The organism is Serratia sp. CoH_134_PS_4, assembly GCF_058190535.1.
Genome location: NZ_JBXWKI010000001.1, coordinates 113,105 through 170,775 on the forward strand (window position 1 = coordinate 113,105; position 57,671 = coordinate 170,775).

The window sequence follows — 57,671 nt, forward strand, 5'->3', positions numbered from 1 at the left end:
TGCCTGTCTCGCCTGAAACCGCCGTCCATGGCGGTTTCGCCTATGCGTTGTTCTTGCGTTCGACGTCTTCAGGGCGCCCAACCCCATGCTCATCTCATCGTGTTCACTGTCTTTCATCGCGCAACGTCACACTGAGGGCATAGGTTGCCCGATGACTACAGATTCGGGTGTTGACCTTGGTGCGCATCACCGGCTGCCGAGCAAGACGGCGTTGTCAGGGGCAACCGGCCAGGGAAGGCCGATTGAGGCGAGACTAACAGGGACATTTGTCGTAGCCGACCCGCCCGACAACGCAGGTGCAGGAGGACAAATCTGCCGGGAGCAGATTTGAACGCTGCTTGCAGCGGCCCCGAAGGGGCGAGGCCCAGGACGGGCAGAGTAATTACCGCTCAGCGGGCAGACGGTGTTAAGCGAAGGCGTGGGTGGAGGGGGCCGCGCTTACGGCCCCTTGCTCGGTCGAGGCGCATGAGTTTCATGGTGCTTCGCGCGTTTATCGACCGAAAAAAACGCTGAGCTTGCTAAAAACACCTTAACCGACCCCGCATTCCGCGCTCGGGTATAATCTGTTCCTCTCCAAGAGGGGAGGGCTGTTTCTTTCTCTCTTCCATGTGATATTTTTACGCCCCGAGTGAAATTTCCTGCCTTTAGGTAATATTCTTATTATCCTGCACTGATTTTTCCTTTGTTTATAGATGCATCTCTCAGGTTCTGTTTTTTTTGGTCAATGATGAGCTGAAATGTCATTGAAGGATATTGTTCATTTTCCTGTCTGAATCCTTACAAAGAAAATGTGCGTGTAATGAGGTTTGTCAGGATAATGAAATCTGCGTTTTTTCATTATTCGAGACGTGTGTCACCAAGTTGGCAATATGCCTTTGTATTTGGTGCTATATTTAGTTCAATACAATATGAAGGATTAAATCAGATAACTCTCATTCTGTTTTCGTAGGCTTTTTGTAGGCTATCTGACAATCAGATTAAGCGGAAAAGCAGGTGATACTTTCTGATGTTATTATGAAATTTCACAATTTCATGTAATTAACAAGCAAACAACATAATTTACTTTCTTGTTAAAAAACATGGTGTTGTGTTTGTTTTATTGCCGATTAACATGATAAGAAACCATGTTGCCAACAGGGAAATAGAGACATTCAGAGAATCTAATCCTCCGTTTGAGAGAGGAAGTAAAAAATGAAATCAGCAAATTTTTATAAAAATAAACATCTGATGAATGCAACCTGTTGAGTTTACATTTAATTTCTTGAACATTTTTTCATATTTCTATACAAAGTGTGCAGGACAGGCACGCTAAGGAAATTAAAAGTGAATCTTGATAAAAGAATAAAGATTAGGAATCTAGATGTTCTGACACCGTCCAGGGAAAAATTCCGCCTGCGTTGGAAGGAGTATCAAATCCTTTCACTTCTTGTCGCCAGATCCCCAGAATTGGTTACACGTACGGAAATTATAGAAAATATATGGAAAGGAACTTACTGTTCGGATTCAACGATAAATCAAACAATTAAATCAATCCGTCAAAAGATTGGAGATACTGAGCACACCCTTATCAGAACTATTCCACGCCTGGGATATAAGGTGGAAAACAAGGCTGCTTTTCACTTTATTTCTGAAGAGGATGAATATGTCGACGACGAAATATGGAATATCAGTGATGAAACTGAAGATAATATTCAAGCGGATATTTCTGAAAGTACAAATAAAGATGATGAGGTTACCGCTGAGGAAATAGATCAACATAAGGAAGATAGGATACCGTCTTCCCCCGTTGAGGTTCCCGAATCGCTTAAAAATACCGCAACAATAAGAAAAAAGCCGGTCACACCCGTAGGTTTTTTCTCCGTTCCTGCCGTCAGAGTTGTGAAATACCTGTCGGTATTCGTATCCTTGCTAATTATTTCACATTTTTCATATGTTTTGGGAAATCAAACTCGGCCACCCATTATCAATGACATTCAAAACAATACGCGTGTTGTTTTGACCCTGACGTTGAACAACGCTCGGACCAATAGTCCGCAAACGTTGCTTTGCTTGTATGAAGGCGAGAGCCTGGAGCTGGCAACCATAGAATGCGTCGATCCCAAAGAAGGGCGATTGAAACAACCGGTGAAATATGAAACGTCCAGCGTTCAAGGGAGCGGTAAGATTAATCTTATATTGCCGAACAAAACCATGCAATATCAGGTTGCTTACGATGTTAAAAATTAGCGCGTAAGACGATTTCATCTTTCCCCATAATTTTACATTTTTCAAAGACTATTATTTCATTATTTGTTATTTGAAAGTGAAGAATGATTTGTCCAGTCTGGTTTCCATGATTTAGCGCGAATAAGCGTCCTGCCAAAATGCTGTGGCAGGAATAATGGAAAACCGAGCTGAGTGACAAATTATGGATAAGCGTAAAGTAGCTATCATCGGGGGTTCTGGCTTTATCGGAACGCGTCTGGTTAAACGCCTGAGTGCGCGTAACGACCTGGTGTTGACCATCGTGGATAAGAAGCAGAGCGAGCAATTTCCTGAGCTCTATCAGTTTGGCGATGTAACTCAACCCGAAACATTGCGGCAGCCCCTGGCTGGTTGTGACGCCGTGATTAATCTTGCGGCTGAACATCAGGACAATGTCGACCCTATCTCACTGTATTATCAGGTTAACGTTGATGGTGCGCGTAATGTCTGCTTGACGGCCTCCGCGTTAAATATCACGCAAATTATTTTTACTTCATCCGTGGCGGTCTACGGTTTTGTGACCAAAGAAACCGATGAAGAAGGGCTTTATGAACCCTTTAACCATTACGGTAAGTCCAAGCTGGAGGCTGAATATGTCTACGAGGCCTGGCGCAAAGCCGACGCCAGCAACAAGTTAACCATTATCCGACCCACGGTGGTGTTTGGCGAAAACAACCGTGGCAACGTTTATAACTTGTTCCGGCAGATCGCCAGCGGCCGATTTGTGATGATTGGCAGTGGTAATAATATGAAGTCTATGGCCTATGTTGAAAATATTGCGGCCAGGCTGGAGCATGCGTTGGATCAGCAGGCGACATATCAGGTCAGTAATTATGTTGATAAACCGGACTTCACCATGAATCAGTTGGTCGACGTTATTTCGTCTTCATTAGGGCGAAATAATAAGACTATTCGCATTCCCTATTTATTTGGAATATGCGGTGCAACGGCATTAGATATGGTGAGTAAAATAAGTCACCGTAAATTCCCTATTAGCCGCGTTCGTGTACAGAAATTCTGCGCCAGAACGCAATTTAAGAGCAGTGTACAAAGTGATTTCGTGGCGCCAGTCGATCTTGATTCGGCAATCGAAAAAACAATTAAGCACGAATTTTCCTAGAGATAACTTTCTCACGGGCAAAGGTTATTTATTTTTCGTCGCTGGCAGTCGGGGTGAATAACGTCGCCCCGACTATTGCGGCAACAGAGTGTAGTGGGACCGCATGCAATATGGGCGCATCATGCGGCGCCTCTACAGATTAATTTTTAATAGCGCATTGGGAGCTGTAACTCAAGGGCGGTAGCGTGCTTATTCGCTGGAGGAACAATGTTATATCAACTGAGCGTGATATTTATTTTGGCACTGGTGCTGGTGATTATTGCTCGCCGCGCTGCGCTGGTCGTGGGATTAGTGGATAAGCCCAATGCGCGCAAACGCCATCAGGGGCATATTCCGCTGGTCGGCGGAATCGCCATTTATCTCAGCATTACATTTGTGACGTTCTGGCAGCCAGACTGGTTGCCGCACAGCACGACCTATTTGTTGTGCGTCACCGCGTTGGTGATGCTGGGCGTGCTTGATGACCGTTTCGATCTGCCGGTGGCGCCGCGCGTCATTGTGCAGGGAGGGATCGCGCTGGCGATGATGCTGGTGGCAGGGATGCAACTTACTTCTTTCGGCTACCTGTGGGGCCATCAAGAACTGCTGTTGGGCTATGCCGCGTTACTGGTCACGCCACTGGCGGTATGGGGGGCGATCAACGCCTATAACATGGTCGATGGGATTGACGGCCAACTGGGGGCACTGTCTTGCGTCACCTTTTTGGCGTTGGCCATTTTATTCGGACTGGCAGGACATGACGAACAGGCTTTGTGGTGCCTGAGCCTGATTGCGGCGTTGGCTGCCTATCTGTTGTTCAACCTCAGCGTCTTTGGTGCGCGCAATAAAATTTTTATGGGTGACGCCGGCAGCATGGTCATTGGTTTTAGCGTGTTGTGGTTATTGGTTATCGCTACACAAGGACCGGATGCCGTCATCCGGCCGGTGACCGCGCTGTGGCTGATCGCCATTCCGCTGATGGACATGGTCACTGTGATGGTGCGCCGTCTGCTGCGCCGCCAAAGCCCGTTCAAGGCGGGTCGTGATCATCTGCACCATATTTTGATGCGCCGCGGTCTCAACGCGCGGCAGGCTCTGGGGATGAGCTGCATGTTGGCGGTCACGTTGGCCTGTGTCGGCATCTGCAGTGAAGTCCTGAAACTGCCGGATTACCAAATGCTATTGGCATTTGTATTTTGTTTCTTCGGTTATTTTGCCCTGTTGCACGAACCGCGCCAGGCAAGGATTTTTACGGATAACCCTACCGCCGATCGTTAATCCTCCCACGGGCCGCAACGGTGGCCCGTTTTTCACGGTACTGTTATGAACCTTCACTTGCCTCATTTGATGCCACTGGTGCTGTCCAGCGCCTTGCTTAGCGGCTGCACAGCGTTTCCGGGTTCACACCTCCCGACTCAGGGAAAAGAAAAAGTCATCCAACAGGACGAAAACTTCGATCTGGACAAGCAGGTCCAGGTGTACCGCGTCACGCCGATGTTGTTGGAAAAAATGCGCCGGATAGAGCCGGTGGCGCGGCCCAACCTGGCACTGGACCAGCGCCTGCAAAGTTACCAGTACCGTATCGGTGTCGGCGACGTGCTGAATGTCACCGTCTGGGATCACCCCGAGTTGACCACGCCAGCAGGGCAATACCGCAGTGCCAGTGACACCGGTAACTGGGTACACGCCGACGGCGCTATTTTCTATCCCTACATTGGTCGGGTACAGGTCGTCGGTAAAACGGTCACTGAAGTGCGCAACCAAATCGCCGCTCGATTAGCGACCTACGTAGAAAGCCCGCAGGTAGATGTCAGCATTGCCGCATTTCGTTCGCAGAAGGTGTACGTGACTGGCGAAGTGAAAACCTCAGGGCAGCAGGCCGTGACCAACGTGCCACTGACGATTCTTGATGCGATTAACGCGGCCGGAGGGCTGACCGATAACGCTGACTGGCGCAACGTGGTGCTGACGCACGACGGCAAGGAACAGCCGATTTCCCTGCAGGCGTTGATGCAACGTGGCGATATCAGCCAGAACCGTTTGCTGGCACCGGGTGACATTCTTTATGTGCCGCGCAACGACGAACTCAAAGTGTTTGTGATGGGTGAGGTTGGCAAGCAGTCGACGCTGAAAATGGACCGGAGTGGTATGACGCTGACCGAGGCGCTGGGCAGTTCTGAAGGCATCAGTCAAACGGTGGCCGACGCCACGGGCGTGTTTGTGATCCGACCGAACGGCGGTAAACAACTGAAGCGTCTGGCGTCGCTGTATCAGTTCGACTTGTCCGACGCCGCTGCGCTGGCGATGGGCACCGAATTCCAGTTGGAACCTTATGACGTGGTGTATGTCACGGCGGCACCGATAGCGCGTTGGAATCGCTTGATCAGCCAATTGGTACCGACTATTTCCAGCTTCAACGACCTCAGCGAGGCCACGTTGCGGATCCGTAACTGGTAAAGCCGCCACGGTGACTTAAGGAATACTGATGATGAAGAACAATGCATTGCCAATTGTAATGGCTGAGCAGGACGACAAATTGGAGTGGGAGCGGTTGATTGGCCCTTTGTGGGACAACCGTTGGCGTATTCTGCTGGTGACGGGGGTGGCCGGCATACTGGGCTGTGCCTATGCATTGATGGCGACGCCTATTTATCAGGCGACCGCGTTGGTGCAGGTAGAAAAGCAGCTTTCGGGCGATTCGTTACTGCGTGAAACGCTGGACAGTTCAATCGGCTCAATTGGGCAGAACTCGGCGACGCAGGATGAGGTTTCCCTGGCGAAATCGCGCTACGTGATTGGCAAAACCGTGGACGATCTTGGCCTGACGGTGCGTATCAGTCCTGATTATTTTCCGCTGTTCGGCAAGGGCATCGCCCGCCTTAGCGGAGAAACGCCACCGGCATTGCGTATCGCAGGAATGAAGACGCCAGCGGTGATGCAAGGGCAGGAATTAACGCTGACGGTGGAGGACAAACAACGTTATAGCCTGAGCTATGACGGGAAAACGCTGTTCAGCGGTGTCGTAGGGCAAGCATTGCAGCAGGGGGATTGGGCGATCAACGTGACGGCGCTGGATGCCTTGCCGGGCACGACCTTCACGGTGGTTAATGTGCCACGACAAAGAGCGGTGGACGATCTGCGCAACATGCTTGATGTTGCCCCTGGCGGTAAAGAAAGCGGCATCATGACGTTCAGCCTGGCGGGCGAAGATCCACAGCGTGCAGAGGCGGTGTTGAAGAGTATCACCGACAACTATCTGCAACAGAACGTGGATCGCAAGACGGAAGAGGCGCAGCGTATGCTGGCTTTCCTGCATGAGCAACTGCCACGCACGCAGACCTCGCTCAACAACGCCGAGAATCAGCTTAACCAGTTCCGTCAGCAGAACGATTCGGTGGATCTGTCACTGGAGGCCAAATCCGTGCTGGATACCCAGGTTCAGCTTGAGGGGCAGTTAAATGAGCTGACGTTCAAAGAAGCAGAGATTTCCAAACTTTATACCCGTGTGCATCCCGCCTACCGCGCACTGTTAGAAAAGCGCGCCACGCTGGAAGCAGAAAAGGCTCGCCTCGGTAAACAGGTGCAAACGCTGCCGAAAACCCAGCAGGAAATTCTGCGGTTGACCCGAGACGTACAGGTGGATCAGCAAGTGTACATGCAGTTGATGAACAAGCAGCAGGAATTGAGCATCAGCAAGGCAGGGACTGTGGGCAATATTCGCATTATCGATGAGGCGGAAACCGGCCTGCGCCCGGTGCAGCCACAAAAAGTGATGATCGTATTCTTCGCGCTGTTGTTGGGGGGCGTGCTGTCGGCGTCGGTGGTGGTGTTACGCGCGGCGCTGCATCGTGGCATCAGCGATACCGATACGCTGGAAAAACGGGGGATCAGTGTGTATGCCACCGTGCCGTTGTCGCCATGGCAACAAAAGCGTAACCGTGCTCAACAGCAACTGCTGACCAAAAATGGTGGCGACAAGTTGCCAATCCTGGCGCAGGAAGCGCCGGACGACTTGTCCGTCGAAGCGATTCGCAGTCTGCGCACCAGCCTGCACTTCGCCATGATGGAAGCCAAAAACAATATTCTGATGGTTTCGGGCGCCAGTCCTGCCAGCGGTAAGAGTTTCACCAGCACTAACCTGGCGGTGGTGATCGCGCAGGCGGGCCAGCGGGTGTTGCTCATTGACGCCGATATGCGCAAAGGTTTTCTGCATCGTTGGCTGAACAACAGCGCCAAGGGTGGGCTGTCTGACATGCTGTCAGGACTTATTGCGCCAGACCTGGCCGTCAAGAAAACGGACATTGCGAATCTGGATTTCGTGCCTCGGGGCCAGGTTCCACCCAATCCGTCTGAATTGCTGATGCATCAACGTTTCGCTGACTTCCTGCACTGGGCGGGCCAGCACTACGATCTGGTGTTGATCGACACCCCTCCCGTACTGGCGGTGACGGATGCTGCGATTGTCGGGCATCACGCCGGCACCTCACTGATGGTGGTGCGTTTTGAGGTCAATACCGTCCGACAGATCGAAACCAGCATCCGACGTTTCGAGCAAAACGGTGTGGTCATTAAAGGGGTGATCCTGAACGGGATGGTGAAGAAAACGGCTAACGACGCCGGTTACTATACCTTTGCCTACCCTAGTCATCAGGAAAAGGTTCAGTAACCGCATGAAAGCGATGCTGATGAATTCCCTGTGGTTAATGTTGGAACGGGTATCGCTAAGCCTGTCGGGCATTTTCGTTTCGGTCTATGTGGCGCGTTATCTGGGGCCGGCCCAATACGGATTGATCAATTACTTGCTGTCCGTGATCGCCATTGCCGTGCCGCTGGTGCAATTGGGGGCCGATGCGGTGTTGTTCAACCGTGTTGCACGGCAGCGGCACAGCGGTATTCGTCTGATGCTGGCCTCCATGCGATTGCGGCGTCGGTTTTTTGCGCTGATCGCCGTGCCCTTGATGGCTTGGGCACTGCTGACGCAGGATCGGACCAGCCAAATGATGATGGCGCTGATGCTCGCCAGTGCGTATTTCTCCATTCAGGACGTTTACAAGATTTATTACGACGCGCTGCTGAAATCCAAGTTGAACACGTTGATCAATAACCTGGCGCTGTTGTTGTCGATCATCTTGCGGCTGGCGTTAGTGCACGCCCAGCTGTCGTTGGCGTGGTTTGCCATTCCCTACGTGCTGAGCAGCCTGATTCCCTACGCAGTACGGTGGGTCCTGTTTCGTCGTGAACAGGGCGGCATGATGCCCATCAGCCGGCGCCACCAACGGCGTTATGGTCGTTATTTGTTGAAGGTAGGGTTGCCGCTGGCCGTTTCCGGTTTGTCGATTGTCATTTACACGCGTATCGATCAGATCATGATCGGCAACTATGTGGGTGAGCACAGCGTCGGGCTTTATAGCGCAGCCATCACCTTGAGTCAGGGATGGATCTTCGTACCGATAGCTTTGATCACCTCGATGATGCCAGGAGTGGCAAATGCGCGCACATTGGCCGAGCAGGAAGGGCGCATTCGGTTGTTGTATCTGGTGGTGTTATTGCTTTCGATGCCGGTGATAGTGTTGTTATCACTGTTTCCAGGTCCGATCGTGGCCTTGATGTTTGGCAGCAGTTACCGCGAAACCGCCACTATTCTGGCACTGTGTTCGGTGACGTCGTTATTTTCGGTGATGGGCACGGTGTCCTACCGGGCCATTGTGTTGTTTGGTGGTTACCGCTTTATCGCCATAAAAATGCCGTTGGCCGCATTGGCCAATGTTCTGATGAATCTGGTGTTGATACCGCGTTATGGCATTTGGGGGGCGGCGGTTTCAACCTTGGTCACCGAGTTTGTTTCATTTTTTGTACTTAATGGCTTTTTCAGAAGAGGACAAATTACCCGGCTGCAGGTCACCTGCTACCGTTGTTTACCTCAATTAATAGGGAAGGTGCGAGAACTTTATGCTAAATAATCTGGTGAAGGGTTTTTACCGCAATATACCCGACGCATTATATCATCAGTTAAAATATGCTTTGTTTTTTCGTAAAGTGCCACATTTGGCGAAGCCAGTGGGATATAGCGAAAAACTGATGCGCAGGAAGGTATATCCTTTGGCGATGTATACTCAGCTATCCGATAAATATCTGGTGAGAGAGTATATTGAAAAGTTGTGGGGGGCAGAATACCTCATCGAACTTTATGCACAGGGGCGCGAATTAACGGAGTCGATGTATCAGGGATTGCCGACGTCGTTTGTCATCAAGGCAAACCACGGCAGTGGCTATAACAAGCTGGTGTTCGATAAAAACCAGACCAGCTTTAATGAATTGAGGGTGTTAACCAACAGTTGGTTACGTCAGAATTTTTATCAGGTCTACCGTGAGCGTCATTATAAGGACATTACGCCCTGCGTCATGGTTGAGAAAATGCTGCTTGAAGACGGCAAGACACCCAATGACATTAAGATTCATTGTTTTAATCGTGGTGGGGAGGTTCGGTTCTTTATCCAGATTGATTATCTGCGTTTTACCGATCACCGTCGGGATTTTTTTGACGCCAACTGGAACCGTACCGAGATCCGGTTGGGCGTTCCCAATAGTGACGTACCTATGGACAAGCCCTGTAAGCTGGAGAAAATGCTGGCATTGGCAACCCAGGTCGCAGAGCAGTTCTCTTATGTTCGGGTCGATTTTTATCAAGTGGAGGAGCGTATTTATTTTGGTGAACTGACGTTTACCCCAGGAGCCGGCTTGCAAAGGTTGACGCCGGAAACCATTGAACAGGAGTGGGGAGGTTATTTCCAGGATTAGCTGAATAACCGGTAGGCTGCGTGCATTTTACCCGCGTCAGTATGGGGGATAATAACCGGACAAGGATATGCTGGGATAACAAACTATTCCGTTGGCATCATTATTTTTTTTGCCAAATGATAATATATTGTTGAGGTAATAAATGGACTTATCAATTGTCATGCCCGTTTTTAATAACTCAGCCAGTCTGGCCACAACATTAGCCCGCATGACCCATGCTTGCTCCGGGTTCGATTATGAAATTATCGTGGTTGATAATGCTTCAGATAAACAAGAGTTGGACAAAATGCGCAGCCTGTTGGTTGCTAATCACCGGGCGCGTTTGCATGAAAGTAAAACACGGAGTAATACGGCGGTATCCTGCAATACCGGTTTTCGCTTGGCGAGTTCAGACGTAGTTTTCTTTCTGGAACCGGAAGACTCATTCAGCACCAATTATATTATCCGCCGTCTGAAACGCCATCAGGATACACGGATTGACATTGTCTTTGGTAACTACACCACGGTGAGTGACAGAAATACCCGCAGTTATATGTTTGATTACAAGGAAGGCGCAACGGGCGCGGATTTTTTATTCCTGGATATGGGTGACATTCGGACTTCCACCATCAGCCTGCGTAAAAAAGCTGACCGGCGATTTTTATTTCCGGAGTTTCTCTACAAATACCAGGATTGGGGGTTTTTGGTTAATGCCACCAACCTGGGGGCGAAAGTGGCATTTGATGAAGGGCGCGGGGTATTTATCCGTTGCGGTGATGCTGACGCCGATCGCTGCCGGATGAGCATCGACGCCAGTGAACAATTTATTGACGCATACCTCAACGCCAGCGGGCGTTATATCAGCGGTTTTGCCTGCAAACATCTGCTGGCTTCGTTGTACAGCGAGAATTTGCAGGCTTTCAACTATTACTCATCACGCACAGAACACCATGCCCTTAGCAGTAAGTTTAAGGCAATTAAATTGTATGGGGACTGCCTGGCCAGATTGGGGCTGTTTCCGTTGGGGGGGCGTCTGTTGCGTACCGCCCGCGAGGGATTTCGGAGATGACATGCAGCAACGAAAAGTAGCGATTGTGATTGAGAACATCGCCGAGAAAGGCGGTACCGAACGGGTAGCCAGCAATCTGGCCAATGCATTATCCACGCGTTTGGGCCACCAGGTGGATCTGGTGTCGATCAGCGGCGATCGGGCGTTTTATCCGTTAGAGACCGACGTGACGTTACGTTTTATGCCCGGCAGAACGTTGCTCTGGCCTTGGCGACTGGCGTGGACACTGCGGCGGGGTCGTTACGACGTTATCGTCACTGTGTCGATGGGGAAACTTTCGTCAATCATGGTGCCGTATCTGCGTTTGCTGTGCCCACACAGTCGTCTGCTACTGAGTGAGCATGTCAGTTTTCACCAGTACGCGTGGCCGATGAAGTGGTTGAAGGTACTGGTTTATCGGCTGGGTGACCGCACGGTGCTGTTGACGAAGAAGGATCAGTCGATCATCAGTCGTTGGGTGCCTGAGCGGAAATGTCGGGTTATCGAGAACGTTTCACCGTTCCCGGTGCAACCGCCGCAACCGGCCCTGCAACAACCGGTTGCGTTGGCGGTGGGGCGATTGTGTTATCAGAAGGGGTTTGACCGGTTAATCGCGGCTTGGCAGGGCGTGGCCCAGCAGGCTGCGGGCTGGCGGTTGCATATCCTCGGTGATGGTCCAGATCGTGCGGCGTTACAGCAGCAAATTGAGGCTGCCGGTCTTACTGAACAGATCACGCTGCTGCCGGCGACGGCTGACATCGCCAGCCACTATCGCCAAGCGTCGATGCTGTTGATGACATCGCGTTATGAAGGATTACCGATGGTGCTGATTGAAGCGATGAGTTTTGGTCTACCGCTGGTGGCGTTTGACTGTCAGACGGGGCCTGCCGAACTGATCGACGACGGTGATAACGGCTACCTGGTGGCTGAAGGCGATATCGACGCGTTCAGCCAGCGTACGCTGGCGTTGATTGATGACGGTGAACTGCGTCAGCGTTTCTCCCTGCATTCGCTGACGCGGGCGCAGCAGTTTATCCCCGAGCGTATTTATCCCCAATGGCAACAGCTTATCGCTGGAGGTTAAGATGGAAAAAGTGTCAGTTATCATGCCGGCCTACAATGCCGCTGGTTTTATCAAACAATCCATTCTGGGTGTGTTGAATCAGACGTACCAGGATTATCACCTGTATGTGATCGACGATGCTTCAACGGACAATACCGCCGATGTGGTGAAGCCCTTTATTCACGATCGTCTGACTTACATTCGCAATAACACCAACCAAGGCGTAGCCGAAACCCGCAATATCGCGATTGAAGCCGCGCGCGGCGACTATATTGCGTTTTGTGATAGCGACGATGTCTGGCACCCCAACAAGCTGGCGCGCCAGGTCGGTATCTTGAAAACCGATCGTTATGACGTCGTATGCTCCCATTATTACACCTTTATAGATGACCCTGCCCAGGTAAAAAACTACCGCGGTGCCGGAGAGATTATCGCCTACAACGACATGCTGAAAAGTAACTGGATCGGCAATCTGACCGGTATGTACAACCAACGTCAGGTCGGCAAGGTGTATCAGAGCAAGGTCGGTCATGAGGACTACGTGATGTGGCTGTCGGTGCTGGAGAAAGCCCGTAACCATCTGGCGTATTGCATTCCAGAGCCACTGGCCTTCTACCGCCTTTCTGCCCAGTCGTTGTCCGGTAATAAGATCCAGGCTGCGGATTGGCAATGGCAGATTTACCGCCGTCATCTGGGGTTGTCCTACCAGAAGTCCTGTTATCTGTTCTTCTCTTATTTGTACAGCGCGGTGATGAAAAGACAATGAACCTCAGCACGCTAACGTCGGCCTGCCTGTTGGCGGGCGCCGGGTGGACGGGGCTGGTTAATGCCGCCCCTTGTGGCGACAATCTGTTGACGAACCCCGGCTTTGAACAAGGGGGAGCAGGTTGGTCATTGGCTTCCGCCGAGGTGGTGCCCGGTGGGCACGGCGGTCAGCACAGCCTGTTCTATCAAAACCACAATCCCGCCAATTACCACAATATGGTGCAGACACTGCCGGTTAAACCGGGCCAGCAGGTGGCCTTCGGTGTTTGGGTGCGTGGTGAGAACCTGAAGGGTAAGGGAGAAAATCAGGGCGCGAGCCTGTTTATCGAAAGCTATGACGACCAGGACCGCTTTTTAGCCGGTAGCTATCCGCAGGGGGTATTGGGTACCAGCGGTTGGCAGCCGGTCACGGGCGACTTCCGGGTGCCGCCGCGGGCAGTGAAGGTCGTGCTCGGGGTGTATCTACGCCAAGGCACGACCGGTAATGCCTGGTTCGATGATGTTTACGCCTGCCGGCAACCTGTCGCACCGGCGCTATATCAAATGCGCAGCAGCAAGGGCTCGGCATCCAGCCTGATTGAAGTGGTGGATCCGCAGCAGGTTCAGGTCGACAGTACGCTGGTTAACGACAAAAACACCCCGGTGAAACGTGACAGTCGCCGCTATAGCATCAGTGCGAAACAGCCGGTGGAATTTCCGCTGCCTGCGGGGCTGGCCGCCGGGGAGTATCGCTTACAACAACAGGTGACGGATGTGGCTTCGCAGCGCAGCCAGCGTAGCGAAATGCCCATCAGCGTGGGCCGTGCTCAACCCAAAGTGGCGTTGGATGCGCAAGGTTACACCCTCAAACAGGGTAAGCGCTTCTTCCCACTTGGCATCTATATGTATGGTGAGATGGCAACGGACGAACATCTGGCGCGCATCCGCGATGCCGGTTTCAACACGCTGCTTAATTACAATTACGGTACCGGTCGCGATCCATACAATTATTTTCGCAAAACGCAGCAGTACGGTTTACAGGTGATTTTCTCGCTCAAGGATATGTACGCCGGTACCCGTTTTGCACCAGACACCCACTTGAGCTACCCGCAACTGACGGCAAGCTACGTGGAAAAATTCAAGAACGAACCCAACCTGCTGGCCTGGTACATCAACGATGAGTTGGGGCCAGAATATGTGCCGCAGATTGAGCAGAAACACCTGCAGGTGAAACAATTGGATCCCGATCACCTGACGTTCCAGGTGCTGGACAAAACCGGCACGCTCAACGCCTACTTCAACAGTTCGGACGTGTTGGCCAGCGATCCTTACCCGGTTGGCAGAGATGCCGATCTGACGCGCACACTTGAGTACACCCGAGTGACCAGCCAGGTTGCGCGCCAGGTGAAAGGAGCCTGGTTGGTGATGCAGATTATGGATCACGCTGCCTACGCGCCGAGCCGTAAACCACGTCAACCTACGGAGGCGGAGATCCGCAACCAGGCTTGGTTAGGCTTGATTGGCGGTGCCAAGGGCATCCTGTTCTATTCCTATACCGACCTCTTCTACAAGCGCCAACGCGGTGGTTTTAGCCAGCAGGAGTTCGATGCCATCTGGCAAGGCGTCGCCAGCGTGAGCAAGCAGATTGTCAGTTTTGACCCCTATCTGCTCTCGGGTGAAAGCACGCTGCTGCAAGGCAACAATACTGCCATTCCTGCCCGCTTGTTTATCAATGGTGGGCGCGGCCTGGTGCTGATAGCCAACCCGTATTATCGGCCAATGTCGGCACGTTTTGATTTGCCTAGAGGCTGGCAGGCCGAAGGGCGTGGGCAGATCGACGCAGAATTGCCGTCAATGGGTAGCCGAGCAGTATGGGTGCAACGTCAAACAGAAAATAAAGGATAACCTGTCATGAATACCACCCTGAGCCTGATTATTCCGGTCTATAAGGTTGAGGCTTATATTGAGGCATGCCTGTGCTCGGTGTTCCAACAGCTGCCTGACTGGGCAGAGGTGATCATCGTGGATGATGGCAGCCCGGATGGGTCCATGAGCATTGCCGAAGAGGTGCTGTGCCGCTACCCGCAACATAAACGACGGGTGAGCATTCTGCGCCAGGACAACCAAGGGCTGAGCGCAGCGCGTAACAACGGTATCGCCTTGGCCGAGGGGCGTTATGTCGGCTTTCTGGATTCCGATGATGTTCTGCTGGAAGGGTACTTCAGCATTCTGGGGCGTTTGCTGGCAGATAATCCGCTGTCGGACATTGTGGCGTTCAATGCCCAGCGTTTCTCGGCGATCCGTCGTAATGGAAAGATCCAACCCGACTGCACGATGGCGATTGTGCCCGGCAATGCCGCACCACAGCACAGCGAAAGCCACATGGCACTGCTGGCGGACAGCTTCAACCGCAGCATGTGGTTCGCCTGGGCGCGTATTTACCGGAAAACCCTCTTTGACGAAGCGCGTTTTCCGGTTGGCCGCAACTTCGAGGACATTCAGTTAATTCCGCAGCTGTATCTGAAAGCGGAGCGCATTGTGGTCTGTGACACCCCATTGATCGGGTATCGCGCCAACCCGAAGGGCATTACGCGAGCGCCAAAAAGGCGCGATCTGGACGATCTGGATTATGCGATCGACGGTGCGGACAGCGGGCGCCGGCAAGGGGCCGGTCATGGGCTGTATTCGATTCTTTTCGTCACGACGTTGAAGGCACGCTTGCTGGTCGGGTTGGACTTTTTTGGACTGCGTGATGCGCTGCGAGAAACGCGCGAACTGAAACGCCGTTACTCCGGTCTGCGAGCTGAAGAGCGCAAAATGCTCAGCCGCAAGAATCGGCTGTTCTACCGCAGCCCACTGGCGTACTACCTGATGGCGCGTTTGTATAACCTGCGCGGATAGCGGCGCAGTTTTCGTCCATTTCTCCATTGTGTCGGGCGCTGCCTACTGCGCCCATGTCAACTGGGGCGAATTTGCTCGCCCCCAACAGGCAGAACCAAACTATGAGTATCACCGTCAGCGTCATAATACCCACCTATGGCCGCAGTGAGCTGCTGGCTCGCGCTATTGACAGTGTATTGGCGCAAACGCACCGCCCATTGGAAATTATCGTGGTGGATGATAATCCACAGGGCGATGCCCATCGTCTTGCGACCCAGGAACGTCTGGCCGAGTATATCGAGCGGGGGCAGATTATTTATTATCCACGTCGACACAACGGCGGGGGGGCTCAGGCGCGTAATAGCGGGATCCTGCGTTCACGTGGGGAATACATTACGTTTTTGGATGATGACGACTACTACCATCCACAAAAAATCGCGCGTCAGTTGACGTTTATGCAGCAGGGTCATTACGACGTTAGCCTGTGCGATATGGATATTTTGCAAGCGGGGCAGATCAGCGCTGAGCATTACTATCGGGCGCGTTGCGAGGGCCTGGAAGACTTTATGTTGGCTGGTGTGGCTTACACGCCGATGATCATGATGCGGCGCAGTACGGCGATTGCGGTACGTGGCTTCTTCAACACCCCGCGCTACCAGGACCATATCTTCCTTTACCGGCTACTGGCTGCCGGGGCTCGCATTGGCACTTTGCATGAACGGTTGGCGGTGCACAACGACCATGATGGTGAGCGGATCACCTCCAGCCCGAAAGGCATTATCGGTTATCGCAATAAAATGCAGTTCGAACAGCGGCTGATGCCGCAAATATCGCCTCGAGCGCGCAAGATCATGCGCCTGCGCCATACCTGCATTAACTCGCGCATCATTACAGACTGCAAGAGCCGTCTGGTGGGTGTTTTGTATGGGTTAAAGGGCATCATCTACATCAACAGTGGCCTGATGGCCGGTGTGTATATGAAGAATATCATCCGTAACGTGTTTTTCCGTGGCCTGCCGTTCTGATGCGTTAGCCGAAAAGATAAAGAACAACGCCCCTCCAGAGGAAGATTATGCGCTTTGAACGTTCGACGTTGATTGGCAGCGTGCTGTTGCTGACGGTTCCGCTTTTTGCGTTGCTGCACAGTATTGCCACGCTGCGGGTGGGAAAGAAAAACTCGGCGGCTTATCTGCTGATAGCACTGTGCTTTTTCTTCATTTTCATCAAGATCCCGCCCTTGGCGGATCTCTACCGTCATTTTGCCAATTACGATGCCATCAACTCGGCCACCCGCCTGGGAGATGTCATTCAGGGCAAGGTGGATGTGGTGTTGTACGCCAACTTCTATATTTTTAAAACGCTGGGTATTCCCTTTTTTGTTATCCCCGGGCTCTACGTGGGGCTGTCGGTCTACTGTTATCTCAGTGCGTTGAATATTGTTATGCGGCACACCGGTAAGGTGTTTTCGGCGCGGCAGTTTGTGTTGTTGCATCTGGCGGTATTGTTCCTGATTAACCCCTTTATCATTGCCATGGGGTTGCGCTTTGGTTTCTCGATGGCGGTGATGACCCTGGCAATGGTGTTGTTTTGCCATAAGCTCAACCGCCCACTCGCCGCGAGCCTGATGCTGTTTGCCATGCTGACTCACTTTTCCAGCATGCTGCTGGTTGGGGTGTTTCTGTGCAGTAAAGTGATGCGTCTGAACCGCTTACTGACGGTGGTATTGAGTGCCATTGCGTTGCTGACCGCGAAGTTCGCACTGCCGTTTATCGTTTCCCATATTACGATTTCCGGCATCAACAGTTATTCCGATGTGTATACCTCAGGGATGTATGCCAGCGATTACCTGACGTCCGGTAACGCTAACGGGATGATTAATTTCTTGATTGTGTTATTCCCCGCGCTGTTTCTCGGCGTATTCATGTTGTCCCACCCGATGCATAACCAGGTTGGCGACATCAAAAACTATGCGGCCTGGCTGGTGGTGTTTGTTTTCCTGTGTTCCAGTTCGCTACAGGCAGCCAGCCGCTATGCCAGCGTGGCATCGGTATTTTTGCTGTTTTACTACATTGCTCATCAGGGTTCGTTTATCCGCGGCAGGTTTAACTACTTCTTCCTGTGTTTCATGTTGATGGCGACAGGTTATAACCTCATTGAGAACATTTATGTCCCACGCCGACCGATCATGTTGGGGCAAATGTGGCAGCAGTTCTACAAAACGCCTCTGTTGAATCTGTTTTATGGCGAACAGGATTATGAGCAGTATCTGCGCGTGATTAACCGCGACAGCGGTGAGTGGATAGGGCATGAGATGGATCTGGGGTAACGCGCCTTACCCACCACCAACAACAGCAGCAAAGTGAAGGAGGCGGGCGCCGACCCGCATCCTACCCCCAAATACCCCAACGCACCCCGCAGCACATCCCGCCCTATGTTTACGTCGTAATTTCTTATTTGTTTTCAGTAAATTGAATTCACGTTAAGTCCTGATACTTTAGGGGTAGGCACGACGCTGCCGCCGTTATTCTCCCTCCGTTCTCTTGATCGCAATCAATTTGCCGCCTGAGTCGCCTGAGTAGGCTGGCGGCAGATTGAGCAACGTCGTTCCTTATAACGATAAGATTATAAAAGCCTTCAGGAGAACTCCGGATGAGCAAGTTTCTAGACCGATTCCGCTATTTTAAGCAGTTGGCGGAACCCTTTTCTGGCGACCATGGCCAGACGCTGAACACCAACCGTGACTGGGAAGACGGCTACCGTAGCCGCTGGCAGCACGATAAAATTGTGCGTTCCACCCATGGGGTGAACTGTACCGGCTCCTGTAGCTGGAAGATTTATGTGAAAAACGGTCTGGTGACCTGGGAAACCCAGCAAACCGATTACCCGCGAACTCGTCCCGACTTGCCAAACCATGAACCACGCGGTTGCCCACGCGGCGCAAGCTACTCCTGGTATCTGTACAGCGCAAACCGACTGAAATACCCACTGATGCGTAAACGCCTGATTAAACTTTGGCGTGAAGCGAAGGCGTTGCACAGCGATCCGGTCGATGCCTGGGGCTCAATCGTCAGTGATGCAGAAAAGTCTAAAAGCTACAAAGTCGCACGCGGACGTGGGGGCTTTGTGCGTTCCAGCTGGCAAGAAGTGAATGAGCTGATCGCCGCGTCCAATGTCTACACCGCCAAAACTTTCGGCCCGGACCGCATTATCGGCTTCTCACCGATCCCGGCAATGTCGATGGTGTCCTACGCCGCCGGCGCCCGTTATCTGTCGCTGATTGGCGGCACCTGCCTGAGCTTCTACGACTGGTACTGCGACTTGCCGCCGGCTTCGCCAATGACCTGGGGCGAGCAGACGGACGTGCCGGAATCGGCCGACTGGTATAACTCTTCCTACATTATCGCCTGGGGCTCCAACGTGCCGCAGACGCGTACCCCGGATGCACACTTCTTCACTGAAGTGCGCTACAAAGGCACCAAAACAGTGGCAGTGACGCCGGACTACGCCGAAGTCGCCAAGCTGTGCGATCAGTGGCTCAATCCGAAGCAGGGCACCGACAGCGCCATGGCGTTGGCGATGGGCCACGTGATGCTCAAAGAGTTCCACCTGGATCGTGAGGTGGGTTATTTCCGTGACTATGTGCGCCGCTACACCGACATGCCGATGCTGGTGATGCTGGAACCGCGCGAAGAGGGGCATTATGCCGCGGGCCGTTTGCTGCGGGCAGCCGACTTGGTTGACGGTTTGGGCCAGGAAAACAATCCAGAGTGGAAAACGGTCGCCGTTGATCAACGCAGCGGTGAACTGGTTGCCCCTCAGGGGTCGATCGGTTTTCGCTGGGGTGAGCAGGGCAAATGGAACCTGGAACAGCGTGCCGGTGAAGACGGGCAGGAAGTCGAGTTACAGCTCAGCCTGCTGGGCGCACATGACGATGTGGCAGAGGTCGGCTTCCCGTACTTTGGCGGCATTAAAAGCGGCGGTGCCGAGAGCGAGCACTTCAACAGCGTGGCGCTGGACGAGATCCTGTTGCACAAGCTGCCGGTAAAACGCCTGCGTTTGGCGGATGGCAGTGACGTGCTGGTGACCAGTGTTTACGATTTAACCTTAGCCAATTACGGCCTGGAACGTGGTCTGGGTGATGCCAACTGCGCGGCTAGCTATGACGACATCAAGGCTTATACCCCCGCTTGGGCCGAACAAATCACCGGTGTTTCACGCCAGCATATTATCCGTATTGCCCGCGAGTTTGCCGATAACGCCGAGAAAACCCACGGCCGGTCGATGATTATCGTGGGGGCGGGCGTCAACCATTGGTACCACATGGACATGACCTACCGCGGCCTGATCAATATGTTGATCTTCTGCGGCTGCGTGGGTCAGAGCGGTGGGGGGTGGGCGCACTATGTTGGCCAGGAAAAACTCCGTCCACAGACCGGTTGGTTGCCGCTGGCGTTTGGCCTCGATTGGCAACGGCCACCGCGCCATATGAACAGTACGTCATTCTTCTATAACCACTCCAGCCAGTGGCGCTATGAAACTGTCGGTACCGAAGAGCTGTTGTCGCCGTTGGCGGACAAGTCTCGCTTTGGTGGCAGCCTTATCGATCTCAACGTGCGTGCCGAACGCATGGGCTGGTTGCCATCGGCACCTCAGTTGGGCACCAATCCGCTGCATTTGGCGGCGCAGGCGAAAGCCGCTGGCCAGTCGCCACTGGACTTCACCGTCGAGGGGTTGAAAAAAGGCACCTTGAACTTTGCCGCTGAACAACCGGACAACCCGCAGAACTTCCCGCGTAACCTGTTCGTTTGGCGTTCTAACCTGTTGGGTTCCTCCGGCAAGGGCCACGAGTACATGCTCAAATACCTGCTGGGCACCGAAAATGGGATTCAGGGCAAGGATCTGGGCCACCAGGGTGGGGCAAAACCCGAGGAAGTGGAATGGTTGGATAACGGCGGCGAAGGCAAACTGGATCTGGTGGTCACGCTCGATTTCCGCATGTCCAGCACCTGTCTTTACTCCGATATCGTGCTGCCGACGGCCACCTGGTACGAAAAAGACGACATGAATACCTCGGATATGCATCCGTTTATTCACCCGCTGTCGGCGGCGGTCGATCCTGCCTGGGATTCGAAGAGCGATTGGGAGATCTACAAAGGTATTGCCAAGGCCTTTTCCGAGGTGTGTGTCGGGCATTTGGGCCAAGAAACCGACGTGGTGACCTTGCCAATCCAGCATGACTCCGCTGCCGAGCTGGCACAACCTTATAGCGTCAAAGACTGGAAGAAAGGCGAGTGCGATCTGATCCCCGGTAAAACGGCGCCGCACATCATGGTGGTAGAACGTGATTACCCGGCGACCTATGAGCGTTTCACTTCGCTGGGGCCGCTGCTGGATAAGCTGGGCAATGGCGGGAAAGGGATTAGCTGGAACACCCAGACTGAAGTCGACTTCCTGAAACAACTTAATTACGTGAAGGCCGATGGCGCGGCCGCCGGCCGGCCGAGGATTGATACCGCCATTGATGCTGCCGAAGTGATCCTGGCACTGGCCCCGGAAACCAACGGGCACGTTGCGGTCAAGGCATGGGACGCGCTCGGTAAAATGACCGGTCGTGACCATCGCCATCTGGCGCTGAACAAGGAAGACGAAAAAATCCGCTTCCGCGATATTCAGGCCCAGCCCCGCAAAATTATTTCAAGCCCGACCTGGTCAGGTTTGGAAGACGAACATGTGTCGTATAACGCCTGCTATACCAACGTGCATGAGCTGATCCCATGGCGCACCCTTAGCGGCCGTCAGCAGTTGTATCAGGATCATGAGTGGATGCGTGCCTTTGGCGAGAGCCTGCTGGTGTATCGCCCACCGATTGATACCCGTGCCGCGCAGCCGTTGCTGAACCAGAAGCCGAACGGTAACAAAGAGAAGGCGCTGAACTTCCTGACGCCACACCAGAAATGGGGCATTCACTCCACGTACAGCGACAACCTGCTGATGCTGACCCTGTCGCGCGGCGGGCCGATCGTTTGGATGAGCGAGGAGGACGCCAAAGACCTGGGCATTGAGGATAACGATTGGATCGAAGCCTTTAACGCCAACGGCGCGCTGACGGCGCGGGCGGTGGTCAGCCAACGCATTCCGTCCGGTATGACCATGATGTATCACGCGCAGGAACGCATCGTGAATATTCCTGGCTCGGAAATCACCAGCCAACGCGGGGGTATTCACAATTCGGTGACGCGTGTCTGCCCGAAACCGACCCATATGATTGGCGGCTACGCGCAGCTGGCTTACGGCTTCAACTATTACGGTACCGTCGGCTCTAACCGCGACGAATTCGTGGTGGTGCGCAAGATGAACCGTATCGACTGGTTAGACGGTGAAGGTAACGACGATTCGCAGGGCAGCCAGCAGGAGAAAGTAAAATGAAAATTCGTTCGCAAGTTGGCATGGTGCTGAACCTGGACAAGTGTATCGGTTGCCACACCTGTTCTGTGACCTGCAAGAACGTCTGGACCAGCCGCGAGGGCATGGAATACGCCTGGTTCAACAACGTAGAAAGCAAGCCCGGCGTCGGTTATCCGCATGCCTGGGAAGATCAGGAAAAGTGGAAGGGCGGTTGGATCCGTAAAATCAACGGCAAGCTGGAACCACGTATGGGCAGCCGCGTCGGCCTGTTGTCGAAGATTTTCGCTAACCCGGACGTCCCGGCGCTGGACGATTACTACGAACCCTTCGATTACGATTACCAAAACTTGCATACCGCGCCGCAGGGCAAGCATCAGCCGATCGCCCGTCCGCGATCGCTGATCACCGGCCAGCGCATGAAGAAGATTGAAAATGGCCCAAACTGGGAAGAGATCCTCGGTGGCGAATTCTCCAAGCGTTCGAAGGACAAAAACTTCGACAATATGCAAAAGGAGATGTACGGCCAGTTCGAAAACACCTTCATGATGTATCTGCCGCGCCTGTGCGAGCACTGCCTTAACCCGGCCTGCGTCGCGACCTGCCCAAGTGGCGCTATCTACAAGCGTGGCGAAGACGGCATTGTGCTGATCGATCAGGATAAATGCCGTGGTTGGCGCATGTGCCTGACGGGGTGCCCGTACAAGAAAATCTATTTCAACTGGAAAAGCGGCAAGTCCGAGAAGTGCATCTTCTGCTACCCGCGCATTGAATCCGGCCAGCCAACAGTGTGTTCGGAAACCTGTGTCGGTCGTATCCGTTATCTGGGCGTGCTGTTGTATGACGCCGACCGCATCGAGCAGGCGGCAGCGGCCGAAAACGACAAAGATTTGTACCAAAGTCAGTTGGATATCTTCCTCGATCCCCATGATCCGGCGGTGATTGCCCAGGCGTTGGCCGACGGCATTCCGCAAGGGGTGATCGAATCTGCCCAACAGTCACCGGTCTACAAGATGGCGATGGACTGGAAGCTGGCGCTGCCGTTGCACCCGGAATACCGCACGCTGCCGATGGTGTGGTACGTGCCGCCGTTGTCACCGATTCAATCCGCCGCCGATGCCGGTGAACTGGCGCACAGCGGCGTGCTGCCGGACGTGGAAAGCCTGCGTATCCCGGTGCAATATTTGGCCAATCTGCTGACTGCCGGGGATACCGCTCCTGTGCTGTTGGCGCTCAAGCGCATGCTTGCAATGCGCCACTACAAACGAGCCGAAACCGTTGACGGCGTGCTGGACACCAGCGCACTGGAACAGGTGGGGCTGACCCAGGCACAGGCGCAGGAAATGTATCGTTATCTGGCGATTGCCAACTACGAAGACCGCTTTGTGATCCCGTCCAGCCACCGCGAACTGGCACGTGAAGCTTTCCCTGAAAGCAAAGGCTGCGGCTTTAGCTTTGGCGACGGTTGCCACGGCAGCGACGGTAAATTCAACCTGTTCAACAGTCGTCGCATTGACGCTATTGATGTAAGCCAAAAAACGCCCCGTCAGGAGGATGCCTCATGATCAGCCTGAAAGTGATTGCTCGCCTGCTGGACTACCCGGAACAGGCGCTGTTTGACCACCAACAGGCGCTGGTGGAAGCACTGGAACCGGCCAGCGAACTGGATTTGCACCATAGTGCACAGCTGATCCTGTTTATTCGCCGTTTTTGTGCCCGCCCGCTGTTGGACGTACAGGCCGACTATTGCGAGCTGTTCGACCGGGGTCGTGCCACCTCGCTGCTGTTGTTTGAGCATGTCCATGGCGAATCGCGCGACCGCGGGCAAGCCATGGTCGATTTGATGGCGCAATACCGCGAAGCCGGGCTGGCGATCGACAGCCGTGAACTGCCGGATTTTCTGCCGCTGTATCTGGAGTATCTCGCTAGCCGCAGCAAGGAACAGGCCGCAGGGGGGCTGCAGGATATCGCGCCAATCCTGGCGCTGCTGGGTGCACGGTTACAACAGCGAGAAAGCCCGTATGCGCTGCTGTTTGACCTGCTGCTGGCGTTATCTGGCAGTGAGGTGCAGGCGAAAACGCTGGAATCCCAGGTCGCAAAAGAAGCCCGTGATGACACGCCGCAGGCGCTAGATGCGGTATGGGAGGAGGAACAGGTGCGATTTATTTCTCAGGGCAATTTAGGCGAGCAGGGCTGCGCTTCGGCGCAGCAGGTGGCGCACCAACGGCGTTTTGCCGGTGCGGTTGCGCCGCAATACCTGGACCTGACGGATGCGCTAACCGGAACCAAAGGACGCTAATCATGCAATTTTTAAATCAGTTCTTCTTCGATATTTACCCCTATCTGGCAGGGGCGATTTTCCTGATTGGCAGCTGGCTACGTTACGATTACGGCCAATACACCTGGCGCGCAGGATCCAGCCAGATGCTGGATAAAAAGGGCATGCGCCTGGCCTCCAATCTGTTCCACATCGGTATTTTGGGTATCTTTGCCGGGCATTTCCTTGGCATGCTGACGCCGCACTGGATGTATGAATCCTTCCTGCCGATTGATGTTAAGCAGAAACTGGCCATGATCGCCGGTGGTGCCTGCGGGGTGATGACATTGATCGGCGGTGCTCTGTTGCTGAAACGCCGCCTGACTAACCCACGGGTGCGGGCGACCAGCAGCTTTGGCGACATTATGATCCTGACGCTGTTGGTGGTGCAGGTGTGCCTCGGTCTGCTGACCATTCCGTTCTCCGCCCAACATATGGACGGCAGCGAGATGATGAAACTGGTGGGCTGGGCGCAGGCTGTGGTGACGTTCCACACCGGTGCGTCACAGCATCTGGTGGGTGTTGCCCCTATATTTAAACTGCATATGGTACTGGGGATGACGCTGTTCGTGCTGTTCCCATTCTGCCGCTTGGTGCATATCTGGAGTGTGCCGGTAGAGTATCTGACTCGCCGTTATCAGTTGGTGCGCAACCGTCGATAGCTGCAGTTTGCCTTCTATTTCACTCAGGTCTGACGGTATCGATAACGGTTTATTTCTCGCAAACTGCTGAATATACGAGATGTTACGCAGTTCGCTAATTGAACAACGCTTGCTGGTGAAGTAAGCTTTCCCTGCTAACAGACAGCCACAGGAGGTGGGGGATGCGCAGTTTGCCAATTCGATTATCAAATGAAATCGACGATAATCTGAACGATATAGCTAAGCGGCATGGGATGGCGAAAACGGATGTGATCCGCCTGGCTTTTGCGCTAATTAGCATTGCTGACAGGCAGTGGGCGAAGCAAGATGGGTCCTCGCTTGGTATTGTGCGCGAGAACGGTGAGGTGCTGGAGGCGGTGGGTCAGGTCGTAGGGGTTTTCCCATGAAGACCGAAAACCAGAATGCAAAAGTGGATGCAGAAACACTGTATTTGGACCCGACATTAGTGTTCGATGAAATGGAGCGTCTGCGGCTGGCGCGTCAGGTGTTGTACGGTATCTTCGTTATCAGCGTGGGCGTTTTTGTCGCCCACGCCTACTGGGATCAAAATGAGTCTATCAGGCAGGTGTTCGAGCTGTTGAAGATTGGCGCACTGCCTCTGGTCACACTGGTGATCTCCTTTTACTTCCCTCACAGTCCCACCAGATAATGTTTGCCAATTTATGCATTTTTGCTTCCTTGCCGTAAACTTACTATCTCAGTATGGTGACACTTACTGTCGATGGATGTCGGCTATTCGTAAGCTATAAAAACAATCAATAGCCCCTGTATGCGGGCATTTTGGGATTTAAAACCGGGGATGACTCGTCGCTGCCAGTAGCGTAGCGCCGGGAGATCGCTTTATGGATATTCAGGTTAATCAATAACAATAATGACAATACACGCATTTTCGTCACCTGCGTTGCTGCCTCTGAAGGTCATCGCTACCGGGGCGGCATTACCGCCTAATCGCGTCGAATCCTCCACACTGGACAGGTTGTTGCGTAAGCCTGCCGGTTACGTCGAAAAACGCTCCGGCATCGTTCATCGTTATCACGCGGCTGATGATGCGAGTCAGGCTGAACTGGCGGTGGCTGCGTTACAGGATGCCTTGGCCCGTTGCGATATCGACGCGCAATCCATCGACTTATTGATTTCCGCGTCTGCGATCTCGGTGCAGGCGCTGCCTTGTACTGCGGCGCACATTCTCAAAATCGCCGGTTTGGCACCCGGTACGGCAGGCTTTGACATTAACAGCAGCTGCGTCAGTTTTATCTCTGCTATGCAAGTGGCTGCCGGTTTGCTCAATACCGGCACCTATAAACGTATTGCGATTATCTCGGCAGATTTGGCCTCGCGCGGCATCGACTGGGATCATGAAGAGTCCTCGCTGATTTTTGGCGATGGCGCGGCTTGTGCCATTGTTGAGCGGGGTGAGGGAACCAGTGGCATTCTGGCAAGCCTGGTGGAAACTTACCCCGAAGGCAGTGAACTGTGTGAGATCCGCGCCGGGGGCACCCGCCGTAATCCACGGGCGGGTATGACCAGCAGCGACTTCCTGTTTCATATGCAAGGTAAACAGCTGTTCCGTCAGGCCTCGGCGTTGATCGAAGACTACCTTGCTCGTCTGCTGGCCGCCAGCGGCCTGACGTTGGCGCAGATCGCCACGGTTGTGCCGCATCAGGCCAGTCATCTGTCACTTGAACATATGCGTAAGCGGCTGCATGTGTCCAGCGAGGTGCTGGTGGACATTTACCGCTATCACGGCAATCAGGTGGCCGCGTCTATTCCCACGGCTCTGCATGCCGCGGTGACCAACGGACGCTTTAACCCTGGGAAGCCGGTGATGCTCATTGGCACCGCCGCCGGGTTATCCCTGGCTGGCATGGTACTGCTGCCGTGAAGGTGTTGGTCACGGGAGCCACCAGTGGGCTGGGCCGCAATGCCGCACAGGGGTTGCTGGACGCAGGCTATCAGGTGCGTGCTACCGGGCGCGATAAGCAAGCCGGCGACGAGCTCAGGCAGTTGGGGGCCGAGTTTAGTCCGTTGGATTTAACGCAGGCCACGGCGGAACAGTGCCGGCAACTGATGGCGGGTTGCGATTGGGTATGGCACTGTGCGGCAAAGTCCTCCCCTTGGGGCAGCAAGGCCGAGTTTTATCAGGCCAATGTGGTTGCCACAGAAAAGCTGGCTGAGGCGGCAGGGGCGTGCGGCGTGCAGCGCTTTATTCATATTTCTACGCCGGCAATTTATTTCGATTTCAAACCTCATCAAGATGTTGAGGAAGGATACCGTGCGCGACGCTTCGCCAATCATTACGCGGCCAGTAAATATGCCGCGGAACAGCGGTTACTGGGGGCCGTGCCGCGCTACCCGCAAACGACCTACGTTATTCTGCGCCCGAGAGGTTTATTCGGCCCACACGACCGAGTGATTGTGCCACGTCTGCTGCAACAGCTAGATCGCGACCGCGGTGTACTGCGCTTGCCCGGCGGAGGGAAAGCACGGCTGGATCTGACCTTTGTACTCAACGTGGTGCATGCGATGGATCTGGCGAGCCGCCAGCCCCGTTTGCCATCCGGTGCGGTTTACAACATCACAAACCACCAACCGCAGCGGCTGGCGGATATGCTGGATGCGTTGTTGCGTCAGCAGATGGGGGTAGATTATCGGCTACAGTCTGTGCCGTATCCCTTGCTGAGTGTGCTGGCTGGGGGGCTGGAGCTGCTGGCCCGCTTTACCGGCAAAGAGCCCTTGCTCACGCGTTATAGCGTGGCAGCGGTGTATTTCGATATGACGCTTAGCCCGACCCGCGCCATCGAAGAACTGGGCTATTTACCCCGTTATTCGATGCAGGAAGGGATCCGCCTGACCGCTGAGTGGCTTAAACAGCAGGGAGGCGTGACCTATGGCTAAGGTGACGGTGTTTGAAGTGGGGTACTGTACCCACATCGGTTGTATGGCGCTGCGTGGCGCCGGGTTCCGGGTGTGCAAATTCCCGGCGCGCGCTTACCTGCTGGAAGTGGGAGAACGCCGTTGGCTGTGGGACACCGGCTATGCACATTATTTCCAGCAGCAGACAGAGTCCGGCATTTTCCGTATCTACCGGCAGATGACGCCGGTGTATTTCGACGCCAACGCATCCTTGGCGCAACAATTGCGCGCCGCTGGCTATGATGCCAATGATATTCAGGCGTTAATCGTTTCACATTTTCATGCCGATCACGTCGCCGGGCTGCGTGATTTTGCACACCTCGACTTTATCTGTTCCGGTGACGGTTGGCGGAAAACCCGTGAGCTGCGCGGCTTTGCCGCATTAAAACGCGCCTTTATCCCTGGCCTGATACCAGAAAGCTTTGAGACAAACCTGGCGTTTATCGAAAGTTTTCCTCAGGTCAGTCTGCCAGCGCTGCTGGCCCCCTTCGATCGCGGCTATGCGTTACCGGGCAGCGAAGGGCACATCGTGCTGGTAGATCTGCCGGGACACGCTGCCGGCCATATCGGTGCGTTTATCCTCACCGATAACGGCTGGACGTTGCTCGCCAGCGACGCCGCCTGGTCTCCGTTAAGCTATCAGCAGTTGCGCGGGCCTTCACGGTTGGCCAACCTGGTGATGGAGGATGCCAACGCCTATTACCGCACGCTGGAGCGGCTGAACCAGCTGTGGGCGAGTGGCAATGCCGAGATCCTGCTGTGCCATGAGGGCGACTTATGATCCCGTTAATGACACTGTGGCACTACTTTCGGGCGCGCCGTTTAGCCTTTTCCGATCGCCAGTCTTTGGTGGCATACCAGAACAGGCAGTTAAAACGATTCGCTCGGCGCGTCTTGAGCAAAAGCCCGTACTTTAGGCGCTTCAACCGGCAAGCGATAGCCACCTGGCCGCAGATGGACAAGGCGTTGATGATGGCGCAGTTCGATCAAATGAACACGGCCGGGTTGCAACGCGATGCGCTGTTGGCCTGCGCGCAGCGCAGCGAAGCCGAGCGGGATTTTACGCCGAAAATCGGGAAATACAGCGTCGGTCTGTCGTCGGGAACATCAGGGCAGCGTGGCATTTTTGTCGTCAGCCCGAGTGAACAGCAGGTTTGGGCCGGAGGCATGCTGGCGAAAATGCTGCCGGACGGTCTGTTTGCCGGTGAGCGCGTTGCGCTGTTTCTGCGGGCGGACAACAACCTGTATCACAGCGTGAACAATCGTTGGCTGAGCCTGGCGTTTTACGATCTCTTTGCGCCTTTTACTCCACAGCTGTCTCGGCTGGAGCAGCAAGCACCGACCATCATTGTCGCACCGGCGCAGGTACTGCACGCATTGGCGCTGGCGGTGTTAGCCAAACAGATTCGTCTTGAGGTCAAGAAGGTGATTTCGGTGGCGGAGGTGTTGGAAGAACAAGACCGACGTCTGCTTGCGCAGGTCTTTCCCGTGGTGGGGGAGGTGTATCAGGCCACTGAGGGCTTCCTGGCCGCCACGTGTTCGCACGGCACTCTGCATCTGAATGAAGAATTCTTGCATATTGAACCGCAGTGGATCGATGCGCAGCGTTTTACACCGTTGATCACGGACTTTACCCGTAGCACCCAGCCCATTGTTCGCTACCGGCTGGATGACGTGTTGGTCAAACAGACAGAGCCTTGTCCTTGTGGGCAGCCTTCAATGGCGATTGCGCGTATCGAAGGGCGGCGTGACGATCAACTGGTGTTGCCCAACCAGTTTGAACAGCCGCAGGTGGTGTTTGCCGACGTGTGCAGCCGCGTGATTGCCAATGCGTTGCCGCTGACCAGCGATTATCGGCTGATCCAAGAGGGTGAGAAGCAATTGCACCTGATCGCCGACTGTAGCGAGGCTGAGTTGGCACACTGTCAGACGCAGCTGGCCGCATTGTTTGAACAGCAGGGCATTGCCATCGCCAATCTGGAGTGGCAACGGACGGTACAGGCGGTGATGCCGCAGTTTGATCGTAAGAGAAGGCGGATTATCCGCCGGGCGGGTGCATGATGAAGACGGTGGTGTACCGGCTGTGGCAAATGTTGCTGGGCTGGGGATGTGTGGGCGTCGTTTATACTTTAACCGACCGTCTACAAGGAACCGGCACCCTGCTCCCGCCATCGGCAATTGACCGCTGGATCCCGTTTAGCCCGTCAGCCATTTGGTTGTACCTGTCCTTCTTTATCATTGTCCCGCTCGGCTATCTGTTGGCGCCGATTCAGCGGGTCAAATGGCTGAGAGCGGCGATGCAATTGGCCGCCGTGGGCGCAGGAGCGGTATACCTGTTGTGGCCAACCACGTTGGTGTATCCGAAAGACAAGGGCGACGGAATAAGTTCGCAACTGCTGGCGGCCTTGACCCAGGTCGATTCACTGCAAAATTGCCTGCCCTCGCTTCACATGACGCTAACGGTGCTGGCCGTGTGGGCATTGAGCGATAGGCAGCGTAAAGTGAGAACGGCGTTGCTCATGTTATGGGCACTGGCGATCGCGTTTTCCATTCTGCAATTGCGTCGCCATTTGCTGGTTGATCTGGTCAGTGGGGCTCTGTTGGCGTTTATTGCCGGTTGGGTGGTGCAGCGCCTACATAGCATACGGCGAAATGCCGTCAAAGGAGAAATAGGATGAGCGAACTGGCGTTGCCAATCGTGTTCATGCTGTTTGTCGTCATTGGCGAGGCGCTGGTGTTGCAGTACGCCCAGCGGCGGCAGGTGAACTGGCACGATCTGGTGTTCAATTTGAACTCCGGTCATATCATGCTGTGGCTGTTTCGCGGGCTGGAGATCACCTGCTATGGCTACGTGGCGGCGCATTTTAGCCTGGGCCTGCTGGATAGCTGGCCACCGGTGCTGATGTGGCTGTTTGCCCTGCTGGCGTGGGACTTCGGCTTTTACTGGTTGCACCGCTTGCACCATTATTTACGGGTACTGTGGGCAGTGCATGTGGTGCATCACCAGGGGGAGCATTTCAATCTCTCGCTGGGGGTGCGAAATTCCTGGTATTCGTCACTTACGTCAATCCCGTTCTTTTTATTATTGGCGCTGCTGGGGGTGCCGTTGTCAGTGTTTGTCACGGTGTCTATCCTGCACTACAGCATTCAGCTGTTTAACCATAATGCGCTAACCCCCAAGCTTGGCCTGTTGGAAAAAATCCTGGTCACGCCGGCGCATCATCGGGTGCATCACGTTAAAGACATGGCCTATTCGAACAAAAATTTTGGTGGCAGCTTTATCTTCTGGGACAAACTGTTCGGTACTTTTTGCCCTAACCTGCCTGAAACGCCCTTTGTGTACGGCGTCAGCGGCGAGAAGCCGTCTGCGAATCCGTTCTGGGCGAGCAATCTTCCTTTCTTGCGTTACTTACGCCTGCCCTGGCGGCCTAAAGTGGCAACGGGGCGTTTCCGTTGCTCAGCGCTGAGCGTGTTCAGCGGCGCGATGCTGCTGTTTACGCTGGTCATTGGTTATGTTTACCAGTACGGCTACGGCTACAGTGACGTGAGCTGGCCGCAAATGGCGTTGTTGGTCCTGCTGGCGTTTGGGTCAATGGCGTTGGGTGGCATGACAGAAGGACATCGCTGGGCGATTGCTGCCTGGTTGCTGATTACGCTGAGTATTCCGCTGTTGTTCATCGGTTATCTCGGGTGGTCGCAGCGCTATTGGCAAATTGCGATGGCCGTTATCGCACTGCACGGTGTTTGCGTGGCATTAGGATGGGGCCGGGCGAAAAAGCCGGTCCCGGCGGGGGTGTCGCATGGCTGATACGCTTCCACCGCTGCGTTTTCCCGCCGATGGCGAACAGGCGTTTCATCGTGCGCTCAAACAGGCTGCGCACGCCTATTTGGCGGGCGACCACCGTTATGCCGACGGCTGGCGGCTGGCCAAAGCGGCACTGCTGCTGGTGCTGTGCTGCGCTTTTTATGTGCTGAGTCTGATGCAGCAACAGCCGTGGGCGTTTTTCGGCTGTTATTTCCTGTTTGTGATGATGGGGATGTTGCTCAACGTGAATGTGAATCACGATGCTTCGCATAATGCCTTTTTGCGCAGCCCTTGGGCCAACCGGCTGGTAGGGCGGTTAGTCACGTTGCCGCTGGGGGTGGATCCGGATTATTGGCGCGTGCGGCACGTGGAGTATCACCACGTTTATGCCAATGTTGAACATTACGATTTGGATACCGAGGAAAATGGCTTCTTTCGCCAAACGCCGTTTCAACGCTGGCGTAAACACATGCGCTATCAGCATCTGTATTGGCCGGTGATTGCCGCACTCTCGCTGCCCTATATCGCCTGGATTTTTGACTGGTCGGATCGCATGGGGAAAACCCCCTTGCATGAGAAGAATATTTTACCGGGGCGCGGCGGTTGGGCCGTGTTTATCCTGTGCAAGATTGGCCATCTGCTGCTGGTGCTGGCCGTACCGCTGGTGTTGTGTCAACAAAACGGCATCAGTTGGCAATGGGTTCTGCTGGCTTATGCACTCAGTCAGATGTGTGCCTCACTGTTGGTGGTGTTTTTGTTGTTGGGCACCCATTGGGCGCAGGCTGAGTTTTACGCGGTGCCGGAAGGCGAAAGCATGCCGCACGGCTGGTACCGACACAATTTTGCTACCGCGTGCGATTGGGAAACCTCGCCGCGTGCGTTACGGCATCTGACCGGCGGGTTGAATTATCATCTGACCCATCATCTGTTCCCCGGTTGGAATCACCGGCATTATCCGGCGCTGGCGGCCATAGTGGCGCAGCTGGCGGCACAGCATGGTATGGACTATCGCTGCATTGGTTACACTGAGCTGCTGGCGCAGCAACAGCAATTCTTACGCCGGATGGGGCAGCCATGACCGCGTTGCGCCCGCTGGCTTTTCAGCGTGATGACTCTGGCCTGCATCGTGCATTGATGCAGGCTGCACAGCATTACCTGGCCGAAAACCGCGACCACCGTTTTGCGGATAGGGGCATGTTGGCCAAGGTGTTGCTACTGCTGGCGCTGTGTGCGTTTTGTTATGGACTGAGCCTGCAACAACACAGCTTTTGGGCGTTTTTTGCCTGTTACTTCGGTTTTATTTTTATTGGAATGTTCCTCACGGTAAACGTGGTTCATGATGCGTCGCATAACGCATTTTTCAGGCAGCCGTGGGCCAATCGCTGGCTGAATTGCCTGGTGAGCATTCCACTGGGATTAGATCCTGATTGCTGGCGGGTGCGGCACGTTATTTTTCATCATGCACACAACAACATAGAGCATTACGATCCCGATATCGATGCCAACGGCGTACTGCGTCAGACGCCATTCCAGCCTTGGCGGTCTTTTATGCGTGCTCAGCGTTTTTACTGGCCGCTGGTGGCTGCAATGACCTTCCCGTATTACATCTGGTTGTTCGATTGGCTGGATCGGGCGGGAAGAACCCGGGTCGCGGCACGAATGGCGCAACGGGGGATCCGTGGCTGGAGTGTGTTTTTGATGGGCAAAACCGCGCATGTGCTGCTGGCGTTGGCGATACCCTGTTACCTGTTGTCGCCAGCGATAGGCGTGGGGCAACTTGTGCTGGTGTATTTGCTGAGCCAGATGCTTTCGTCATTGCTGTTTGTGATGCTGATTATCGGTACCCATTGGGCCAAGGCGAAGTTTTATCAGGCGCCGGCGCAGGGGCCGCTACCGCACGGCTGGTATCATCATGTGTTCGCCACGACGTTTGACTGGTTTCCCCGGCCGCGTTGGTTGGGCTATTGGTTGGGCGGTGCCAATTTGCATCTGACACACCACCTGTTTCCGCATTGGAGTCACCGGCATTACCCGGCCTTGAGCCGTATTATTGCTGAGGTGGCGCCGCGTTTTGGGATCGACTATCGGGTGTTGGCGTTGGGGGAGCTGCTGCATTTGCAACAGCGTTTTCTGAGCGCGATGGGGCGAAAACCGGGGGAGTGATTAGCGTGGGCATTTTACCGCCCACGCTTGCCAGACAGCGCCTGGGTTAATGCGTTCTCATGCCCGCAGCATTCATCAACAGCCGGAACATCGACGCGACGGCAAACAGCCCCAGCACGCTGGCACTCCAGATCACGACCAGCCAGCCGATGCGTTTCCACCAAGGGGCGGGTGAGGTTTTATCCTGCATAGTTTCTTCCCTCATCAGTGATAGCCATGTTCATGGCTGACCTTGCCGCGGAACACGTAGTAGCTCCAGAAGGTATAAACCAAAATAATCGGAATAATAAAGAGCGCCCCCACCAACATAAAACCGAGGCTTTGCGGTGGCGCGGCGGCTTGCCACAGGGTGATGGACGGTGGGATCAGCAGTGGCCAAATGCTGATGCCCAATCCGCTGAGTCCCAGAAATACCAGCAGCAGGGTGAGCAAGAACGGCGAGTAATGCGCGGCATTTTTCACCCCATGCCGGATGCCCCAGGCGCTAAGCAGCACCAATATAGGCACTGGCAGCAGCACAAACAGGTTAGGTAACGTGAACCAGCGTGTGGCGATTTCCGGGTGAGCAATGGGCGTCCAGATACTGACGACGGCCAATACCAGCAGCAGGATCACCAGCAGCGGCGTTGCCAACCAATACATACGCGCCTGTAGGTCGCCGGCCGTTTTCATCACCAGCCAGGTGCAGCCGAGTAACGCATAAGTCACCACCAGCCCCAGCCCGCAAAACAGCGCGAACGGCGTCAGCCAGTCGAGTGCGCCACCGGCATAGGTACGGCCGTTGACCGGGAAGCCGTTAATGATGGCCCCGACCACCACTCCCTGGCTGAAGGTGGCAAAGATCGACCCCCAAATAAATGCCTTGTCCCAAATGTGGCGCTTTTCTGGCCGGGCTTTAAAGCGAAACTCAAAGGCCACACCGCGAAAGATTAACCCGAACAGCATCAGGGTGAGCGGAATAGCCAGTGCGTCGAGGATCACGGCGTAGGCCAGCGGGAAGGCACCAAACAGTGCCGCGCCGCCCAAGACCAGCCAGGTTTCGTTGCCGTCCCATACCGGGGCGACGGTGTTCATCATCACATCGCGGTCACCGCTGTCCTTAACCCACGGGAACAGGATGCCGATGCCCAAATCAAAACCGTCCATTACCACGTACATCATGGTGCTGAACACAATGATCACAAACCAAATCAACGGAAGATCAATACCCATGTTCAGCTCCTGTCGTCCAAGGTGTCTTTTACTGCGGAGAGCGGTCGTGCCGGTCGGCCGTCGGTATCGTCTTCATGGCTTTCATGCTGCTGCGGCCCTTTGCGGATCAACCGCATCATGTAGGAATAGCCCACGCCGAATACCGAACAGTAAACGATGATAAACGCCAATAAGCTGATGCTCATGTGCATGTCGCCGTGCGCAGAAACGGCATCCTTGGTACGCAGCAGACCATAAACGACCCATGGCTGGCGGCCAATCTCGGTCGTGAACCAACCCGCCAGCAGCGCCAGCAAGCCGGAAGGCCCCATCCAGAGAACGAAATAGAGGAACGGGCGCGATTGATATAACCCGCCACGCCAGCGTAGCCAAAGGCTCCAGACCCCGGCGAGGATCATCAACATACCCAGGGCCACCATAATGCGGAATGACCAGAACACCACCGTGGAGTTAGGGCGGTCCTCCGGTGGGAAGGATTTCAGCGCCGGGACCTGTTCGGTCAGGCTGTGGGTCAGGATCAGGCTACCGAGGTAGGGAACTTCCAGCTTGAAGCGGGTTTCTTCACGCTGCATATCCGGCCAACCGAACAAGATCAGCGGCGTGGCTTCCCCCGGCGGGTTTTCCCAGTGACCTTCGATGGCGGCAATTTTTGCCGGCTGGTATTTTAGCGTATTCAGGCCGTGGGCATCGCCGATCATCGCCTGTATCGGGGCGACAATCAGTGCCATCCACATGGCCATCGACAGCATTTTACGCATGGCTGGCGTGTCGCGACCGCGCAATAAATGCCAGGCGGCGGAGGCGCTAACGAAGAACGCCGAAGACAGGAAGGCAGCGGTTGACATATGCAACAGTCGATATGGGAATGACGGGTTGAAAATCACTTTCAGCCAGTCGACCGGCACCACCTGGCCGTTGATGATCTCGTGCCCCTGAGGCGTCTGCATCCAGCTATTGGACGCCAGGATCCAGAACGTGGAAATCAGTGTACCCAGCGCCACCATGCAGGTGGCGAAAAAGTGCAGGCCAGGGCCGACACGGTTCCAGCCAAACAGCATGACGCCCAGAAAACCCGCTTCCAGGAAGAAGGCGGTCAGCACTTCATAGGTCAGCAGTGGCCCTGTGATACTGCCGGCGAACTCGGAGAAGAAACTCCAGTTGGTGCCAAATTGGTAGGCCATAACCAGGCCGGAAACCACGCCCATGCCGAAGTTAACGGCAAAAATTTTCGACCAGAAATGATACAAGTCGCGGTAGGTTTCATTGCGCGTTTTCAGCCACAAACCTTCCAGCACCGCCAGATAACTGGCCAGGCCGATGGTGATTGCAGGGAAAATAATATGGAAAGAAACGGTGAAGGCGAACTGTATTCTGGCAAGTTCTAGTGCATCAAGACCCAGCATGGCGCCTCCTTGGGTTGAACATAAAATAACCTCTTCAGTATAGCGGTAATTTTTCTGTGGAAAGCTTGGCGCTAAGTTAATCACGGAGTACATTGACTATAATAGTGACAGTTATTTCACTTTTTCATATAACAGTTAGGGCCTATGACCAGATACGAGCAGCTTGCACAACAGATTCGTGAACAGATCCAGAACCGGGTATGGCGGGCGGGGGATAAACTGCCCTCACTGCGTGAAAGCGGTAAACGTGCGGGATTGAGTCTGATGACGGTAGTGCAGTCCTACCAACTGTTGGAGAGTCAGGGGTGGATCGTCGCACGGCCGCAGTCCGGTTATTACGTGGCGGCGCGTCCGCAACCCTTACCACAGCCGGTGCACGGTGAAAAACTGTTGCTGAGTGAACAGGTGGATATCAACACCTTTATTTTTGATGTGCTGCAGGCGTGCAAAGACCCGGCTATTATTCCTTTCGGTTCGGCGTTCCCCGACGCCACCTTGTTTGCTCAACCTAAACTGGCGCGGGCGTTGAGCAGCGTTGCGCGCAAGCTTACGCCGCACAGTTCACTGGCTAACCTGCCGCCCGGCAATGATGCATTACGGCGGCATATCGCCCAGCGTTATGCGCTGAGTGGTATGCAGGTAGCGCCGGACGAAATAGTCATTACTGCCGGGGCGATGGAGTCATTGAGCCTGAGTCTTCAGGCGGTGACGCAGCCGGGGGATTACGTGGCGATTGAATCTCCGGCTTTTTATGGCGCATTGCAGGCGTTGGAACGCCTGCGGTTGAAGGCGGTGGCGATCGCCACGCATCCGCAGGACGGAATCGATCTGGACGCGCTGGAACAGGCGTTAGAGCAGTACCCGATCAAGGCCTGTTGGTTAATGACCCACTTCCAGAACCCGTTGGGCGCCAGCATGCCGGAGGAAAATAAACAGCGGTTGGTAAGCGTACTGCGCGAGCGCCAGATTTCGTTGATCGAGGATGATGTTTACGGCGAGCTGTATTTTAGCGCCGAGCGTCCGCAACCGGCCAAAGCGCTGGACAGTGGCGGGCAGATCCTGCATTGCTCGTCGTTCTCCAAATGCCTGGCACCGGGCTTTCGTGTCGGTTGGGTAGCGGCGGGGCGCTATGCCCAGCAAATCCAACGGTTGCAGTTGATGAGCACCGTATCGACCAGCGTCCCTACGCAGTTGGCGCTCGCCGATTATTTGCTACACGGCGGTTACGATACACACCTGCGGCGCTTGCGCCGGTTGCTGGCGCAGCGCCAAAGTATGATGCGTCAAGCTATCGCCCATCATTTCCCGTCCACGGTGAAAGTCAGCCAACCCGACGGGGGGTATTTCCTGTGGCTGGAGCTGGATCCGGCGTTGTCGTCGATGGAGCTATACCAGCGTGCGCTGGCTCTGGGGGTGAGTATTGCACCGGGCAGGATGTTCACTACCGGCAATCATTTCAACCATTGCTTCCGCTTGAACGCTTCTTTTGACTGGAGCGACAAGCACGAGGCAGCGATCAAAACCTTAGCCAAACTTATCCGGCAGCTTGAACCGGCAGACTGAGCCACGCTGAGCAATCGGGTTTCGCAATAGAAAAATTCATAATGCTTTTTCCGGCAATGGAATGCCGGTTTCGTTGTTAGACAGCCCTCCGGCCGCCCATTACTCTGCGATAAATTTTGTCACATTTTATCAACGGGTAGACAAGGGGCTGGGGTGAGCAGAATAAAAAATAAGATAAACAGGCTGTTGCAAAAACGTTTGGTGCCGTTGGCGCTGGCCACCGCGATAGGTCTTTCATGCAGTGCACAGGCAGAAACGTTAACCGAGGGGATCACTCCGGCGAGCGATGCCAGTTTGGTGCCGGCCGCTGCCAAGCTGCGAAAAGACACCGTGGTGGCGGGTATTCTCGAGCCACAGGGCAACTTTAACCCTTATCTGTTTACCAACGGCTGGGATGAGAACGTCACTGACGTGATTTTCACCCGGTTAATTGGCCTGGACAGGGAAGGGAAACCGGTGGCGCGGTTGGCTGAGTCCTGGCAAGTCAGCCCGGATAACCGGGTGTATACCATCAAGCTGCGTCCTAATCTGGTCAACAGTGACGGCTCACCTATCAAAGCCGAAGACATCGCCTTTACGTTGACGCTGCTGCATGACCCGGCCTATGACGGTGAAACCGACATTACCCCGGCGCATATTCAGGGTGGCGCCGAATACAAGAACGGCACAGCACCCAGCATTAGCGGATTGAACGTGATCGACGATCGGACGATTCAGATCACCACCACCCAGCCGGGCGCTACCACGCTGCAGCTGATTGGCGGGCCGGTATTGTCGAAGACGTATTACGGCAAAGACTATCAGCGCGGTAAGTTGGAAAGCGTTCGCGCACTGAATGGCAAGCCGTTAGGCAACGGCCCTTATATTTACGACAAATACATTCCAGGGCAGGAGATTCGCTTCCACGCTAACCCTCATTTCTACCTGGGTCAGCCGGCGGTGGCGCGCTTTATTTACCGCGTAACCAACCCGACGACCAACTTCCAGCTGTTCCAAACCGGTGAAACCGACTATGACGCCTTCACCTCCAAGCCAGATGATATTGAGCAGTTAAAACTCTTGGGCTTCGCCAACATCAACTTGTACAGCTCAAGCGATTACAGCCGGGTGGATTTTAACCTTAAGCGCCCGGCGTTACAGGACGCGCGCGTACGTCAGGCGCTGATCTACGGCCTGGATCGTCAGAAACTGATTACGGTGGTGTACCAGGGTTACGGCACTGTGGCTAACCAGCCTATTTCTCCCGTTTCCTGGGCCTATGATCCGCAGGGTATCAATCCTTATGCTTACGACGTCAACAAAGCGAAACGCTTGCTGGATCAGGCTGGCTGGGTGCCGGGTGCAGACGGTATTCGTCAGAAAGACGGCAAAAAGCTGGAACTGACGCTGTTGGTGACCAAGAAGCTGATTAACGATGCATTGGTACCCATTGCCAAAGACAACTACCGGCAGATTGGGGTGCTATTAAAGCCGCAGGTGCTGGACTTCAATGCGCTGTTGGCCCAACGCAAGGAGGGTAATTATGACCTGGCATCGCTCAGCACCAGCGGGCTGAATGACCCGCATGACGGGGTACGCGATTTCATCAGCCAGATGAGTGAAACCGGCTATAGCAATCCGCAGGTGGATCAGCTGATTAGCCACGCTAACGCCACGTTGGATATTGAACAGCGCAAGCCTTTGTACCATAAGCTGTACCAGGTATTGGCGGAGGATCCACCGGTGATCCTGCTGGGGAACCGTAAAGTGCTCAGCGCCAGCAGTGCTCGCGTCAGCGGTTTTAAGCCGGACGTTTACAACGGCCTGACGGGCAGTTTGCCGGACGTCAAACTGGCTCAGTAACGGCAATGCGCCGCCGCGCGATGCCGTGCGGCGGCGATGGAAAACACCATGAGAAATTTTATCCTGCGCCGTTTGCTGCAAACCATTCCGATGATGTTACTGGCCTCGCTGTTGATTTTCTTCATCTTCGCGCTGACGCCTGGTGACTTTATTGACGGCAACATCAACCTTACTGCGGAACGGGCTGCCGAGCTGCGGGCGTTGTATGGGTTGGATCAGCCGCTGTTCACCCGCTATCTGCATTGGCTTGGTCGCCTGCTGCAAGGCGATCTCGGCTTTTCGTTACAGTACCAAATCCCGGTCAGCACCTTGCTGAATCAGTACATCTGGAACTCATTCCTGCTGGCGTCAGTGGCACTGGTGCTCTACTGGGGCATTGCGTTGGCGGTCGGTGTGGCGTCGGCGATGAAACCCTATTCGCTGTTTGATCATCTGGTCACTGTGGCGGTGTTCGGTGCAATGTCATTCCCGACTTTTTTCCTTTGTTTGCTGTTAATCAAATGGTTTGCCGTCGATCTGCACTGGTTACCGGCGGGCGGCATGCTGCGAACGGGCAGTGACGCGACCGGATTGGCCTGGGTGGGGGAAGTGGCGGCACATCTGTTGCTGCCGGTGCTGGCATTAGTGATGTTGCAGGCTGGGACCCTGACGCGCTATTTCCGCGCCAGCATGCTGGACGTGATCCGCATGGATTATATCCGTACCGCCCGGGCCAAAGGTCTGAAGGAAAAAACGGTGATCGTCAAACATGCGCTGCGCAATGCGCTGTTACCCATCATTACGCTACTGGGGTTTGAATTGCCCGCGCTGTTTTCCGGTGCGTTGATCACTGAAAAAATCTTCAACTGGCCCGGCGCGGGGCACATTCACATTGACTCTCTGGCTGCGCGCGACTACCCGGTGTTGATGGGCTTTACGCTTTTTCTGGCGGTGCTGACCATTTTGGGCAATCTGCTGGCGGACATTCTGTACGCCTATGCCGATCCGCGAATTCGTTTGAGGTGAGTATGTTGGCAACGCTGTTTTTTGGGCGCCGTCGTCGTTGGCGGCAGGCGCAATTACCCGCCCTGGCGCACGTGTCGCCGCCACCGGTTGCACAGGCCTGGCAACGGCTGCGTCGCCACCGATTGGCGATGGCCTCGCTGTTGCTGCTGCTGGTTTTGACCCTGCTCTGCGTTTTTGGGCCGATGTTTTCGCCGTGGCAGGATGATGCCGGCGATGCGCTAAACATTAACCACGCGCCTAATGCCGAACATTGGCTAGGGACAGATTTTCTCGGTCGCGATATTTATACCCGCCTGTTGTTGGCAGGCCGCATCTCGCTGACCATAGGTCTGGTCTCCATGCTGCTGTCAGTCACGCTCGGCTACCTGCTGGGCGCGCTGTCCGGCTATCTGGGGGGACTGGTGGATAAGTTGATCATGCGCTTTGCCGATCTGTTGATGACCATTCCCAGCCTGCCATTGCTGATTATCATGGGGGCGATGTTGTCCGAACTGGATGTTTCGCCGGACTACCGCATTTATATGGTGATGATCATGCTCAGCCTGCTGGGGTGGCCGTCCCTGGCGCGGTTGGTGCGCGGGCAGATCCTATCATTGCGAGAGCGTGATTTTATGTTGGCGACAGAAGTCTTGGGCCTGTCCACGCGCCGACGTTTGTTTGGTCACCTGTTGCCGAATACCATTCCGATTTTGATTGTAGTGGCGACCATGGGTGTCGCCAACGCCATTCTCAGCGAGTCAGCGCTCAGTTACCTGGGGCTGGGCGTGGTGCCGCCGACGCCGTCGTGGGGCAACATGATGGATGCGGCCAACAGCCTGATCGATTTCCAGCGTCGCCCCTGGCTGTGGATGCCGCCGGGGTTGGCCATTTTTATCACCGTAGTGGCGATTAATATTCTGGGTGACGGCCTGCGGGACGCACTCGATCCGAAAATGAACGGGGTGAAACGATGAGTCGACCACTGGTGGCATTCAATCAACTGTCGGTGGCTTTCAATGGCGAACAAGGGCAGGTGCGTGCGGTACAGCAAGTCAGCTTTGAACTCCATGCCGGACAGACGCTGGGCATCGTCGGCGAGTCAGGTTGCGGCAAAAGCGTCACCGCGATGGCGCTGATGGGGCTGTTACCGCAGCCGCTGGCACAGATCGACGGCGGTGAAATTCATTTTGATGGGCAGGACTTGCTCAAACTGCGTCCGCAACAAATGCGTGATTTGCGCGGCAACCGGCTGGCCATGATATTTCAGGAACCGATGAGCGCGCTGAACCCGGTATTGACGATCGGCGAACAATTGGTGGAGCCGTTAATCCGCCATCGAGGGACAGCACCAAAGACCGCCTGGCGTGAGGCGACGGCGCTGATTACCGAGGTCGGGTTGGCGCGTGCAGAACAGTTGATGACCTGTTATCCGCACCAGCTTTCTGGCGGTATGTTGCAGCGCGTTATGATCGCCATGGCCATCAGCTGTCGGCCGGCGTTGCTGATTGCCGATGAGCCCACCACGGCGTTGGACGTCACCGTGCAGGCGCAGATCTTGGCGCTGCTGCGTGAGCAGAGCCGTAAAAATAACATGGCCATGATGTTGATCACCCACGACCTTGGCGTGATTGCCCAGATGGCCGATCGGCTGGTCGTGATGTATGCCGGACGCATTGTCGAGCAGGGGGACACGCGGGAGGTATTAGCCAACCCACAACATCCCTATACCCAGGGATTGATGGCTTCACGGCCGGTCGCCGGCCAGCGGCGGCGCAGACTGTACTCGATCCCCGGTCAGGTGCCCGATCTCGCCAATCTGCCCGATCACTGTGCCTTTGCCGATCGTTGCGCTCAGGCCAGTGCACGTTGCCGTGACGGCATTCCGCCTTTGTACGGGACTTTGCAGCGCCAGTCTGCCTGTTTTATCAATGCGGGAGGGCGTTTTCATGCCGTCTGATCTCTTGGTGGAAGTGAAAGGCTTGAAGAAGCATTTTCCGCTGCGTGAAGGGGTGTTTGGCCAGACAACCGGCCAACTGCGGGCGGTGGATGATGTCAGCTTTGGTATTCGCAAAGGCACTGTTTTCGGCCTGGTCGGTGAGTCGGGCAGTGGGAAAACCACCGTAGGCCGTACGTTGTTGGGGCTACACGACAAAACGGCCGGTGAAGTGTTATTCAACGGGCAGGCGCTGGATAAGCTCAGTCCCCGCCGATTGCGTGCCCTGCGCCCGAAGATGCAGTTGGTGTTTCAAGACCCTTACAGTTCGCTAAACCCGAGGATGCGTATTGGCGATGCCATCGGTGAAGCCCTGTTGGAGCATGGGCTGGCGCATAAAAGTGAATTGCGTGACAGGGTGATTGACACTATGAAGATCTGCGGTTTATCGGCGCAACAGTATGGGCGTTTTCCGCATGAATTTTCCGGTGGTCAGCGCCAACGTATCGGTATTGCCCGCGCGTTGATCCTGCAGCCGGAATTTATCGTCGCGGACGAGCCGATTTCGGCACTCGACGTTTCTATCCAGGCACAGATCATCAACCTGTTTTCCGATCTTCAGGAGCAGCAAGGGGTGACCTTCCTGTTTATCTCTCACGATCTTGGCGTCGTGGAGCATTTGTGTCAGGACGTGGCGGTGATGTATCTCGGTCAGATTGTGGAGAGCGCCGATCGCGATAGCCTATTCCGGCAGCCACGGCATCCTTATACCCAGGCGTTGCTGGCGGCGGTACCCCGTCTGGATCCTTCACGGCTGCCGCAGGCGATGGCCCAGGGGGAGTTGCCTGACCCTGCACAACCGCCGCACGGCTGCCGTTTTCATACCCGTTGCCCGCGGGCGACCGCACAATGCCGGGAATTGGCCCCGGCGTTACGTACGGTGGCGGTGGGACATAGGGTGGCTTGCCATTATGCCGAATAACCTAGGCCAGATAATGCTTCAACGCTCGCCCGGCCTGATGGATGGCGGAATGCACTGCCGGCACATGGGCGATGGGGTTCAGCAGGCCGTAATCGTGGATCAACCCATTGTAACGGGTAGAGGTCACCTCCACCCCGGCAGCGTTCAGTAGCCGGGCATAGGCTTCACCTTCATCACGCAGTACGTCCAGTTCAGCGGTCTGGACCAGCGCCGGCGGCAGGCCTTTTAGCTGTGCCAGCGTGGCGTTGAGCGGTGAAGCATAAATTTCCTTACGCTGTGCTTTATCAGTGGTGTAGTTGTCCCAGAACCATTTCATCATGTTGCGCGTCAGGAAGTGGCCTTCGGCAAATTGATGATAGGACTCGGTGTCAAAGTTGGCGTGCGTCACGGGCCACAGCAAGATCTGACAGCGCAGCGCCGGGGTGCCTTTTTCTTTGGCCATCAGGCTGACCACCGCCGCCATATTGCCACCGACGCTGTTGCCGACCACGGCCAGGCGGGAGCCATCGACGTTGATTTTTTCGCCGTATTCGGCCACCCATTCAGTGGCGGCGTAGGCCTGATTGATGGCCGTCGGGTAATGGGCTTCCGGCGAAGGGGTATAGTTGACGAACACCGCTGCGGCACCCGCGCTGTAGACTAAATCGCGTACCAGCCGTTCATGGGTAGGGAAGTCACCCAGCACCCAGCCACCGCCGTGGAAGAACATAAATACCGGCAGCGCCTCTTTAACCTTGGCTGGACGCACGATGTGCAACAGGATGTCCTGCCCCTCGACATGGATCGTCTTCTCGTTGATCTCGACCTCGTGAAGTGGCACGTCGACGCTGCGTTGTGCGCCCTCCAATACCTTACGCGCCTCTTTCGGTTTCATCTCTTCCATCGGCTTGCCACCACCTGCATTCAACGCGTCCAGAAAGGCACGGATATCCTGCTGTGCTGCCGGTTGGCTTGGATCTACAGTTTTTTTAGGCATTTTGGCTCCTCAAGCGTTTTGCGGTCGAGATCACAGTGTAGTCGAACGACAGGTGTTTGCTGTCCGTACAGCACGCAGTGAAAAGACGTGTTGCACCACGCTTTTCGCCGCCTGAGTTTGACTTTTCAACGGGGCAACGATACTTTTTAGTTATTAATGGAACACGTGTTCCATTGGCGGCAATCACCGGAGGCCCCGGTGCATCTCTTTTGGCGCTCAACGCCGTGCAGGAAACATAACCTTATGATTGTGATTGCAAATTCTGAAGGGCATCCGGGTATCGCTCTGTCTGCCGAACGGCTGCAGCAGGGACACAACGGCCTGCGCGCCATTGTTGATGGCATCAAGTTGGTGGAACTGGACCCGAGTGTGCGTACTGTTGGTTATGGTGGCTGGCCGAACGTATTGGGTGAGATGGAACTGGATGCCTCGGTAATGGATGGTGACAGTTTGCGCACCGGTGCCGTGGGGGCGTTACAAGGCTACCTGCATCCGGTGGAGGTTGCGTACCGGGTGATGGAAGATCTTAACCACGAAATTCTGGTGGGTGCCGGAGCCGCCCGGTTTGCTGCCGAAATTGGCGCGCTGGCGGGTGATAACCTGATCGCCGATTCCAAACGCGTATGGTGGGACAAGCTGGAACAGGCGATGAGCGCAGAACAGCGACGTGACTGGCCGAATATTCCGCTGGCCGGGCTGTCTAACAATGCCACCGATCCCGAACGTGTACGTGACACCACGGTGTTTTTAGCGCTTGATGGCGGGGGAACACTGAGCGCAGCCACGTCTACCTCGGGTTGGGCGTGGAAATATCCGGGGCGATTGGGGGATAGCCCAATTATCGGCAGTGGTTCGTATGCCGACAGCCGTTACGGCGCTTGTGCTTGCACGCATACCGGGGAAATGACCATCCGTTGCGGCACCAGCCGTGCCGTCGTGTTGTACATGAAGATGGGGATGACGCTGGATCAGGCGGTGTATGAAGCGATCGAAGATTTGAACTACCTGAAGGACGGTTATACCGAAGGGGTGACGATTCATGCTGTCGATAAACACGGCAATCACAAGGTGGTGAGCCTGAACTGCCCAGGCCCCATCCAATACTGGCTGTGGCAAACCGGTATGGCGGCACCAGAATTGCGCGATGCCGAGATCATAACCACCCGTTGACACAGTGCTCTGGGGGTTAAGAGGTGGGGTGGGGCGCTGCATGCTGCGCCCAAGAGCAGAATCCATGGGGTAACGCGGGTCGACCCTGTTCGATCCCTGCGGGTTTAGCCTTTTCACGGGGATGACGACAGCCTGAACCGCCGAAAGCGGCTCGTTCAGCAAGAGGCACGCACCACCAGTTCGGTGGGAATGGTCACTTGCTGCGGTGCGGCCTGCGGGCTGCTGCTGCGTAACTCCACCAGCCTGACAATGGCGGCGATCATCGCGCTGATATCCCGGCGCACCGAGGTCAGTTGGTAGCTTGGCCAGGCGGCCATCGGGATATCGTCAAAGCCGTAGACCGCGACGTCCTGTGGGATGCGCAGCGGCGTATGCAAACGAATATAATCCATCACACCCATCGCCATCGAATCGGCCGTGCAGAAGATGGCCTGTGGGGCCGGTTGCGCTGCCAGCAGCTGTGGTGCCAGTTTGAAACCGCTTTGATAGCTGTAGTCGCCGCTGAGTTGCGCCACGATCTGCAGTTGCTGTGTGGCCGCATGTGCTAAAAAGGTCTGCTGGCGCACTTGTTCGCCTTTGGCGCTGCTGCGCCCACCAAGGAGCGCCACATGTCGTTGGCCTTTTTGCGCCATTAGCGCTGCCAGTTGTTGCAGGCTGGGTGCTTCATCGGCGTTGAGCGCATCGCACAGGGTGTCACCGGCTAACCCATTGAGCATGATCGGTGTGGCGATGCGGAACAGATCTTTCGCTGTGCGAGCGCTAATGTTGTCGGCGAACACCACGGCGGAATCAACATGATAAGAAATGGTTTGTTTGAGGTAGTTGGCCGGATCTTCAATGCCTTCCAATCGGATCATCACCGCCTGCCGGTTGCTGTTTTGCAACTGCTCCACCAAACGATCGAAAAACTCCAAATCAGACAGGTCATGAAAGTGGTTAACCACGACCGCGACAAACCCGGTTTTACCGGTATGCAGGCTTTGGGCAATCGCATCGGGTGCATAGCCCAACTGGCTGGCCACACGCATCACCAACTCACGATTTTTTTGCGATACCCGGCCTTGATTGGAAAAGGCGCGGGAAACCACGGTGCGTGAAACGCCGGCTACGCGGGCGACATCGTGAGACGTGACTTTTTTAATCGGCATGGCGCAAGTACTCAACGGAAAACGGGGCGCTGCGGTAAGAGGGGCAGCGGCGGTATGGTCTCACAGAATGCCGGCCGGCAACACTGTTTCCCCGTGTGGCGCCAGACGCTCGCCGCTGTTTGGGTCAAAAAAGTGCAGGGCAGTGGTATCCAGCGTCACCGCCAGCGGCAAACCCTGTGGGTAGTGCTGCTGAGTGTGTTGCTTCACGATGTATTGTGCGCCATTGTCACCCTGAACAAACAGATTGCTTTCTGCACCCAGATTTTCACTGTACACCAGCGTACCGCGCAGGTGCGGTTCCACCTGCGGTGCGCTGATGCTGCACGCTTCCGGTCGGCAACCCAGCGTCAGCCACTCGCCCGCTTTTGTCGCCAGCGCCGGAAATTCGGCGGTGTTCACGGGCAGCAGCAAGCCAGAATCGCCTTGTAGCACAATCTGCGTCCCCTGAACCTGTACCTGCACATCGAACAAGTTCATCTGCGGTGAGCCAATAAACTCGGCGACAAAGCGGTTAACTGGCCGGTGATAGAGGTCCAGCGGTGTGCCAATCTGCTGTACTTTACCCTGATTCATGATCACCACTTTATCGGCCATGGTCATGGCTTCAACCTGGTCATGAGTGACATAAATTATGGTGGCACCGATGGCCTTGTGCAGTGCCGACAGCTCTTGGCGCATGCGATTACGCAGTTTGGCGTCGAGATTGGACAACGGCTCATCAAACAGGAATACCTTGGGGCGCCGGACGATGGCACGCCCCAGCGCCACACGCTGGCGTTGACCGCCGGAAAGCTGGCCCGGTTTGACCTTTAGAAACTCGGTCAGATGCAGCATGTCGGCAACGGCCGCAATTTGGCTAGCGATCTCTGTTTTAGCCATTCCTTTAATTTTCAACGACAACGCCATGTTTTCGTACACCGTCATGTGCGGGTACAGCGCATAGCTCTGGAATACCATGGCGATGTCGCGGTATTTGGGCAGCACGTCATTCATGCGTTCGCCGTCGATCAGCAATTCACCGGAAGACAGGGTTTCCAACCCGGCAATCATCCGCAGCGTGGTAGATTTACCGCAGCCTGACGGACCGAGCAGCACCACAAACTCGCCTTTCTCCACCTGCAGATTGACGTTGCTGGCGGCCTGATAGCCGTTGTCATAGCGTTTGTTGATATCAACCAGTTCTACGTAAGCCATCAGTGCTCCGTTTGGGCAAGCAGGGAACTGAGTCGTGCCAGCAATAGCACGCCGAATGAGGATGCACCGTTGGCGTACAGCTTGCGGTGCGGCATATCCGTCGACATGGCGGCGATGTCCAGGTGCGCCCAGCGTTGACCCGGCTGTACGAATTCGCTGATAAAGGTTGCGGCCACGCACGGGCTGCCGTGCGGATCCTCGCCACCGTGGCGATAATCGGCAAATTCAGATTTCAGCACACCGCGATACCAGCCGCCGTGTGGCATGGGCCATACCGGTTCTGCGCTAGCGTTGCCTGCTTGGGTAACCTGAGCCAGAAACGCATCGTCGTTGCCCATCATGGCGGCATATTCCTTGCCTAGCGCTACGCCTGCACCACCGGTCAGGGTCGCAATATCCAACAGATAGTCCGGTTGGAAGCGTTGCTGGGCATAACTGATGACGTCCGCCAACACCATGCGTCCTTCGGCATCAGTCGAAATGATTTCCACCGATTTGCCGTTGTGCATGGTTACAACGTCGCCAGGGCGCTGGGCGCGTGAAGAGGGCATGTTTTCCACCAGCCCACACAGGCCAATGACACGGATCGGCAATTGCAGCGCGTCGATGATACGCATTGCGCCCACGACCGCGGCTGCACCGCCCATATCAAACTTCATGGTGCTCATGCGCGCCGCGCCTTTGATACTGATGCCACCGCTGTCGAAGGTCACGCCTTTGCCGACCAGCGCCAGGGTGTGACGAGCATTGGCTGGATGGTGATCGAGTATCAGCAACTGCGATGCCCGGGCACTGCCCTGGCCAACGCCCAGCAGACCGCCAAAGCCTAGCGCGGCCATTTGTTCATCCCCTAACACCTCCTGATGCAGATGGCTGAACGGCAATTGCGCGACGGCCTCCACGAAGCTTTCAGGGTAGAGAATATTGGCGGGTTTGTTCATCAGCTCGCGGCCGGCGATCACGCCCTCAGCATGCAGGTTTGCCCAATCGCACAAGGCTTGCGTTGCGGCATCTTGGCTGCTCAGCCGCAGCGTCGGATCGGCCAGCGTTACGCTGGCATGATGCTGATAGCGGTAAGCGCCGAGACGCAAACCAAACAGCAACCAGCGCCAGGTTTCATCGTCTGCTGTCAGTTCCGGCACCAACGTCAGTCGCAACTGCTGCAGCCCAAAGTCTTTTTGCCCGGCGGCGATAACGGCCCCGGCATCTTGCAGCGCGGCAGGGGTCAGACGGGGGCCGACGTTGAGGCCAAATCGCCCTTCACCCAGTGGATAAAGTACACCGACGCTTGCCCGTTGCAGCCCGGCATCTTGCAGTGTGGCGGGCAGTTGCTCCTCTGTGGCAGCAAACAGGATGACGTGCTGGTGCGCAGCCGTGCCCTTTACGCTGTAAATATCGATTGATTGCATAAGTTACCCTTTGACCGCCCCACGCGTGAGGCTCTCCATCATTTGTTTGGACGAGAAGATAAAGGCAATCAGCAGTGGCACGATGGCCAGGAAGCTGCCGGTCATTACCAGGTTCCACGGCGTGGCGGTGGCTCCGCTCAGGCTGCGCAGTACCAATTGAAGAATTTGTTTATCCGGTGACTGTAACGCCACCAACGGCAGCATGAAGTTGTTCCAGGTGTCGACCACCACAACGATCGCCACGGTCAGCAATGCTGGGCGCATCAAAGGCAGGCCGATTCGCAAGAAAATCTGTAATTCATTCAGGCCGTCCATGCGTGCACTGTCGAGGATTTCGCTGGGTAATGAAGCGCTCACGTATTGGCGAACCAGAAAGATACCGAAGATGTTTACCCCGGCAGGCAGCCAAACGGCGGCGAACTGGTCGAGCAGGCCCACGCTTTTGATGACGAAGAAGTAAGGCACCAGATTGACCACGCTGGGGACCATCATGGTCAGCATCAGCGTAGTGAACAGCACCTTCTTACCCTTGAACTGGTAAACGCTGAAAGCGTAGCCCGCAGCAGCGGAAACCAACACGCTGGTCAAGGTGGCCATGGCGGTGACATACAGGGTGTTAAGCAGCGAACGGGTAAACGGAACCTGTTGTTCCAACCCGCGGAAGTTTTCCACCAGATGCGTGCCAAAGCGGAGAGACATACCCATGATGCTGCGGGTGTCCTGCGTCGCCAGCAAGGCAGACCAATAGAACGGAAACAGCGACAACGACGCGAACAGGGATACCAACAGATAAATCACCAGTTTTCCGGTGTCGAAACGGCGGCCTTCAGCGATCATTTTTCACACCTCCCCGGTTGCCGAAGCCCCAAAACACCAAGGCACTGACTACGGCTATCAACAGGAACAAGATCCAGGAAATCGCCGAAGCCGTTCCCATATCCAGGTAGGACCAGCCGGTTTTGTAGACGTACATCGACACCGTGAGGCCGCTGTTGTCAACGCCGCCCGTACCCTGGGTCAAGATCATCGGTTCGTTGAATAACTGCATGTTGCCAATCAGCGTCATCAGCGTGGCGAAGAAGATAAAAGGTGCCAACAGCGGCAGCGCGATATAGCGGAATTTCTGCCAACGGCTCGCACCGTCCAGCTCAATGGCCTCGTACAGGTCCGGTGAGATAGACGCCAGGCCGGTCATGTAAATCACCGTATTGATGCCGGTAAATTTCCAGGTCACCTGATTGGCGATGGTGAAACGGATCCAGTCGCTGTCAAAGAAGTTGATGGGCAATGCGGCGGCTAACGTGCCGAGGTGCAGTTTGGTCGCTAACCCGCTGAGCAGCTCGTTAACCATGCCGACGGGGGAAAACAGGTTGAACACAATCAGGCTAACGGCCACGGAAGAGGTAATGTAGGGCAGGAAGATGGCTGCCTTCAGAAAACGTCTGCCGCGCACGATGATATGCAGCAAGGAGTAAGCCAGCGTAATCGCAAACAGATGCTGGCACAGGCCCGACACCAGCGTGATTTTGATGGTGTTGACCAGCGACACCCAGAAGGCATCGTCGGTGAAGGCGTAGTAAAAGTTATCCAGCCCGACAAACTTCATCGAACTGAGGCCCTTTACCGGGTTCCACGACTGGAATGACAGAAACGCCGAAAAGAAGATCGGGAACGCGTTAAACACCGCGAACAGCAGCATAAACGGCAGCAACAGCAGGTAGGCGGTGCGGTGATCGTGCAGCAGCCCTTTGAAAAATCGCTTACGCATAGACTCCCCGAACCGGTGGAAAATATAAAATCGGCGTCAAAAAAACGCTGGAGTTATATCCTAAATAATTCGAGTTGCAGGAAGGCGGCAAGAGCATGGGTCCCCAGGAGCTTACATCAGTAAGTGACTGGGGGGAGTGCTTGAGGCCAACACACCTGCAGCTTGAAATATGACGGATATAGATGATTACAACGCGCGCATCCGCCGCTCGAGCAGCTTGTTGGCATCGCGCAGGGTGCTGTCGATATCCTGATGCTGCACCAGAATTTTCTTCGCCGCTTCATTGAGAATTTCGTTGGCGATGTTATCTTCCGGCGCTGAGGCAACCGGCTTCAGGTCCGGCACCAGACTGGCGTAGTAGCGCATCGAATGTTGACCGCCGAGAATGCGACTCGGCGTGTCAAAGTAGGGCGCGTTATACACGTCGAGACGGGCAGGTAAGGTACCGGCGGTTTTGGCCGCGTCGATCACCACGTCACGTTGCATAAAGTATTGAATGAACTGCCAGGCCGCTTCGGCGTTTTTGCTTTGTTTCGGGATCACCAGCGTGGTGCCGCCAGCATTGACCTTGATGTTGCCCGGTACGTCGGTCACACGCCACAACCCAGCTTTGGCACCGTCCGGATCCAATTCTTGCTCAATACGGCCTTCGTCCCAGGGGCCGTCGATATCTGCGAACAGTTTCCCCTGACGGTACAGCTTGATGTATTCCTGCGAATTGGTTGAGCCGTCGAGCGAGGCGGCTAATCCTTTGTCATACAGCGTTTTGATGACCGTCATCAACTGTTTGATTTGAGGGGAGTCGAGGTTGGGTTTACCGTCTTTGGTGTACACGGGTTTGCCCGGTTCACTGTTCATGCCCACCACGAGTGGGTTTATCAGGCTGGTGGCGGCAGGCAACAGGTAAGCGCCTTGCTCTTTTTTCAATTTCTCACCAAAGGCGATAAAACTGTCCCAACTTTTGGTGATGTCCTCAATCTTCATCCCCGCCTTTTGCACCATGTCGTTCCGGTAGATCATGATTACCGGGCCGGTATCGTAAGGCACACCATAGATGTTGCCGTCGTTGCCTTTTGCCAGACTGATCATTGAAGGATCAAACTGCCAGCCCTGGCTGTCGATGCTGAACGGTGGGGCGCTCAGGGTGTTCAGACCACCGGAGTTGGCGAAGCTGCCCAGCTTAATGGTGCTGACGCTGAAGATATCGGCGGCACCTTGGCCGACGGCCAACGCGGTCGTCAGCTTTTGGTGGCAGTCAGAGAAGCCGCATTTAATCGACTGCACCTGAATGTCCGGGTGCGCCGCTTCAAAATCTTTAATCACCTTATTGATGTAATCATTCGGCAAATAGTTGGCGAAGGTAATGCGGGTAGTGGCGCTGGCAGAAAGGGGCAGGCCCAGCAGCACGGCCAGTGCGACCCCGGTGATCCTATGGTTAGTACGCAAGCAGAAATGAGCCATGATAACCCCGATGCTGTGCAGTCGATGTGTACCCGTCCTACTTCAAGCCGCCGCGGTGTCGCTGCGTGACTCGGCCCATCCATGGAGCTCACCCCCGTGGCTGGCTTAGGCCAGCGCCTGGGGACGCATGTTTTGCCGCTTTCCTGCGGCTCGAATTATTTAGGGTGGGTGCGTTTTTTTTATCATGGAACACGTGTTCCATTGAAATTAACCTATTATCGCGTCCTCAGACTGTCAACAATTTGTTCAGTAAGTTAACAAATATGAGATCTGGCGCGGGGGTTGCGTGTGCGCATGCACAATGATGCGCCGCGATGTGCTGCGCAGAGCCTTGGCTGGCGTGGGTTTGCTCTCATAGGGTGCAGTGCCTGCACTGAAGTGGGGCAAAAGTGTGATGGGGCGCATGTCAGGCCAAATTATTTTTGCGAGCGCGATCAGAAATATTGAAGTTTTTTGTAATTGAATAGGATTTCGCAGCCAACGATGATTTTTCGCCTTATTTTTCCAATTATTCATTACCAATGCATATTTATTGAATAAGTATGCATTGTAAGCCGTTGTTTTAGCGTAAAAAAACCAAAAAATTGCCGGAAATCCCAGTTTGGCACGATAGCTGCTCTACACTCTTTATCAAACGGCATGTATTTTAACTGCTCGTTAACATTTATTCCCCGTTCCAGGACCTGATTCCCGGCATAAATAGCGAAAAACGCGTTTGATGTAACAGATTTGTTTCTGAATAGACGGTGAGAGGCAGAGTTATCACCGGTCGAAAAGGAGATGCAACGGCGCTGTTTTTCTTGTTTTGTTGTGGAACATCCGGGCAGGAACGGCCCTTACAGTCAAAATTCAGTCTTTGCTGAAGTTATGAGGTCATTATGGAACAGCCAATCGCAGTTACCCGCCAGTCTTTCGATGACTGGATGGTCCCGGTTTACGCCCCCGCTGATTTTATTTTGGTTCGGGGAGAAGGATCGCAGGTCTGGGATCAACAGGGTAAGTCTTACATCGATTTTGCCGGTGGTATCGCGGTAAACGCGTTGGGCCATGCTCACCCCGTGGTGACGGCAGCGCTGGTGGAGCAGGCGGGCAAACTGTGGCATCTGGGCAACGGCTATACCAACGAACCGGTACTGCGTTTGGCAAAGCAGCTGATTGACGCCACCTTTGCCGATAAGGTGTTTTTCTGTAACTCCGGTGCGGAAGCCAACGAAGCGGCACTCAAGTTGGCGCGTAAACGCGCTCTGGATAAAGGCAACGGCAGCAAAAACCAGATTGTCGCGTTTAACAACGCCTTCCACGGCCGCACGCTGTTTACTGTCTCAGCGGGTGGGCAACCGAAGTATTCAAAAGATTTCGCCCCGTTACCGGGTGGGATCACCCATACACCGTTTAACGATTTGGCCGCTGCGGCTGAAGCGATCAATGACAATACCTGTGCGGTGATTGTTGAGCCGATCCAGGGCGAGGGCGGTGTATTACCTGCTGATCCTGCTTTCCTGCAGGGCCTGCGTGAGCTGTGCGATCGCCATGATGCGGTGCTGATTTTCGATGAAGTGCAAACCGGCATGGGCCGTACTGGCGATCTGTATGCCTACATGCAATACGGCGTGGTACCGGACGTGTTAACCACCGCGAAAGCTCTGGGCTGTGGCTTCCCTATTGGTGCCATGCTGACGACGGATGATCTGGCCAAAACGCTGGGTGTCGGCACCCATGGCACCACCTACGGCGGTAACCCGCTGGCGACGGCCGTGGCCGGTGCGGTGTTCTCTATCATCAATACGCCAGAAGTATTGGATGGGGTGAAACAGCGCCACCAGTGGTTCCTCGACGGGTTGAACAAAATTAATCAGCAATATCCGATTTTCTCTGAAATCCGCGGTGGTGGCCTGTTGATTGGTTGCCAGTTGACGAAAGATTATGCCGGCAAGGCGAAACAGATCACGCAATTGGCCAACGAAGAAGGTGTGATTGCCCTGATTGCCGGCCCGGATGTGGTGCGCTTTACCCCTTCACTGATCATCCCGGAACAGGATGTGAAAGAGGGGCTGGCGCGATTCGCGCGAGCCGTGGCGCGGATTTGCAGCTAATACACAGGCTGCGCCCTTACCGGCGCAGCCTGATCAAGACGAGGTTCGCATTATGATGATTATTCGCCCTATAGAGCGTCGCGATTTGGCTGATTTATTGACGCTGGCCGGTAAGTCCGGCATCGGTCTCACTTCCCTGCCACAAGACGAAGATACCTTGTCGGCACGCATTGAGCGGGCGTTAAAAACCTGGCAAGGCGAACTTCCGCGTGGTGACCAGTGTTATCTGTTTGTCCTGGAGGACAGCGAGCGTCAGCAGGCCGTAGGGGTTTGCGCCATTGAAGTGGCCGTTGGGCTCTCAGAGCCGTGGTACAGCTTCCGCGTCGGGACCCAGGTGCATGCGTCCAAACAGTTGAATGTGTATAAATCGGTGCCGACGCTGTTCCTCAGCAACGATCACACCGGTCATTCCGAATTATGTACGTTATTCCTTGACCCGGACTACCGCCACGGCGAAAACGGCAAACTGCTGTCGAAGGTGCGTTTCCTGTTTATCGCAGCCTTCCGTGAGCGTTTCTCCGAACGGCTGATTGCCGAAATGCGTGGTTTTTCCGATGAGAATGGCCGCTCACCTTTCTGGGAGAGCGTCGGGAACCACTTCTTTTCTATCGAGTTCGCCAAGGCGGACTACCTTAGCGGCACCGGGCAAAAGGCATTTATTGCCGAGCTGATGCCGAAGCACCCGCTGTATGTCGACTTCCTGGCTGAAGACGCGCAAAAAGTGATTGGTGAAGTGCACCCGCAGACAGTACCGGCACGCCGGGTACTGGAGTCGGAAGGCCTGCGTTATCAAGGTTATGTCGATATCTTCGACGGTGGCCCAACGTTGGAAGCGGAAATCGACCATATTCGTGCGGTCAAACAAAGCCGCCTGGTGAAAGTGGTGCTCGATGAGACCCCGATGCGGGCTGATGCGCCGCTCTATCTGGTGGCCAACGATCATTATCAGAATTACCGCGCACTGTTGGTCAATGCCGATCTGTATGACGACCGTCTGCATCTCAATGCCGCCACCGCTGCAGCGCTGGGTGTTGAACAAGGCAGCCCGGTGCGGGTTATCCCCCTTATTGCACAGGAGAAAGCGTAATGTCACATCCTGCACTCTTTATTAATGGCTCATGGCAACAAGGCCATGGCGCTGAGTTCAGTAAAACCGATCCGGTCGATAATCAGCCGCTGTGGCAGGCCAACGCCGCCGATGGCAGCGATGTCGCTGCGGCCTGTGAAGCCGCTCGTGCGGCGTTCCCAACCTGGGCTCGCACGCCTTTTGAGCAACGCGAGCAGATTGTGAAACGTTTTGCTGCGTTGCTGGAAGAACACAAACCGCATTTGGCGGCGGTGATCAGCCGTGAAACCAGCAAACCGCGCTGGGAAACGCTGACCGAAGTACAGGCAATGATCGGTAAAGTGGGGATTTCACTGCAGGCATATCAGACCCGTACCGGCGTTAGCCAGACGGCGATGGCGGACGGTGTTTCCGTATTGCGCCACCGCCCGCACGGGGTGCTGGCGGTGTTTGGGCCTTATAACTTCCCGGGCCATTTACCCAATGGTCACATTGTCCCGGCGCTGCTGGCGGGCAACACCGTGGTGTTTAAGCCGAGTGAGTTGACGCCGCAGACCGCCGAAGAAACTTTGAAGCTGTGGCAGCAGGCCGGTTTGCCCAATGGGGTGATCAATCTGGTACAAGGCGGGCGTGAAACCGGCGAGGCACTGGCCGCCCGTGCGGATATTGATGGCCTGCTGTTTACCGGCAGCGCCGGCACCGGTTATCACCTGCATCGTCAACTGGCGGGGCAGCCTGAAAAAATTCTGGCATTGGAAATGGGGGGTAACAATGCGTTGATTGTTGATCAGATTGAAGACCGCGATGCGGTGGTTAATCTGGCCATTCAATCGGCATTTATTTCCGCGGGTCAGCGCTGCACCTGTTCGCGCCGTATTTTGGTGAAACGTGGCAGTGAGGGCGATGCCTTTATCGAGCGTTTGGTGCAGGTGGCGAGCGCGCTGCGCATAGGCCGTTGGGATGCTGAACCCCAGCCGTTTATGGGCGGGGTAATCTCGTCGGCAGCAGCAGAAAAAATGCTGGCGGCGCAGCATCACTTGCTGGCGTTGGGCGGAAAAGCCTTATTGACCATGCAGCGGCTGGAAAGCGGCAGTGCGTTGCTGAGCCCAGGCATTATCGATGTGACTGGCGTGCGGGACGTGCCGGATGAAGAATACTTCGGCCCACTGACCACCCTCATTCGCTATAACGACTTTGATGAAGCGGTGCGTATCGCCAACCAGACGCGCTACGGCCTGTCGGTCGGTCTGGTGTCGCCGCAGCGTGAGCGTTTTGAACACCTGTTGCTGGAAGCTCGCGCAGGTATCGTCAACTGGAACAAGCCATTGACCGGTGCGTCAAGTGCAGCAC

General features: G+C 55.0%; 48 protein-coding genes (1 of these 48 cut by a window edge). 38 read left to right on the forward strand and 10 right to left on the reverse strand.

Going from position 1 to position 57,671, the window contains the following annotated elements; all coding sequences use genetic code 11:
• Positions 1–1,323: 1,323 nt before the first annotated feature.
• The 28 genes from AC2FCQ_RS00535 to AC2FCQ_RS00670 all read left to right on the forward strand — a co-directional run bounded on the left by AC2FCQ_RS00535 (position 1,324) and on the right by AC2FCQ_RS00670 (position 34,117).
• Positions 1,324–2,226 carry a transcriptional regulator gene (locus AC2FCQ_RS00535; protein ID WP_404759378.1) on the forward strand — a complete coding sequence of 301 codons (903 nt, stop codon included), beginning with the start codon at positions 1,324–1,326 and terminating at the stop codon, positions 2,224–2,226.
• Between the two features lie 181 nt (positions 2,227–2,407).
• Complete coding sequence (locus tag AC2FCQ_RS00540) at positions 2,408–3,364, forward strand: NAD-dependent epimerase/dehydratase family protein (protein WP_490308165.1); 957 nt, start codon at positions 2,408–2,410, stop codon at positions 3,362–3,364.
• A gap of 207 nt (positions 3,365–3,571) precedes the next feature.
• Positions 3,572–4,621, forward strand: a complete 1,050-nt coding sequence (gene wecA, locus AC2FCQ_RS00545) for a UDP-N-acetylglucosamine--undecaprenyl-phosphate N-acetylglucosaminephosphotransferase (protein ID WP_209635397.1) — start codon at positions 3,572–3,574, stop codon at positions 4,619–4,621.
• Positions 4,622–4,666: 45 nt separating this feature from the next.
• Positions 4,667–5,800, forward strand: coding sequence for a polysaccharide export protein (locus AC2FCQ_RS00550; RefSeq protein ID WP_404759379.1), 1,134 nt, complete (start codon positions 4,667–4,669; stop codon positions 5,798–5,800).
• Between the two features lie 28 nt (positions 5,801–5,828).
• Positions 5,829–8,009, forward strand: coding sequence for a polysaccharide biosynthesis tyrosine autokinase (locus tag AC2FCQ_RS00555; protein ID WP_209635393.1), 2,181 nt, complete (start codon positions 5,829–5,831; stop codon positions 8,007–8,009).
• Positions 8,010–8,013: 4 nt separating this feature from the next.
• Positions 8,014–9,303 (forward strand): flippase, encoded by a 1,290-nt coding sequence (locus AC2FCQ_RS00560; RefSeq protein ID WP_490308166.1) that lies wholly within the window; start codon positions 8,014–8,016, stop codon positions 9,301–9,303.
• Positions 9,293–10,141 carry an ATP-grasp fold amidoligase family protein gene (locus AC2FCQ_RS00565; protein ID WP_490308167.1) on the forward strand — a complete coding sequence of 283 codons (849 nt, stop codon included), beginning with the start codon at positions 9,293–9,295 and terminating at the stop codon, positions 10,139–10,141. Before AC2FCQ_RS00560 ends, AC2FCQ_RS00565 begins: the two co-directional genes overlap by 11 nt.
• Positions 10,142–10,283: 142 nt before the next feature.
• Positions 10,284–11,189 (forward strand): glycosyltransferase family 2 protein, encoded by a 906-nt coding sequence (locus AC2FCQ_RS00570; protein WP_490308168.1) that lies wholly within the window; start codon positions 10,284–10,286, stop codon positions 11,187–11,189.
• A 1-nt stretch (position 11,190) separates the two neighbouring features.
• Positions 11,191–12,252, forward strand: coding sequence for a glycosyltransferase family 4 protein (locus tag AC2FCQ_RS00575; protein ID WP_490308169.1), 1,062 nt, complete (start codon positions 11,191–11,193; stop codon positions 12,250–12,252).
• A 1-nt stretch (position 12,253) separates the two neighbouring features.
• Positions 12,254–12,997 (forward strand): glycosyltransferase family 2 protein, encoded by a 744-nt coding sequence (locus AC2FCQ_RS00580; RefSeq protein ID WP_209635382.1) that lies wholly within the window; start codon positions 12,254–12,256, stop codon positions 12,995–12,997.
• Complete coding sequence (locus AC2FCQ_RS00585; RefSeq protein ID WP_490308170.1) at positions 12,994–14,880, forward strand: carbohydrate binding domain-containing protein; 1,887 nt, start codon at positions 12,994–12,996, stop codon at positions 14,878–14,880. The genes AC2FCQ_RS00580 and AC2FCQ_RS00585 overlap by 4 nt, the downstream gene beginning before the upstream one ends.
• Positions 14,881–14,886: 6 nt before the next feature.
• Positions 14,887–15,876, forward strand: coding sequence for a glycosyltransferase family 2 protein (locus AC2FCQ_RS00590; protein WP_209635377.1), 990 nt, complete (start codon positions 14,887–14,889; stop codon positions 15,874–15,876).
• Between the two features lie 101 nt (positions 15,877–15,977).
• Positions 15,978–16,880: a glycosyltransferase family 2 protein gene (locus tag AC2FCQ_RS00595; RefSeq protein WP_404759384.1), complete on the forward strand. Its 903-nt coding sequence runs from the start codon at positions 15,978–15,980 to the stop codon at positions 16,878–16,880.
• Between the two features lie 47 nt (positions 16,881–16,927).
• Positions 16,928–18,181 (forward strand): hypothetical protein, encoded by a 1,254-nt coding sequence (locus AC2FCQ_RS00600; protein ID WP_209635373.1) that lies wholly within the window; start codon positions 16,928–16,930, stop codon positions 18,179–18,181.
• Positions 18,182–18,504: 323 nt separating this feature from the next.
• Entirely contained in the window at positions 18,505–22,281 is a 3,777-nt protein-coding gene (locus AC2FCQ_RS00605) for a nitrate reductase subunit alpha (RefSeq protein WP_265553773.1), read from the forward strand.
• Entirely contained in the window at positions 22,278–23,822 is a 1,545-nt protein-coding gene (narH, locus tag AC2FCQ_RS00610; RefSeq protein ID WP_209635369.1) for a nitrate reductase subunit beta, read from the forward strand. The genes AC2FCQ_RS00605 and narH overlap by 4 nt, the downstream gene beginning before the upstream one ends.
• Positions 23,819–24,556, forward strand: coding sequence for a nitrate reductase molybdenum cofactor assembly chaperone (gene narJ, locus AC2FCQ_RS00615; RefSeq protein WP_404759385.1), 738 nt, complete (start codon positions 23,819–23,821; stop codon positions 24,554–24,556). The genes narH and narJ overlap by 4 nt, the downstream gene beginning before the upstream one ends.
• A 2-nt stretch (positions 24,557–24,558) precedes the next feature.
• Positions 24,559–25,236 carry a respiratory nitrate reductase subunit gamma gene (narI, locus tag AC2FCQ_RS00620; RefSeq protein ID WP_265553766.1) on the forward strand — a complete coding sequence of 226 codons (678 nt, stop codon included), beginning with the start codon at positions 24,559–24,561 and terminating at the stop codon, positions 25,234–25,236.
• 161 nt (positions 25,237–25,397) lie between these two features.
• Positions 25,398–25,622, forward strand: coding sequence for a ribbon-helix-helix domain-containing protein (locus AC2FCQ_RS00625; RefSeq protein WP_209635364.1), 225 nt, complete (start codon positions 25,398–25,400; stop codon positions 25,620–25,622).
• Positions 25,619–25,885 (forward strand): hypothetical protein, encoded by a 267-nt coding sequence (locus AC2FCQ_RS00630; protein WP_490308172.1) that lies wholly within the window; start codon positions 25,619–25,621, stop codon positions 25,883–25,885. The genes AC2FCQ_RS00625 and AC2FCQ_RS00630 overlap by 4 nt, the downstream gene beginning before the upstream one ends.
• Positions 25,886–26,107: 222 nt before the next feature.
• A complete protein-coding gene (locus tag AC2FCQ_RS00635) occupies positions 26,108–27,118 on the forward strand; it encodes a 3-oxoacyl-[acyl-carrier-protein] synthase III C-terminal domain-containing protein (RefSeq protein ID WP_490308173.1) in 1,011 nt (336 codons plus the stop codon).
• Positions 27,115–28,131: an NAD-dependent epimerase/dehydratase family protein gene (locus tag AC2FCQ_RS00640; protein ID WP_490308174.1), complete on the forward strand. Its 1,017-nt coding sequence runs from the start codon at positions 27,115–27,117 to the stop codon at positions 28,129–28,131. The genes AC2FCQ_RS00635 and AC2FCQ_RS00640 overlap by 4 nt, the downstream gene beginning before the upstream one ends.
• On the forward strand, positions 28,124–28,930 hold the full coding sequence (locus AC2FCQ_RS00645; protein ID WP_404759389.1) for an MBL fold metallo-hydrolase: 807 nt from the start codon (positions 28,124–28,126) through the stop codon (positions 28,928–28,930). The genes AC2FCQ_RS00640 and AC2FCQ_RS00645 overlap by 8 nt, the downstream gene beginning before the upstream one ends.
• Complete coding sequence (locus tag AC2FCQ_RS00650) at positions 28,927–30,210, forward strand: F390 synthetase-related protein (protein WP_490308175.1); 1,284 nt, start codon at positions 28,927–28,929, stop codon at positions 30,208–30,210. Before AC2FCQ_RS00645 ends, AC2FCQ_RS00650 begins: the two co-directional genes overlap by 4 nt.
• Entirely contained in the window at positions 30,210–30,827 is a 618-nt protein-coding gene (locus tag AC2FCQ_RS00655; RefSeq protein ID WP_490308231.1) for a phosphatase PAP2 family protein, read from the forward strand. Before AC2FCQ_RS00650 ends, AC2FCQ_RS00655 begins: the two co-directional genes overlap by 1 nt.
• On the forward strand, positions 30,824–31,957 hold the full coding sequence (locus AC2FCQ_RS00660; RefSeq protein ID WP_265553755.1) for a sterol desaturase family protein: 1,134 nt from the start codon (positions 30,824–30,826) through the stop codon (positions 31,955–31,957). The genes AC2FCQ_RS00655 and AC2FCQ_RS00660 overlap by 4 nt, the downstream gene beginning before the upstream one ends.
• Positions 31,950–33,032: a fatty acid desaturase family protein gene (locus tag AC2FCQ_RS00665; protein ID WP_490308176.1), complete on the forward strand. Its 1,083-nt coding sequence runs from the start codon at positions 31,950–31,952 to the stop codon at positions 33,030–33,032. The genes AC2FCQ_RS00660 and AC2FCQ_RS00665 overlap by 8 nt, the downstream gene beginning before the upstream one ends.
• Positions 33,029–34,117 (forward strand): fatty acid desaturase family protein, encoded by a 1,089-nt coding sequence (locus AC2FCQ_RS00670; RefSeq protein WP_490308177.1) that lies wholly within the window; start codon positions 33,029–33,031, stop codon positions 34,115–34,117. Before AC2FCQ_RS00665 ends, AC2FCQ_RS00670 begins: the two co-directional genes overlap by 4 nt.
• A 46-nt stretch (positions 34,118–34,163) precedes the next feature.
• Here the strand turns inward: AC2FCQ_RS00670 and AC2FCQ_RS00675 are convergent, their stop codons facing one another.
• From AC2FCQ_RS00675 to AC2FCQ_RS00685, 3 genes are read right to left on the reverse strand one after another with little or no spacing between them, the layout of a single operon-like run.
• On the reverse strand, positions 34,164–34,307 hold the full coding sequence (locus AC2FCQ_RS00675; protein WP_209635345.1) for a DUF2474 domain-containing protein: 144 nt from the start codon (positions 34,305–34,307) through the stop codon (positions 34,164–34,166).
• Positions 34,308–34,321: 14 nt separating this feature from the next.
• Positions 34,322–35,329 carry a cytochrome d ubiquinol oxidase subunit II gene (cydB, locus tag AC2FCQ_RS00680; protein ID WP_265553749.1) on the reverse strand — a complete coding sequence of 336 codons (1,008 nt, stop codon included), beginning with the start codon at positions 35,327–35,329 and terminating at the stop codon, positions 34,322–34,324.
• A 2-nt stretch (positions 35,330–35,331) separates the two neighbouring features.
• Positions 35,332–36,732 carry a cytochrome ubiquinol oxidase subunit I gene (locus AC2FCQ_RS00685; RefSeq protein ID WP_490308178.1) on the reverse strand — a complete coding sequence of 467 codons (1,401 nt, stop codon included), beginning with the start codon at positions 36,730–36,732 and terminating at the stop codon, positions 35,332–35,334.
• Positions 36,733–36,876: 144 nt separating this feature from the next.
• On the opposite strand from AC2FCQ_RS00685, the gene AC2FCQ_RS00690 reads away from it, so the two are divergent.
• The 6 genes from AC2FCQ_RS00690 to AC2FCQ_RS00715 all read left to right on the forward strand — a co-directional run bounded on the left by AC2FCQ_RS00690 (position 36,877) and on the right by AC2FCQ_RS00715 (position 44,036).
• The gene (locus AC2FCQ_RS00690; protein WP_209635339.1) at positions 36,877–38,295 is read left to right on the forward strand and encodes an aminotransferase-like domain-containing protein; all 1,419 of its coding nucleotides are present in this window, start codon (positions 36,877–36,879) and stop codon (positions 38,293–38,295) included.
• 153 nt (positions 38,296–38,448) lie between these two features.
• Positions 38,449–40,137 (forward strand): ABC transporter substrate-binding protein, encoded by a 1,689-nt coding sequence (locus tag AC2FCQ_RS00695; protein WP_490308179.1) that lies wholly within the window; start codon positions 38,449–38,451, stop codon positions 40,135–40,137.
• A 48-nt stretch (positions 40,138–40,185) separates the two neighbouring features.
• Positions 40,186–41,142: an ABC transporter permease gene (locus tag AC2FCQ_RS00700; protein WP_209635335.1), complete on the forward strand. Its 957-nt coding sequence runs from the start codon at positions 40,186–40,188 to the stop codon at positions 41,140–41,142.
• Positions 41,143–41,144: 2 nt separating this feature from the next.
• Positions 41,145–42,095: an oligopeptide ABC transporter permease gene (gene opp4C, locus AC2FCQ_RS00705; protein WP_490308180.1), complete on the forward strand. Its 951-nt coding sequence runs from the start codon at positions 41,145–41,147 to the stop codon at positions 42,093–42,095.
• Entirely contained in the window at positions 42,092–43,078 is a 987-nt protein-coding gene (locus AC2FCQ_RS00710; RefSeq protein ID WP_404759398.1) for an ABC transporter ATP-binding protein, read from the forward strand. The genes opp4C and AC2FCQ_RS00710 overlap by 4 nt, the downstream gene beginning before the upstream one ends.
• The gene (locus tag AC2FCQ_RS00715) at positions 43,068–44,036 is read left to right on the forward strand and encodes an ABC transporter ATP-binding protein (RefSeq protein ID WP_490308181.1); all 969 of its coding nucleotides are present in this window, start codon (positions 43,068–43,070) and stop codon (positions 44,034–44,036) included. The genes AC2FCQ_RS00710 and AC2FCQ_RS00715 overlap by 11 nt, the downstream gene beginning before the upstream one ends.
• A 1-nt stretch (position 44,037) precedes the next feature.
• Here the strand turns inward: AC2FCQ_RS00715 and AC2FCQ_RS00720 are convergent, their stop codons facing one another.
• Positions 44,038–45,012 carry an alpha/beta hydrolase gene (locus AC2FCQ_RS00720; protein WP_490308182.1) on the reverse strand — a complete coding sequence of 325 codons (975 nt, stop codon included), beginning with the start codon at positions 45,010–45,012 and terminating at the stop codon, positions 44,038–44,040.
• Between the two features lie 243 nt (positions 45,013–45,255).
• On the opposite strand from AC2FCQ_RS00720, the gene AC2FCQ_RS00725 reads away from it, so the two are divergent.
• Positions 45,256–46,182: a glycosylasparaginase gene (locus tag AC2FCQ_RS00725; protein ID WP_209635325.1), complete on the forward strand. Its 927-nt coding sequence runs from the start codon at positions 45,256–45,258 to the stop codon at positions 46,180–46,182.
• 155 nt (positions 46,183–46,337) lie between these two features.
• Here the strand turns inward: AC2FCQ_RS00725 and AC2FCQ_RS00730 are convergent, their stop codons facing one another.
• The 6 genes from AC2FCQ_RS00730 to AC2FCQ_RS00755 form a co-directional block, all read right to left on the reverse strand.
• Positions 46,338–47,330, reverse strand: coding sequence for a LacI family DNA-binding transcriptional regulator (locus AC2FCQ_RS00730; RefSeq protein ID WP_490308183.1), 993 nt, complete (start codon positions 47,328–47,330; stop codon positions 46,338–46,340).
• Positions 47,331–47,390: 60 nt separating this feature from the next.
• Positions 47,391–48,524, reverse strand: a complete 1,134-nt coding sequence (locus tag AC2FCQ_RS00735; protein WP_490308184.1) for an ABC transporter ATP-binding protein — start codon at positions 48,522–48,524, stop codon at positions 47,391–47,393.
• Positions 48,524–49,933 (reverse strand): leucyl aminopeptidase family protein, encoded by a 1,410-nt coding sequence (locus tag AC2FCQ_RS00740; protein WP_490308185.1) that lies wholly within the window; start codon positions 49,931–49,933, stop codon positions 48,524–48,526. Before AC2FCQ_RS00740 ends, AC2FCQ_RS00735 begins: the two co-directional genes overlap by 1 nt.
• A 3-nt stretch (positions 49,934–49,936) precedes the next feature.
• On the reverse strand, positions 49,937–50,770 hold the full coding sequence (locus tag AC2FCQ_RS00745) for a carbohydrate ABC transporter permease (protein ID WP_209635317.1): 834 nt from the start codon (positions 50,768–50,770) through the stop codon (positions 49,937–49,939).
• A complete protein-coding gene (locus tag AC2FCQ_RS00750) occupies positions 50,760–51,701 on the reverse strand; it encodes a carbohydrate ABC transporter permease (RefSeq protein ID WP_265553726.1) in 942 nt (313 codons plus the stop codon). Before AC2FCQ_RS00750 ends, AC2FCQ_RS00745 begins: the two co-directional genes overlap by 11 nt.
• Before the next feature lie 186 nt (positions 51,702–51,887).
• On the reverse strand, positions 51,888–53,162 hold the full coding sequence (locus AC2FCQ_RS00755) for an ABC transporter substrate-binding protein (RefSeq protein WP_490308186.1): 1,275 nt from the start codon (positions 53,160–53,162) through the stop codon (positions 51,888–51,890).
• A gap of 878 nt (positions 53,163–54,040) precedes the next feature.
• Here AC2FCQ_RS00755 and AC2FCQ_RS00760 point away from each other — a divergent pair.
• The 3 genes in view from AC2FCQ_RS00760 to astD are tightly spaced (at most 52 nt apart) and all read left to right on the forward strand, a layout consistent with a single transcriptional unit that may run on beyond the window.
• Positions 54,041–55,255: an aspartate aminotransferase family protein gene (locus tag AC2FCQ_RS00760; RefSeq protein ID WP_209635311.1), complete on the forward strand. Its 1,215-nt coding sequence runs from the start codon at positions 54,041–54,043 to the stop codon at positions 55,253–55,255.
• Positions 55,256–55,307: 52 nt separating this feature from the next.
• A complete protein-coding gene (gene astA / locus AC2FCQ_RS00765; protein WP_209635309.1) occupies positions 55,308–56,342 on the forward strand; it encodes an arginine N-succinyltransferase in 1,035 nt (344 codons plus the stop codon).
• On the forward strand, positions 56,342–57,671 hold the 5' portion of the coding sequence (gene astD, locus AC2FCQ_RS00770; RefSeq protein ID WP_490308187.1) for a succinylglutamate-semialdehyde dehydrogenase. It continues 143 nt past the right edge of the window; only the first 1,330 of its 1,473 coding nucleotides appear in the window; its start codon is at positions 56,342–56,344; its stop codon lies beyond the right edge, outside the window. The genes astA and astD overlap by 1 nt, the downstream gene beginning before the upstream one ends.

Coding starts and splice junctions, on each gene's coding strand:
- AC2FCQ_RS00540 (WP_490308165.1), top strand. CDS start 2,408: ATGGATAAGCGTAAAGTAGCTATCATCGGGGGTTCTGGCTTTATCGGA.
- wecA (WP_209635397.1), top strand. CDS start 3,572: ATGTTATATCAACTGAGCGTGATATTTATTTTGGCACTGGTGCTGGTG.
- AC2FCQ_RS00550 (WP_404759379.1), top strand. CDS start 4,667: ATGAACCTTCACTTGCCTCATTTGATGCCACTGGTGCTGTCCAGCGCC.
- AC2FCQ_RS00555 (WP_209635393.1), top strand. CDS start 5,829: ATGATGAAGAACAATGCATTGCCAATTGTAATGGCTGAGCAGGACGAC.
- AC2FCQ_RS00560 (WP_490308166.1), top strand. CDS start 8,014: ATGAAAGCGATGCTGATGAATTCCCTGTGGTTAATGTTGGAACGGGTA.
- AC2FCQ_RS00565 (WP_490308167.1), top strand. CDS start 9,293: ATGCTAAATAATCTGGTGAAGGGTTTTTACCGCAATATACCCGACGCA.
- AC2FCQ_RS00570 (WP_490308168.1), top strand. CDS start 10,284: ATGGACTTATCAATTGTCATGCCCGTTTTTAATAACTCAGCCAGTCTG.
- AC2FCQ_RS00575 (WP_490308169.1), top strand. CDS start 11,191: ATGCAGCAACGAAAAGTAGCGATTGTGATTGAGAACATCGCCGAGAAA.
- AC2FCQ_RS00580 (WP_209635382.1), top strand. CDS start 12,254: ATGGAAAAAGTGTCAGTTATCATGCCGGCCTACAATGCCGCTGGTTTT.
- AC2FCQ_RS00585 (WP_490308170.1), top strand. CDS start 12,994: ATGAACCTCAGCACGCTAACGTCGGCCTGCCTGTTGGCGGGCGCCGGG.
- AC2FCQ_RS00590 (WP_209635377.1), top strand. CDS start 14,887: ATGAATACCACCCTGAGCCTGATTATTCCGGTCTATAAGGTTGAGGCT.
- AC2FCQ_RS00595 (WP_404759384.1), top strand. CDS start 15,978: ATGAGTATCACCGTCAGCGTCATAATACCCACCTATGGCCGCAGTGAG.
- AC2FCQ_RS00600 (WP_209635373.1), top strand. CDS start 16,928: ATGCGCTTTGAACGTTCGACGTTGATTGGCAGCGTGCTGTTGCTGACG.
- AC2FCQ_RS00605 (WP_265553773.1), top strand. CDS start 18,505: ATGAGCAAGTTTCTAGACCGATTCCGCTATTTTAAGCAGTTGGCGGAA.
- narH (WP_209635369.1), top strand. CDS start 22,278: ATGAAAATTCGTTCGCAAGTTGGCATGGTGCTGAACCTGGACAAGTGT.
- narJ (WP_404759385.1), top strand. CDS start 23,819: ATGATCAGCCTGAAAGTGATTGCTCGCCTGCTGGACTACCCGGAACAG.
- narI (WP_265553766.1), top strand. CDS start 24,559: ATGCAATTTTTAAATCAGTTCTTCTTCGATATTTACCCCTATCTGGCA.
- AC2FCQ_RS00625 (WP_209635364.1), top strand. CDS start 25,398: ATGCGCAGTTTGCCAATTCGATTATCAAATGAAATCGACGATAATCTG.
- AC2FCQ_RS00630 (WP_490308172.1), top strand. CDS start 25,619: ATGAAGACCGAAAACCAGAATGCAAAAGTGGATGCAGAAACACTGTAT.
- AC2FCQ_RS00635 (WP_490308173.1), top strand. CDS start 26,108: ATGACAATACACGCATTTTCGTCACCTGCGTTGCTGCCTCTGAAGGTC.
- AC2FCQ_RS00645 (WP_404759389.1), top strand. CDS start 28,124: ATGGCTAAGGTGACGGTGTTTGAAGTGGGGTACTGTACCCACATCGGT.
- AC2FCQ_RS00650 (WP_490308175.1), top strand. CDS start 28,927: ATGATCCCGTTAATGACACTGTGGCACTACTTTCGGGCGCGCCGTTTA.
- AC2FCQ_RS00655 (WP_490308231.1), top strand. CDS start 30,210: ATGAAGACGGTGGTGTACCGGCTGTGGCAAATGTTGCTGGGCTGGGGA.
- AC2FCQ_RS00660 (WP_265553755.1), top strand. CDS start 30,824: ATGAGCGAACTGGCGTTGCCAATCGTGTTCATGCTGTTTGTCGTCATT.
- AC2FCQ_RS00665 (WP_490308176.1), top strand. CDS start 31,950: ATGGCTGATACGCTTCCACCGCTGCGTTTTCCCGCCGATGGCGAACAG.
- AC2FCQ_RS00670 (WP_490308177.1), top strand. CDS start 33,029: ATGACCGCGTTGCGCCCGCTGGCTTTTCAGCGTGATGACTCTGGCCTG.
- AC2FCQ_RS00675 (WP_209635345.1), bottom strand. CDS start 34,307: ATGCAGGATAAAACCTCACCCGCCCCTTGGTGGAAACGCATCGGCTGG.
- cydB (WP_265553749.1), bottom strand. CDS start 35,329: ATGGGTATTGATCTTCCGTTGATTTGGTTTGTGATCATTGTGTTCAGC.
- AC2FCQ_RS00685 (WP_490308178.1), bottom strand. CDS start 36,732: ATGCTGGGTCTTGATGCACTAGAACTTGCCAGAATACAGTTCGCCTTC.
- AC2FCQ_RS00690 (WP_209635339.1), top strand. CDS start 36,877: ATGACCAGATACGAGCAGCTTGCACAACAGATTCGTGAACAGATCCAG.
- AC2FCQ_RS00700 (WP_209635335.1), top strand. CDS start 40,186: ATGAGAAATTTTATCCTGCGCCGTTTGCTGCAAACCATTCCGATGATG.
- opp4C (WP_490308180.1), top strand. CDS start 41,145: ATGTTGGCAACGCTGTTTTTTGGGCGCCGTCGTCGTTGGCGGCAGGCG.
- AC2FCQ_RS00710 (WP_404759398.1), top strand. CDS start 42,092: ATGAGTCGACCACTGGTGGCATTCAATCAACTGTCGGTGGCTTTCAAT.
- AC2FCQ_RS00715 (WP_490308181.1), top strand. CDS start 43,068: ATGCCGTCTGATCTCTTGGTGGAAGTGAAAGGCTTGAAGAAGCATTTT.
- AC2FCQ_RS00720 (WP_490308182.1), bottom strand. CDS start 45,012: ATGCCTAAAAAAACTGTAGATCCAAGCCAACCGGCAGCACAGCAGGAT.
- AC2FCQ_RS00725 (WP_209635325.1), top strand. CDS start 45,256: ATGATTGTGATTGCAAATTCTGAAGGGCATCCGGGTATCGCTCTGTCT.
- AC2FCQ_RS00730 (WP_490308183.1), bottom strand. CDS start 47,330: ATGCCGATTAAAAAAGTCACGTCTCACGATGTCGCCCGCGTAGCCGGC.
- AC2FCQ_RS00735 (WP_490308184.1), bottom strand. CDS start 48,524: ATGGCTTACGTAGAACTGGTTGATATCAACAAACGCTATGACAACGGC.
- AC2FCQ_RS00740 (WP_490308185.1), bottom strand. CDS start 49,933: ATGCAATCAATCGATATTTACAGCGTAAAGGGCACGGCTGCGCACCAG.
- AC2FCQ_RS00745 (WP_209635317.1), bottom strand. CDS start 50,770: ATGATCGCTGAAGGCCGCCGTTTCGACACCGGAAAACTGGTGATTTAT.
- AC2FCQ_RS00750 (WP_265553726.1), bottom strand. CDS start 51,701: ATGCGTAAGCGATTTTTCAAAGGGCTGCTGCACGATCACCGCACCGCC.
- AC2FCQ_RS00755 (WP_490308186.1), bottom strand. CDS start 53,162: ATGGCTCATTTCTGCTTGCGTACTAACCATAGGATCACCGGGGTCGCA.
- AC2FCQ_RS00760 (WP_209635311.1), top strand. CDS start 54,041: ATGGAACAGCCAATCGCAGTTACCCGCCAGTCTTTCGATGACTGGATG.
- astA (WP_209635309.1), top strand. CDS start 55,308: ATGATGATTATTCGCCCTATAGAGCGTCGCGATTTGGCTGATTTATTG.